Source organism: Thalassobaculum fulvum, assembly GCF_014652915.1.
Taxonomy (GTDB): domain Bacteria; phylum Pseudomonadota; class Alphaproteobacteria; order Thalassobaculales; family Thalassobaculaceae; genus Thalassobaculum_A; species Thalassobaculum_A fulvum.
The window spans coordinates 55,576-113,246 of the sequence record NZ_BMZS01000005.1 but is presented as its reverse complement, the minus strand read 5'-3'; the positions used below and the strand labels follow the sequence as shown (position 1 = coordinate 113,246).

Below are 57,671 nucleotides of genomic sequence, written 5' to 3'. Positions count from 1 at the left end.
GCCAGGGCGGGCCGATGCCGGCCCGCCCGCCCGCTCGCCGCGAGGACCGAGACATGCTTGAGCGATCGGGGTCGACGACCTGCGTTTCCGGCCGGCCGGCCGGGACCTGCCGGCAGCACGCCGAGAACCTCTTGGACCGTTGCGCCGACATCCGTGCAGGGCTGGCCTTCCTGACCTCCGACGAGGCGTGGCCGGAGGCGTCTCGACACATCCGGCAGGCGGTGCACGACCTCACCGGCATCGCGGGCGTCGTGGGCTACGTTCCGCTGTCGGAGGCGGCGATCCGGCTCCGCGACGTCTCGGTGCCGCTGCAGGCGGAACGGACGCCGACCGCGGCGGAACTCAGGGCGATCGCGGATTCGATCGACCGGATCGAGCAGGCGACACGGACGCTGACCGACAACCACGGCCCGCGCCTGGAGCCGGTCGACCGTCCGGCGAAACCACCACGCGCCGACGCGCCCCGGGTGTACGTCGTCGAGGACGATGGCGAGCAGGCCCGGCACCTGGACGAGGCGCTGAGGGCCGCCGGCTATGGCGTTCGTGTCTTTGCCGACCTCGACGCCTTCCATGCGGCAGTCAACGAGGAACGCCCGGACGCGGTCATCATGGACATGATGCTCGCCGAGGGAAGAGACGCCGGTGCGGCCGCGATCGCCCGGCTCCGGCTGTCCGGCCTCTCGGGCGTCCCGGCGATCGTGGTTTCGGCTCGCGACGATCTGCCGGCACGGCTGGCGGCGTTGCGGGCGGGCGCCTCCCGGTACCTCACGAAACCGGTCGACACCGATCATCTCGTCGACCAACTCGACATCGTGACCGCCCGCCAGCCGGCGGACCCCTACCGGATCCTGATGGTGGACGACGAGCCGCTGTCCCTCGAACTGCATGCCGAGCTGCTCCGCGCCGCCGGCATGGACGTCCAGACCCTGAGCGAGCCGCTCGCGATATTCGAGGCGCTGGAGGCTCAGCGGCCGGACGTCCTGCTGCTGGACCAGTCGATGCCGGACGCCAGCGGCCCCGAACTCGCAGCCGTGCTGCGCGAGCGCGACACCTACCGGCACTTGCCGATCCTGTTCCTGTCGGCAGACACCGACCCGACGCGGCAGCTCACCGCCTTGAACCTCGGAGGCGACGACTTCCTGGTGAAGCCCGTCGACCCGCGATACTTCGTGGCCGCGGTGACCGCCCGGGCGCGCCGGGCTCGCGAGAACAGCGACGCCACGGCCCGACTTCACGAAATCCTGTACGAGCGCGAGCGCGTGCGGCTGGCGCTCGACCGTCACGCGATCGTCAGCGTGGCCGACCGTCGCGGCGCCATCACCCATGTGAACGACAAGTTCTGCGAGGTGAGCGGCTACGCCCGGGAGGAGCTGGTCGGCCGGAACCACCGCATCGTGCGGTCGGATTTCCACCCGCCGGAGTTCTATCGCGACCTCTGGCAGACGATCGCCGGCGGCGGGATCTGGAAGGGCGAGATCTGCAACCGGCGGAAGGACGGCTCGCTGTACTGGGTCGAGAGCACCATCGTCCCGTACCTCGACGGGCACGGCAGACCCTATCAGTACGTCTCGATCCGTACCGAGATAACCCGGGTCAAAGCGGCCGAGGAGCGGCTTCGGATCAGCCAGAACTACGCGAACATCGGCACCTGGGACTGGAACATCCGAACCGGCGAGTTGTTCTGGTCGCAACGCATCGCCCCGCTGTTCGGCTATCCGGACGGCAAGCTCGAGACCACCTACGAGAACTTCCTGAATGCGGTTCATCCGGACGACCGACAGGCGGTAGTCGACGCGGTGCGGGCGTGCGTCGAGGACGGCGTCAAATACGGCATCGAGCATCGCTGCGTGTGGCCCGACGGCACGGTTCGCTGGCTGCAGGAAACCGGCGACGTCGTCCGCGACCGCGACGGAAAGCCCTGGCATATGCTGGGGGTGGTGCAGGACATCACCGACCGCAAGAAGGCGGAGGCGGCGCTCGAGAAGGAACGCGCCCTGCTCGAGGAAGCGCAGCGCATCGCGCAGCTCGGAAACTGGGAGATCGTCGCGAACAACTCGACGCTGCACTGGTCGCCCGCGGTGTTCGGCATCTTCGGCCTGGACCCGGAGACCTATACGCCCACGCTGGAAGGCTTTCACCGGGCGGTTCATCCCGACGACCGCGCCCTGGTCCGGTCCGCCATCGATCAGGCGAACGAGACCGGGCACTACGATGTCGTCCACCGCATCGTCCGACCCGACGGCGAGGTGCGCCACGTTCACGAACGGGCCCGCATCGAGTTCGACGCCGACGGACGGCCGCTGATCCGCCGCGGCGTCGTCCAGGACGTGACCGCGATGAAACGGGCCGAGGCTGCGTTGCAGGCGCTCAACTTGCGGCAGAACCAGCAGCTCGAGGCCGCCCACTGCCTCCGGGACGTCACCAAGCACACCCTGAACGACACCCTCTCCGAGCAGGAGATGCTCGAAGCCTGCATCGACCGCGTGCAGTCTGGCGGGGTCCTGATGACCGGCAGCTCGCTGCGGATCACTCACGGCGGCAGGTCGGTGGTCACTTCCGAGTTCCGGGAGACGCCCTGCCGGCTCGCGATCAGCATCCCGTTCTTCGAGGTCGCCGGCGCAAGGATCGAGGCGTTCCTGCCGGACGAGCGCAGGGACGGAGCGGAACCGAAGTTCACGGCGGGCCAGGAAGAGCTGCTCCGTGACATCGCCCGGCAGATCGGCCAGGCCCTGATCCGCCGCGATGACCGGCGCGCGCTGCTGCTCGCCAAGGACGAGGCGGAAGCCGCCAATCGCGCGAAGTCCGACTTCCTGTCGAGCATGAGCCACGAGCTCCGGACCCCGCTGAACGCGATCCTGGGTTTTGCCCAGGTCCTGGAGATCGACGAGTTGACCGAGGACCAGCTCGACAGCGTCCAGACCATCCGGCGGTCCGGCCAGCATCTCCTGCAGCTGATCAACGAGGTGCTCGACCTGGCACGCATCGAAGCGGGCAAGCTCGATCTCTCGATCGAGAGCGTGGACCTCGCCGACATCCTCAACGGCTGCGTGAGCCTGATCGGGCCTCTGGCCGAGGGACGCGACGTCACCCTGACGGTCGAGCGCGGCCCGGGTGCCGGCGCCGTACGGGCCGACAGCACCCGGTTGAAGCAGGTCCTGGTCAATCTCATGAGCAACGCCGTGAAGTACAACCGGCAAGGCGGCAGCGTAGCCGTCAGGAGCGCGCTCACCCCTTCCGGCCGGGTGCGGATAACCGTTGCGGACACTGGCGAAGGCATCCCCACGGAACGCCTCGGCCAGCTGTTCACGCCGTTCAGCCGCCTCGGCGCCGAGGCGACCGAGATCGAGGGAACCGGCATCGGCCTGGTCATCAGCAAGCGGCTGATCGAGGCGATGGACGGGCAGATCGGGGTCGAGACCCGAACCGGCGCCGGCAGCACCTTCTGGATCGAGTTGCCCACCGCCGTGGCGACAACCGGCAAGGCACCGGAGCCGACGCCGCGGCACGCCCCGTCGACCCTGCCGGCCGGCACGGTGCTCTATGTCGAAGACAACCCGGCGAACCTCAAGCTGGTTCGCCAGACGCTCGCCCGGCACCCGCAGATCACCCTGCTCGAGGCCCACAACGGGTCGCTCGGAATCGACATCGCCACCGCCCACCGCCCGGACCTGATCCTGCTCGACATCAACATGCCGGGTATGGACGGGCTGGAGACCCTCGCGCGGCTCCGGGCCGAACCGGCGACGCGATCGATTCCGGCGGTCGCCATCTCGGCCGCAGCGATGGAGAAGGACATCCGGCGGGCCTTGGACGCCGGCTTCCGCCGCTACCTGACCAAACCGATCGACATCGCCGCGTTCCTGGAGACCGTCGCAGAGCTTCTCCGGACGCCCGACCGGCGCGTGTCCGGCGACCGTCGCGCCGGCTTCGGCGAGGCCGACGTCCGTCCCCTCGACGATACCGCTCCCCTGCAGGAAGCCAATCGATGATGCCGATGTCGACGCAGATCAAGAGCACGCCGATCCTGGCGATCGACGACGAGCAGACCAACCTCAAGCTGCTCGACAAGATGCTGCGTGCCGAGGGCTACACGCGGCTCACGCTGCTGGACGACCCCCGTCGGACGATCGACGCCTACCGCGAGACGTCACCGGGGCTGATCCTCCTCGACCTCAACATGCCGCACCTCGACGGCTATGCCGTGATGGCGCAGCTGCGGGCGCTGGACGACCCGATGCTGCCCCCGGTCATCGTGCTGACCGCCCAGTCGGCCGGCGAGTTCCTGCTGCGCGCCTTCAAATCGGGCGCCCGCGACTACGTGACCAAACCGTTCGACCGGGCGGAGCTGATGGCCCGCGTCCGCAACCTGCTGGAAGCGCACCTGGCGCACCGGATCACCTGGGCCCAGAACAGCGTGCTCGAGGAACTTGTCAGGGAACGCACGGCGAAGCTGCGCAAGACCCGCCTGCAGGTGGTGCGGCGGCTGGGGCGTGCCGCCGAATACCGGGACAACGAGACCGGGAACCACATCCTGCGGATGAGCAAGATCTCGGCCCTCCTCGCCGCCCGGCTCGGCTGGTCGCCGGAGGACTGCGAGTTGATGCTGCACGCCAGCCCGATGCACGACATTGGCAAGATCGGGGTACCGGACCACGTCCTCCTCAAGCCCGGCAAGCTCGACCCCGCGGAGTGGGAACTGATGCAGAGCCACGTCTCGATCGGCGCCGACATCCTGTCCGACGACGACACCGACCTGATGGTCCTGGCCCGCAGCATCGCCCTGACCCACCACGAGAAATGGGACGGCACCGGCTATCCGAACGGCCTGGCCGGCGAGGCGATCCCGCAGGAAGGCCGCATCGTCGCCCTGGCCGACGTGTTCGACGCCCTGACCTCCGAGCGCCCGTACAAGCGGGCCTGGCCGGTCGAGGAAGCCGTCTCGCACATCCGCGAGCAGTCGGGCCGGCACTTCGACCCGGCCGTCGTCGAAGCGTTCCTCGACGCCCTGCCGGAGATCGTCGAGATCCGGGCCCGACACTCGGAGCCGTAACAGCAGCTCCCGCGCCGTCCGTCAGTTCACCGCCCGGCGCTTCTCCGGGTGCATGGACTTGCCCAGGATGTGCTGGTCGCGTCCGATGACGTGGGCGGTCGAGCCGACGATCAGCGGATCGGGGCCGTGCACGACCGCGGTGTCCTTGTTCGGGTAGTCGAGGCTGGCCAGGAAGTGCTGCATGGCGTTCAGCCGGGCCCGCTTCTTGTCGTCCGACTTGACGATGGTCCACGGCGCGTCGGCGGTGTCGGTGTAGAAGAACATCGCCTCCTTGGCCTCGGTGTAGTCGTCCCACTTGTCGAGCGAGGCGAGGTCGATCGGCGACAGCTTCCACTGCTTGAGCGGGTCGGTCTTGCGGGCCTGGAAGCGCTTGCGCTGCTCCTCCCGGGTCACCGAGAACCAGTACTTGAACAGCAGGATGCCGGACCGCACCAGCATCTGCTCCAGCTGCGGGCACTGCCGCATGAACTCGAGGTAGTCGTTCGGCGTGCAGAAGCCCATGACCCGCTCGACCCCGGCCCGGTTGTACCAGGAGCGATCGAAGAACACGATCTCGCCGGCCGACGGCAGGTGCTCGATATAGCGCTGGAAGTACCACTGGGTGCGCTCGCGCTCGGACGGCTTCTCGAGCGCGACCACGCTGGCGCCGCGCGGATTCAGGTGCTCCATGAACCGCTTGATGGTGCCGCCCTTGCCGGCGGCATCGCGGCCCTCGAACAGCACGACGATGCGCTCGCCGGTGTCCTTGATCCACTTCTGGGCCTTCAGCAGCTCGACCTGCAGCGCCTCCATGTGGCGCTCGTAGTCCCTGGTCCGCAGGCGCCCGTGATAGGGATACTCGCCGGTTTCGAAGGCCCGGCGGATGGCGTCCGGGTCGCGGCGGCGCTGGGCCAGCGTCTGATGGGCGTCTTCGGCGACCGCCGGAACCGCCGCGGCGTCCGGCGCCGTCGCAAGCTCCGTCGGTGCCGGCGCGGTACCCGCGCCGCCGTCGCCCGCGGCCGTCGACTCGCCCGCCCTCGAACGGCCGGCACGCCGAACTCCGCCCGCCACGCCTTGTCCGTTCTTCGCCTTGACCGCATCCGCCATCGCACTCTCCCCCGCCGTCCGCCCGGCGCCGCCACAAATCCGTCACATTCAATCGGATGCAGGCGCCCGGCACCTTGATATGCATCAAGCGGGGCCGGTCGGAGACGGCGCCACGGCCGTCGCGAGCCGGCCGCCTCAGTCCGGCAGCACCTTGACGTTGAGCAGGGCCTGACGGCGCTCGTCGCGGACCACCGCCAGCGCCGCGTCGATGGCGCCGCGCAGCTCGGCCGGGTCGGTCACCGTCCGGCTCCAGCCCCGGCTCGCCGCGGCCGTGACCGCGAAGTCGGGCGACGGCTTCAGCGCCGTCAGCGGCATGTCGTTGGCCCGCGCGGCATAGCCCTGTGGGTACAGCCCGCCGACCGAGGCGCGCACCGCCCCCCACTCCTCGTTGTTCAGGATCACCACCAGCACCGGCAGCTGCAGCGCCTCGGCGATCTGGTGGCACACCGTCGGGTTGGCGAACATGTAGGAGCCGTCGCCCAGGGTGGCGACGCAGATCCGGTCCGGCTCGGCCAGCTGCGCGCCCATGGCGCACGGGAAGCTCCAGCCGAGGCCGCCGGAATGCGGCTCCTGGAACCACGACCGGGGCTCGGTCCGCTTGATCACCCCGAGCTGGGTGCCGAGTTCGGAGAACACGCTGGACTTCAGCCCGTCGAGCGCCTCGCCCAGGCACAGGCTGACGAACGCCTTGGTGATGCCGCGCGAGGTCTCGGCCGCCCGCGCCCTGAGCGCCGACCGGGTCGCCTCCGACGCCCCCGCCAGCCGGGCCCGGCGCTCGGCGACCGCCGCCTCGTCGCGCGGCAGACCCTGCATCGCCGCGATCAGCGCCGGCACCGTCAGCCGGCTCTCGCCGGCGATCGACAGGTCGGAGCGGAAGTTGCGCACCGGGAACCGGCTGAACACCGGGTCCGGGCCGATGTTGATGACCTTGGCGCCGTCGGCCAGCGGATGCCTGTCCGGCCACCAGGGGGCCAGGCTGTCCAGTACCACCACGACGTCGGCGGCCGCCAGCCACGGCCCCGGGTCTGCCCCGACGTGACAGGGATGCTCGGTCGAGATCGCCAGATGCGTGGCCCACCAGGAGCACACCGCGATGCCCCACTCCAACGCCCAGTCGGCGAACGCCTGGAAGCTGTCGGCATCGCCGGCGCCGCGCTGGGCGATCACCAGCGGCGCCCTGGCGCCGGCCAGCCACTGCGCCGCCGTGGCGATCGCCGCCGGGTCCGGCGCGCCCGTCACCGGCGCGATCGTCGTGGGCCCGTCGAGCCCGGCCCGCGGGGTCGGCTCGCACAAGGTCTCGCGCGGCAGCGACAGGTACACCGGGCCCTTCGGCGTCGAGTTGGCGATCGCGTGCGCCCGGTCCAGCAGGCCGGCGATCTGCTCGGGGAACCGCAGCTCGTAGTCCCACTTGCAGGACTCCCGCACCAGCGCGGTCTGGTCGCGCATCTCCTGGCCCCAGGCGATCGGCACGGTGCGGGCGCCGAACCGCCCGGCCTCGGTCACCGGGGTGCGGCCCGACATCAGCAGGATCGGAACGTGCTCGCAGGCCGCGTTGATCGCGCCGATCACGCCGTTCGACAGCCCGACATTGGTGTGCAGCATCACCGCCTGGGCCCGGCCGGACAGCAGATAGTAGCCGTGCGCCATCCCCATCGCCGCGTGCTCGTGCGGGATCACCAGGGCGCGCGGCAGGGCGATGTCGCGGGCCCTGGCCTCGGCCAGTCCCTCGATGATCGGCGGGAAGTCGGTGCCGGAGTTGGCGAACACGTAGTCGACGCCGAGCGCCTTCAGCCGCGTGAAGATCGCCCCGCCGGCAGTGATGGTGTCGTGGTCGGTCATGTCGTCACCTTGTCTCGGGCTAGGGAGCGGCGGGTGGGTCCCGGCTCTCCGCGGCCGCGCCGCTGCGGCCGGGATGAGGAATGTGGAAGGACCCCTCCTTCGCCTCATCCCGGTCGTACCCCGGCCTTGAACCGGGGGAAGAGCCGGGACCCACGGAGCGACGGCTGCCACTCACCGCCCTACCCCCGCAAGACCGCCGGCAGCCACAGGGTGATCGCCGGGAACGCCAGCAGGACCGCAACCCGCAGGATCTCGACCGCGAAGAACGGCATGACGCCCTTGAAGGTCTCGCGCATCGGCGTGTCGGTCGCCAGCGCCGAGATCACGAACACGTTCATGCCGACCGGTGGCGTTATCAGCCCGAGTTCGACCACCACCAGCGCCAGGATGCCGAACCAGACCTTCAGGTCCTCGGTGCTCATCCCGAAGCCGGCGCCCTCGGCGCCCTGGTACAGGCCGCCGTTCATCTCCATCATCACCGGCCAGAAGAACGGGATGACCAGCAGGATCATCGACAGGCTGTCCATCAGGCAGCCGAGCAGGATCAGGCCGACCAGCAGCAGGATCAGCACGGTCATCGGCGCCAGGCCGGAGTTGACGGCCCATTCCGCCATCGCCTGCGGCACCTGGGCCCGCGACATGAAGATCTTCAGCAGCTCGGCGCCCAGCAGGATCAGGTAGATCATGCCGGTGGTCTTGGCGGTATCCAGCAGCGCCTCGCGCAGGGCCGAGAGGCCGAGGCCGCGGCGCAGGGCGCCGAACAGCCAGACCAGGAACACGCCGACCGCCGCCGCCGGCGTCGGGTTGTAGAACCCGGCATACATGCCGCCGATCACCAGGATGAAGATGACCAGCACCGGGATCACCCCGACGGTCGCGGCCACGAACTCCGAGCGGCTGCCCGAGCCGCCGCGCGGCCCGGCCTCGGGCCGCAGCGCCACGTAGGCCGCGATCGTCAGCAGGAACAGCAGCACCGCCAGCAGACCGGGGATCAGCGCGGCCATGAACATCGTGACGATGTTCGCCTCGACGATGATGGCGTAGATGATCAGCACCACCGAAGGCGGGATCAGGATGCCGAGTACGCCGCCGGCGGCCAGCGTGCCGGTGGCCAGCGAGCCGGCGTAATTGTACCGGCGCAGCTCCGGCAGCGCGACCTTGCCCATGGTCGAGGCGGTCGCCAGCGACGAGCCGCAGACCGCGCCGAAGATCGCGCAGGCGGCGATGGCGGCCATCGCCGTGCCGCCGCGCAGCCAGCCGAGCCAGGCGTTGGCGGCCCGGAACATGTCCTGGCTGAGGCCGGCCCGGGTGGCGAGCGCGCCCATCAGCACGAACATCGGGACGACCGACAGGTCGTAGATCGAGAACTGTCCGTAGGCCAGCGTCTTGAGCTGGCTCATGACCATCGCGGGGCCGTTGAGCATCGTGATGCCGATGCCGCCGACCAGGATCATCGAGTAGGCTATCGGTACGCGGATCGCGATCAGCAGAACCAGCACGACCAGGCCGGCGATGCCGCTCGTCAGGGCGTCGAGCATCGGATCAGGCCTTCGCCATGGTCTGGGCGTTCTCGACCAGCGTGATCGCCGCGGCCACCGCCAGCAGGGCGAGCGAGACCAGGATCGGCACGAACGCGATCCAGTGCGGGAACTGCAGGATCGCCGTCGTGTACTCGAACGCCTTCTGGTCGACCATCCCGAGATACATCTGCCGAAGCAGTATCAGGCTGAAGCCGAGCGCGATGACCGACCCGAGCAGCGTGAAGCCAGCGATCCAGCGCGGCGAGGCCCCGGCCGTGAAGATGTCGGCCGTGACGTTGGCCCCGGTAAGCTGGCAGTACGGCAGGAACGCGAAGGCGGCGACCGCGACGCCGACCTCGGTCATCTCGAAATCCCCCGGGAACGGCTTCCAGACGACCGCTCCGACCACCGAGATCACGTTGATCGCCACGACGGCGACGAGCGACACGCCGCCCATCAGCGCCCAGACCTTGATGACGTTGCGGGCGAGGCCGATCGGCCCCGCCCGCACGCCCCGGCCGGAACCGAGCGTCATTTGCCGCCGTGCGCCGCGATGCGCTCACGCGCCTTGGCGACCAGGGCCTTGCCGTCGATGCCCTTGGCGGAGACCTCGTCGACCCAGCGCTGCACCACCGGCTCCAATACCTTCTGGAAGGCGTCGGTCTCTTCCTTGGTCAGCGTGATGTGCTGGTTGCCGGCCTTGACGGCCAGGCCGATGCCGAACTCGTCGGAGGCCCGCCAGATGTCGCCGACCTGCCCCCACCACTCCGGTCCGGAGGCCTTCTTGAAGGCGGCCTTGATGTCGTCCGGGAGACCGTCCCAGCGGGCCTTGTTCATCGAGACCTGGAAAGTCGTGGTCCCGAAGCGGGCCTTGTCGACGCCCTCGATCTGGTACTCGGTCTGCTCCTGGATCTTGAGCGGCGGGATGATCTCCCAGGGGATCAGCGCACCGTCGACCACGCCCTTCTGCAGCGCCTGCGGCAGCTCCGGAACCGGCATGGCGACCGGCGAGGCGCCCAGCGCCTCGATGATCCAGGCGCCGGTGCGGGTCGGGATGCGCAGCTTCGTGCCGCTCAGGTCGTCGGGCTTGCGCACCAGCTTGTCGCGCATGTGAATGGCCTGGCCGGCATGGACGTGGAGGAACATGACCTCGACGCCCTTGTACTCCTCGCGCAGGTCGCTCTCGAACATGTCGTACATGGCGAGGTTGGCCGCCTTCGGGTCGTTCAGGTAGACGAACGGCAGCTCGAAGACCTCCGTGCGCGGGAACAGGCCCGGCGTGTAGCCGTTGACGGTCCAGACCAGGTCGACCACGCCGTCGCGGGCCTGCTGAATCAGCTCGGGCGGCCGGCCGCCCAGGGTCATCGCCGGATAGATCTGGATCTTGACCCGCCCGCCGGAGTTGTCCTCGACCGCCTTCGCCCAGGGTTCCAGCATCTTGGTCTGCGCGGGCGCCTTGGCCGGCAGCAGATGATGGAGCGTGAACTTGAACTCCTGGGCCGAGGCGGCGGCGCCGACGCCGACGGCCAATGCCAGCCCCAGCGTCGCGGCCTTAAGGCACTGCAATGGTCTCATGTCTTCCTCCCTGTCCGATCTTCTGGGCGTCCGGCCGCCGGCTTTTCGGTGCGACGGTTCTGCTCGGACCGCAACAGGCCGGCCCGACCCGGCGATTTCGTGTGCTGCACCCCCTCCCGCCGAACACCCGGATCGATCCGATCCCGCCGCAGAGCGGCATTTGCACCCCCGCCGCAGGGCGGAATGTGCACCCCTTGTATACACCACGATAGCGTCTTCTCGCCGCTACGCCGATACCCTCTCTCGTCGCACCCGCGTCGCCTTGCCCCGGTTTCGGCCAGCGGCTAGCGTGCCGGCCGGGAGGATCCGCGCCATGCCCCGCCACATCGTCTGCCTGACCTACGACTTCGACGCCCTGTCGCTGCCGATCGCCAAGGGCATGGTCAGCCCGACCGCCCTGTCGCGCGGCGAGTTCGGGCTGGTCGGGGTCGAGCGCATCCACCTGATGCTGGCCGACCGGCACATCCCGGCGACCTTCTTCGTGCCGGGCCACACCATCGAGAGCTTCCCCGGCTCGGTCGCCCCGCTGGTCGAGGCCGGCAACGAGATCGCCCATCACGGCTGGACCCACCGCCGCCCGAACGACCTGTCGCGCGAGGACGAGACCGAGGAGCTGGTACGCGGCATCGCGGCGATCCGCTCGATCACCGGCAAGCCGCCGGTCGGTTACCGCTCGCCGTCCTGGGACCTGTCCCCGAACACCCTGGAGCTGCTCATCGAACACGGCTTCGAGTACGATTCCAGCATGATGGGCCACGACTACCGGCCCTATCGGCCGCGCACGGGCGACCGCACCCCGCTGCTGGAACCGGCCACCTTCGGGCCCGAGACGCCGCTGATCGAGATGCCGGTGAGCTGGAGCCTCGACGACTATCCTCACTTCGAATGGTCGGTGATGTCGGGCGGCGCCCTGAATCCCGGCCTCGGGCACTGGCGCGGGGTCGTCGACAACTGGATCGCCGACTTCGACTACATGCGCGAGACGACGGACTGGGGCGTGATCACCTACACCTTCCACCCGTTCGTGTCCGGCCGCGGCCATCGGATGAAGGCGATGGCGGCGCTGATCGACCACCTGACCGGGGCCGGGGCCACCTTCCTCACCATGGCCGAGGCTGCCCGCGAGGCTGCCGAACGGGTCGGTCCGCCCAGGACATGACCGCGGCCACAGACCGCCGCGCCGCGCTGGCCGCCGGTCTCGCGCGGCTCGGCGACGAGCACCCGGCCCTGGCCGCGGTCATCGCCGAGGTCGGGACGCCGGAGCCGCGCATCCTCGAGCCCGGCTTCGGCTCCCTGCTGCGGATCGTCGTCGGCCAGCAGGTCTCGACCGCGGCGGCGGCGGCGATCTGGGATCGCCTGGCGGACGCCGGCGGGGACGACGTCGCGCGGTTCCTCGGCTTCGACGACGCCACGCTCGGCCGGATCGGCCTGTCGCGCGCCAAGATGCGCTATGGACGCGCGCTCGCCGCGGCCGTGGCGAACGGCACGCTCGACCCGTGCGGACTGGCGAATCTGCCAGGGGAGGAGGCCACGGCCCGGTTGACCGCCCTGCCGGGCATCGGCCGCTGGACGGCCGAGATCTACCGGATGTTCGCGCTGGGCGATCCCGACGTGTTCCCGGTCGGCGACCTGGCGCTGCGCGAGGGGGTCCGGATGGCGCTCGGTCTCGAGGATCGGCCACCCCCGGCCCGGGCCGAATCCCTGACCGCGGCATGGCGGCCCGAACGCAGCGCCGCCGCGTTGCTACTGTGGCGGCTGTACCGGCACCGCCGCGGCATCGCCGTGCTCGGCGCCGACGGTAGCGGGCCGTAAACGGCTCTGATAATCTACAATTCGAGACGTGTTGTACAATCGATCGGTCTACCGGGACGTGTCGAGTTCGAAGTCCGCCAGCAGTCGGGGCAAGCGCCTGCCGTTCGGCAGGCGCGCGGCGCGTCGGAGAGGCTCGTGAGCACCGTCGCTCCCCTGGCCGGAATGCCGACAGTCGACGTGGCGGTTCAGTCGGCCATCGACGCGATCGACGACAGTTTCCTGGTGCTCGACGCCGACGACCGGCTGGTCGCGTTCAACGCCGGCGCCCTGCGCGCCTTCCCGCACCTCGAACCGGAGCTGGTGGCCGGGGCCCGCTTCCAGGAGCTGATCCGGCGGGATGCGGAGGTCCTGCACGAGCGCGGCATGATCGACGACGTCGAGCGTGCCGTCGCCGACCGGATGCGACGCCACGCCCTGCCGAACAGCAGCTACGAGTCGCGACAGCCGGACGGCCGCTGGTTCCGCTCGGAGGATCGGCCGATGGCCGGTGGCGGCCGCGTGGTGATCACCCGCGACATCACCGACGAGCGGCGACACGCCGAGGAAGCGGCGCGCTACACCAAGCTGCTGCGCGGCACCCTCGAGAACATCAGCCAGGGCCTCTGCGCCTTCGACGCCGCCTACCGCCTGATGACCTGGAACGCGCAGCTGTTCGAGCTGCTCGACCTGCCCCACACCTTCGCCCAGGTCGGCACTCCGATGATCGACATGATTCGGTTCCTGGCCAGGCGCGGCGACCTCGGTCCGGGCGACGTCGGCGAGCTGACCGAAGAGGTCTACCGGATGTCGACCCAGACCCGGGGGACCATCTACGAGCGCCGGGACACCCGCGGGCGGACGCTGGAAATCCGCCTCCGGCCGCTGAGCGACGGCGGGCTTGTCGCGACCTACTCCGACGTCACCGACCGCCACAAGGTGCTGACCGCGCTGCGCGAGAGCGAGGAACGCTACGCCCTGGCCGCCGCCGGCGCCAACGACGGGCTGTGGGACTGGAACCTCGGCAGCAACCGGATCTTCTTCTCCGACCGCTGGAAGGAGATGCTCGGTTTCGCGGCCGACGAGATCAGCGACGGTGCCGAGGAGTGGTTCAGCCGCATCCACCCGGAGGACGTGCAGCGGGTCACCGCCCAGATCGACGCGCATCTGAGCGGCGCCGCCGCCAACTTCGAGAGCGAGCACCGCGTCCGGCACTTCGACGACAGCTACCGCTGGATGCTGGTGCGCGGCCTCGCGGTGCGCGACTCCGACGGCAACGCCTACCGGATCGCCGGCTCGATGACCGACATCACCGAGCGCAAGCGGTCCGAGGAGCAGGCGATCCACGACGCCCTGCACGACAGCCTGACCAGCCTCGCCAACCGGACGCTGTTCCTGGAGCGGGTCCGCCAGGCCCTGGCCCGGCAGCGCCGCACCCCGTCCGCCCAGTTCGCCGTCATCTACCTCGACCTCGACCGCTTCAAGGTGGTCAACGAGAGCCTGGGCCACGTGCATGGCGACGACCTGATCATCGCCGCCGCCCGCCGCCTGGAGCAGAACCTGAAGTTCGGCGATACCGTCGCCCGGCTCGGCGGCGACGAGTTCGCGATCATGCTGGAGGACGTCCGCGACAAGGAGGACGCGACCGGCCTGTCCGACATGCTCCAGAAGGCGCTGTCCACGCCGTTCATGCTGGGCGGCAAGGAGGTGTTCACCACCGCCTCCATGGGCATCGCCCACTCCGCCGAGAACTACGTCCGCCCCGAGGACATCCTGCGGGACGCCGAGCTGGCCATGTACCGGGCCAAGGAACTGGGCAAGGCGCGGTCCGTCGCCTTCGATCCGGCGATGCGCGGCACCACGGTCACCCCGCTCGACGTCGAGACCGATCTGCGGCGGGCGCTCGAGCGGCACGAGATGGTGCTGAACTACCAGCCGATCGTATCGCTGTCGGACGGCAGGATCCGCGGCTTCGAGGCCCTGGCCCGCTGGCACCATGCCGAGCGCGGCGACATCCCGCCGTCGGAGTTCATCCCGCTCGCCGAGGAGACCGGGATGATCGTCGAGCTCGGCCAGTGGGTGCTGCGCAACGCCTGCGCCCAGATGGTCGAGTGGAACCGGGACTTCACCGACCAGGGACCGTTCGAGATCAGCGTGAACCTGTCCGGCCGGCAGTTCACCCAGCTCGACCTGGTGCGCATGGTGACCAACAGCCTCGAGGGCACCGGCCTGCAGGCCAACTGCCTGAAGCTAGAGATCACCGAGAGCGCGCTGATGGAGAACGCCCAGCGCTCGGCACAGATGCTGCGACACCTCAAGGAGCTCGACATCAAGGTCTGCGTCGACGACTTCGGGACCGGCTACAGCTCGCTCAGCTACCTGCATACCTTCCCGATCGACACCCTGAAGATCGACAAGTCGTTCGTGCAGGACATGGGCCGCAACCGGCACAACCTCGAGATCGTGCGGACCATCGCGCTGCTGGCCCAGAACCTGCGACTCGACGTGATCGCCGAAGGCGTGGAGACGCCGGAGCAGCTCGCCCAGCTCCGGGCCATAGGGTGCGGCTACGCCCAGGGCTTCCTGTTCTCGCGACCCTTGACGACGGAGAACGTACGGCGCCTTCTGGCCGAGAACCGGGTCTGGTAGGATTCCCGCGGCATGAAGCGTTTCGAAGTCTACTTCCTCCAGAAGAAGCACGACGGTGTCTGGGACACCCTCGAACGGGCGCAGTCGGCCTCGGTCCTGGTGGCTTCGCTGGTCCGGGAGTTCGACTCCGGCGAGGACGCCGAGGTGCGGATCCTGGCCGGAGCCTACGACGAGGCGGCCGAGGACTGGGAGTTCACCCAGATCTTCTTCGTCGACCGCAGCGCGGTCGAGCTGTCGCTCTCGGAACGCGACGACGGCGGGCCCGCCTGGCGGAACGAGCCGATCGCGGACGACGACCGCGAGGCGGTCCCGGGCGGGCAGGCGTTCGCCGACGCCATCCGGCGCGCCAGCGACGAAGGCGAAGACCTGGACCTCGAGGGCTGGCCGCCGGCCGGCCGACGCGGCGCGGACGAGGCGCTGCCCGACGACGAGCCGCCGATCGGCCCGCCGCCGCGCTTCGATGCGCCGAAACGGCGGAGCGGCCAGGCGTTCTTCGTCATCGGCACGATCGTCATCGCGCTGATCCTGACCGCGGCGGCGGTCCTGGGGCTCGGTATCGCCCTCGACGCCCCGCAGGTGAAGCCGGTGATCTCGATGTTCCGGAACCTGACGGCCGGACTGGGGTCGGGCGATCGTGACGCCATGATCGCGCCCACCGGCAGCGACGCGGTGATGCCGGAGACCACCGGGCAGGTGATCACCTACCACGGCGTCGCGCCGGGGCTGCGCGGCCGCTGGTCGCCCGGCCGGTGCGACGAGACCTATATCGAGTTCGACGCCGAGGGCCTGGTGGTCGGCGCGCCCGGCCGGCCGGAATCCCTGAAGGTGCCGGTGGTCGAGACGCTGGAGGACGACTACACGTGGTACGTCCGGCGCTCACCCGACCTGGTCGAGCACTTCCAGAAGCTCGGCAAGAACGACCTGCAGCTGGTCGGCGACACCACCCGGGCCGGCTTCTCGACCCGGACCTCCGACATCCTCACCCGCTGCCCGTAAGCCGCTCCGGGTGGGGCCGTTCCGGCCGGGTCGCCAGGGCGATCGCCAGCAGCGCCAGCCCGAGCGCCGCCAGGTGGCCGGCGGTGAAGCGCTCGCCGAGGCCGACGATGGCGATCAGCGCGCCGCTGACCGGGATCAGCGCGGTGAACGCCCCGGCGATGCCGGCGTCGGCCTTGCGCAGCCCCTCGAACCACAGCAGGAAGGCGACCACGCTGCCGGCCGTGCTGTAGAACACGATCAGCGTCCAGGTGCCGGCGTCGATCGCCGGCCAGCCGTCCTGCGCAACCTGCAGCGCCGCCAGCGGCAGGAACATGACGGTCGCCGCCACCCCGGTGATGGCCGCCAGCGGCACCGGCGCCAGCCGCGCCCCGACACGCTTGGCGAGGACGGTGAACATCGCCTCCGAGAACACCGCACCGACCACCAGCAGGTTGCCGAGCAGAGACCGGGCGCCGGGGCCGGCCACGTCGTGCAGGGCGATCACAGCGATTCCGGCGCTCGCCAGCACGACCGCGCCGCAACGCCGAACCGTCAGGCGCTCGCCCAGGACCATCGCCGACAGCAGCAGGGTCGCCGCCGGAATCGTGCTGGTGATCAGCGCGGCATCGACCGCGCTGGTCCGTGCCACGCCCTCCAGGATCAGCATGGTGAACAGGAAGGCCCCGAAGAACGACAGCAGCCCCGCGACCGCCAGGTCCCGCCACGCCACCGTCCGCAGCCGGCCGTTGCGCAGCGCCAGCGGTACCAGGATCGCCGCCACGATCGCGAACCGCAGGAAGCCGAAGACGTAGACCGGCACCGCCGCCACCACCGGTTTGGCGACGGCGACGGTGGCGCCGGCCAGAACCATCGCCCCGGCGAGTTGCAGGTAGGCGAGCAGCATCCGTCCCTCCGCGGTTTCGACGGAAGGTGGCGCGATGGGGAAAGCGGGTCTTGAAGAAAAGTGCGGCGGCCGCCCGGCGTCAGAGCAGGCTGCCCTGCACCGGCATCGCCGGCCGCGGCGCCGCCGCCACGGGCTCGACCAGCGACGGGTCGTCGTTGCGGACGTTGCCGACCTTCGGGTCGACCCGGTAGGCCTCGATCGCCGCCGGGTCGCACGGCGCCATCAACCCGGCGGCGACCTTCGGTTCGGCGGTCAGCCAAGCCTCGAACTGCGCGTCGCCGAACAGCATGACCGGCATCCGGTGATGGATGTCGCGCACCGCCTCGTTGGCGTCTGTGGTGACGATCGTGAAGGTCTCGAGCGCGCTGCCTTCGCCGGTCCCCTCCCACAGCTCCCACAGGCCGGCGAACGCGAACGGCGCCCGGTCGCGGCGCACGACGCGCCAGGGCTGCTTGCGGCCGGCCTCGGTCTTCCACTCGTAGAAGCCGTCGGCCGGAACCAGACAGCGGCGGTACTTGAAGGCCCCGCGGAACGCCGGCTTCTCGGTCACGGTCTCGGCCCGGGCGTTGATCATCTTCGCCCCGATGCCGATATCCTTGGCCCAGAACGGCACGAGGCCCCAGCGCATGATGTGCAGTTCCCGCCCACCGCGCCCGCCTTCGCGCTTCGGGTCGCCGTTGCGGACCACCGGAACCTCCTGGGTCGGTGCGACGTTCCACCGCGGCTGCAGGTTCAGCAGCGTGTCGACCCGGAAGATCCGGCGCATGGCCTCGGGATCGGTGGTGATGCTGTACCGGCCGCACATGCGGGCCTCCCGGAAGTCGAACGATCACGGCACCGGTTCGCGGCTTGGCGGTGTCCCGGCCCGCCGCTACCATCGCGCCGACCCCCACGCTAGCAGGCGAGGCTGACATGGCGAAGTTCGGCATCGGACAGGGCATGAAGCGCAAGGAGGACCAGCGCTTCCTCACCGGTCACGGCCGGTACACCGACGACCTCGCCCCGGCCGGCGTCGTGCGGGCGGTGCTGGTGCGATCACCGGTCGCGCACGCCCGAATCACCGAGGTCGAGACGCTCGACGCCAGGGAAGCCCCCGGCGTGCTGGCAGTGCTGACCGGCGAGGACGTGGTCGCCGACGGCCTCGGCGACCTGCCCTGCGCCGCCCTGCTGCCGGGTCGCGACGGCAAGCCGGCGGTCGGACCGGCCTACCCGCTGCTGGCGCGCGACCGGGTCCGGCATGTCGGCGACGCGGTCGCCCTGGTGGTCGCCGAGACCTACGAGCAGGCGCGCGACGCGGCCGAGCTGGTGGAGTTCTCCTACGACCCGCTGCCGGCGGTGCCGGACATCGAGACGGCATCGGCCCCGGGCGCTGCGTTGGTCTGGGACGAGGCGCCGGGCAACCTCTGCCTCGACTGGGAGACCGGCGACGCCGCCGCGGTCGAGGCGGCGTTCGCCACGGCCGCCAGGGTCGCCGAGCTGACCCTGGTCAACAACCGCATCGTGGTGAACTCGCTGGAGCCGCGCGGGGTGGTCGCCGAATACGACGGCGGCGCCTACACCCTGCACGTCTCGACCCAGGGGCCGCACGGCGTACGCGACGTGCTGTGCGACATCCTCAAGATCGAGCCGTCCGCCATGCGCGTGGTCTCGCCGGACGTCGGCGGCGGCTTCGGCATGAAGATCTTCCCGTACCGGGAGCACGCGCTGGCGGCCTGGGCCGCGAAGCGAACCGGCCGGCCGGTCAAGTGGATCGGCGAGCGCACCGAGTCCTTCGTATCCGACACCCAGGGCCGGGACCACCGCTCGACCGCCCGCATGGCGCTGGACGCCGACGGCCGGTTCCTGGGGCTGTCGGTCGACACCAGGGCCGATCTCGGGGCCTACCTGTCGCTGTACGGGCCGGCGATCCCGACGGTCGCCGGCTCCGGCATGCTGGCCGGGCTGTATACCACCCCGGCGATCCACGTGCGGGTGCGCGCCTACTTCACCAACACCCTGCCGGTCGACGCCTATCGCGGCGCCGGCCGGCCGGAGGCCGCTTACCTGGTCGAGCGGCTGGTCGACGTCTGCGCCAAGGTGACCGGGATCGACCGGGCCGAGATCCGGCGCCGCAACTTCGCACCGGCCAGCGCCATGCCGTTCACCACGGCCCTCGGCGAGACCTACGATTCCGGCGACTTCACCGCCCATCTCGACAAGGCGATGGCGGAGTCCGACTGGACCGGCGTCGAGGCCCGCAAGGCGGCCAGCCGCAAGGCCGGCAAGCTGCGCGGCATCGGCCTGTCGACCTATGTCGAGGCCTGTGGCGGCGGCGGGCCTGAATGGGCCGACATGCGGGTCAACCCGGACGGCACCGTGACCGTCCCGATCGGCACCCGCTCGACCGGCCAGGGCCACGAGACCGCGTACTCGCAGCTGGTCACCGAGGTGTTCGGGATCGACAACGAGTTGGTCACCGTCATCCAGGGCGACACCGCGGCGATCGAGAACGGCGCCGGCACCGACGGCTCGCGCTCGCTGCCGGCCGGCGGCTCGGCCCTGAAGGCGGCGATCGACGTGGTGGTCCGCAAGGGCAAGCGGATCGCCGCCCATGCGCTCGAGGCGGCCGAGGCCGACATCGAGCTGGCCGACGGCCGGTTCGCGGTGGCCGGCACCGACCGCTCGATCTCGCTGGCCGAGGTCGCGACCCGAGCCCTGGACCCGAGCCAGCTTCCCGAGGGTATGGAACCGGGGCTGTCGGCCAGCGAGTCCTACAAGCCGAAGGCCTCGACCTATCCGAACGGCACCCATGTCTGCGAGGTCGAGGTCGACCCCGACACCGGCGTCGTGCAGGTCGACCGCTACACCGTGGTCGACGATTTCGGCGAGGTGGTGAACCCGCTGCTGCTGCAGGGCCAGGTCCACGGCGGCGTCGCCCAGGGCGTCGGCCAGGCGCTGTACGAGCGCGTCGTGTACGACGCCGACGCCCAGCTGGTGACCGGCTCGCTGATGGACTACTGCCTGCCGCGCGCCGACAACCTGCCGATGGTCGGCTTCGCCATGAGCCCGACCCGCTGCACCACCAATCCGCTCGGCGTGAAGGGCTGCGGCGAAGCGGGTGCCATCGGCGCGCCGCCGGCGGTCATCAACGCGGTGCTGGACGCCCTGGCGCCGCTGGGGGTGACCGACATCGACATGCCGGCCACGCCCGAGCGGGTCTGGTCGGCGATCCAGGCGGCCAAGCCGGCCGCCGCAGCCTGACGACGGAGTGGACAGCGTGAGCGAACTCGACAAGGCAGCGCTTCTCGACCGCATCGCCGTCCTCGCCCGCGAGGCCGGCCGGGTGATCCTGCCCTACTACGAAAGCGATCCGATCGTCGGCAGCAAGTACGACGGCAGCCCGGTAACCGCCGCCGACCGCGCCGCCGAGGCGGTCATCGTGCCGGTGCTGCAGTCCTTGACCCCGGACATTCCAGTGGTCGCCGAGGAGGCGGTTGCCGCCGGCCAGATCCCCGACGTCTCGGGCGGCCGGTTCTGGCTGGTCGACCCGCTCGACGGTACCAAGGAGTTCATCCAGAAGCGCGGCGACTTCACGGTCAACATCGGCCTCGTCTCCGATGGCGGGCCAGTGCTCGGCGTGGTCCATACCCCGGTCGACGGCATGCTGTGGGCCGGTGCGGTCGGCAATGGCGCCTGGGAGGAAGACGGCTCCGGCAACCGCAAGCCGATCGCGGTGCGCAAGGCCGATCCGGCGGCGCTGACCGTGGTCGCCAGCAAGAGCCATCGCAACCCGGCGCTCGAGGCCTATATCGACAGCCTGCCGGTGAAGGAGTCGGTGTCGCGCGGCTCGGCCCTGAAGTTCTGCCTGGTGGCGCGCGGCGAGGCCGACGTCTATCCGCGCACCGGGCCGACGATGGAGTGGGACACCGCCGCCGGCCACGCCGTGCTGCTGGCCGCCGGCGGCTCGCTGACCACCTTCGAAGGCAAGCCGTTCCTTTACAGCAAGCCGGATTTCCGCAACGGGTTCTTCATCGCCCGGGGCGGCTGACGCCGTGGTCGCGGCGCCGGGCCGGACCGCCGCCGGCCGCATTCCGGGGGCCTTGGCGGCACTGTGCCTGACGGCGGCGCTGGCGGCCGTTGCCGGCTGTCAGCAGCGGGCGCCGCTGGAACCCACAATCCGCCCCCCGGCCCGGCATCCGATACAGCCGCCGGCCGAGCCCCGGTCCCCGGCCCCGACCGCCGTCGACAGCGGCGAGCCGCGGCCGCTCACCCCGGGCCCGAACCCGCGGATCAGCCCGACGCCCGACATGGCGCCCCGGGTCGGACCGTCCGTGCCGGCGGGCACGTCGTCCCCCCGCCGTGATCTGGAGGAGCTGAACCGCGACCTCCGCCGGCAGCGGGACCTGCTCGAACGTGAGGATCCGGGACCGCCGGCCGGTACCATCGACCGGCGCCCCGGGACGATCCGCCGGACACCGGGGACCATCGAGATTCCCCGCTGACCACTTCACAGACCGCCTTCGATCCCTTATTACAAGATACATCTTGCGATAAAGGAGGTCCCCATGCGCGTGCTCGTGCTCGGCGGAACCGGCTCGATCGGTCGCGCCATCGTGCGAAGGCTCGGTTCGGCCGGCCATCAGGTCCGTGCCCTGGCGCGCAGTCCGGAAGCGGCGGAACGCCTGCTGGTTCTGGGCGCCGAGCCGGTGGCCGGCGACCTCGCGGCGCCCGCGCTCTGGACCGGCGCCGTGGTTCCCGAGGTCGACGCCGTGGTCCACGCCGCCTGCACCTTCGACGCCGACATGGGGCGGGTCGACGCCGCCCTGCTCGACGCCCTGCTCCCGGCCCTGGCCGCCACTGGACGGCGGCCGGCCCTGGTCTACACCGGTGGCTGCTGGCTGTGGGGGCCGTCGCCGGACCGGGCGATCGACGAAACCGTGCCGTTCGACCCGCTGCCGGCCTTCGCCTGGATGGTCCCGAACCTGCAGCGCGTGCTGGCGACCCCCGGCATCCGCGGCGCCGTCGTCCACCCGGCGATGGTGCACGCCGACGACGGCGGGCCGCTGGCGGCGATGGCCGAACAGGCACGGGCCGGCCGGCCGGTCCAGGTGGTCGGCTCGCCGGACGTGCTGTGGCCGCTGGTGCACGCCGACGATCTCGCCGAGCTGTACCGCCTGGTGCTGGAGGACGACGGTTTCGCCGGCCCGGTGATCGGCGTTACCGACGAGGCCGTGCGGGTCGGCGACCTCGCCCGCCGCTTCGGCGGTACCCCGGACGTGCAGGTCGTGCCGGAGGACCGGGCCGCCGCCGAACGCGGCGAATGGGCGAGAGGCTTCGCCCGCAGCCAGCGCCTGAGCGGCGCCCTGGCGCGCGACCGCCTCGGCTGGTCCCCGGGACACCGCCTGTCGAGCGCTGACCGGCAATCCGCCGCCTGAGTCGACAGGCGGCCGGCCCTGGAAATCGCCCGCCCGCCGCACTACTTTCGAGAGACGACACGGGGTGCCCGGGCAACCGGGCTGAGATCACACCCGCAGAACCTGATCCGGGTCATGCCGGCGGAGGGAGTCGTCGTCGATCGGCATCGGTCATCCATGCGCGTGCGTCGACTCTCCTCCGGAAACCGAGGGGAGACCGATGAACGAAGCCGCCACCGAAGCAACCACCATGCGGACCGACGCCCCCGATCACAGGCGCGAAGCCTGGGCCACTCTGCAGGCGGTTCGCGACAGCGGACCGCTGGTCCACAGCGTCACGAACCTGGTGGTGACCAACCTGACCGCCAACGTGCTGCTGGCGCTCGGCGCCTCGCCGGCGATGGTCGAGAACATCGAGGAGGCCGGCGAGCTCGCCGCTGCGGCCGGCGCCCTGGTGATCAACCTCGGCTCGATGTCGGCGGCCCGGACCGAGGCCATGCACGCGGCCGCGCTGGCCGCCGACCGCGCCGGAACGCCCTGGGTACTGGACCCGGTCGCGGTCGGTGCCTTGTCCTACCGCACCGGAGTCGCTCGCGAGCTGCTGGCGCACCGGCCGACGGCGATCCGCGGTAATGCCTCCGAGATCGCCAGCCTCGCCGGCGGCGACGGCGGCGGCAAGGGCGTCGACAGCACGCTCGACAGCGGCGCCGTCCTCGACGCGGCCCGGCGGCTGGCCCGCGACACCGGAGCCGTGGTCGCGGTCACCGGCAGGATCGACCGGGTGACCGACGGAGATCGGACGCTGGCGGTCGAGAACGGCCATGTCCTGCAGACCCGGGTAACCGGCATGGGCTGCTCGGCGACCGCGGTGATCGCAGCCTGCCTGGCCGTGTCAGGACCGGCCCGGCTGGCCGCGACGGCTTACGCGCTCGCTCTGTTCGGGTTCTCCGCCGAGCGTGCCGCCCGCGGGGCGGAGGGGCCGGCCTCGTTCCAGGCCGGGCTGATCGACTCGCTTTACGGGCTGACCGAGGCCCAGGTGCTGGCCGGGGTGCGGATCCGATGACCCGGCGGCCCTTCGACTTGTCGCTGTATCTGGTCACCGACCCGGCCCTGGTCCGCGGCCGGCCGCTGGAAGCGGTGGTGGCGGCCGCGGTCGACGGCGGCGCGACCCTGGTCCAGCTGCGCGACAAGACCGCCGATACCGGCGCCCTGATCGCGACCGCCGCGCGCCTGCTGGACGTTCTGCGGCCGCGCGGCGTGCCGCTGGTGATCAACGACCGGGTCGACGTCGCCCTGGCAGTCGGCGCCGACGGGGTGCATGTCGGCCAGTCCGACATGCCGGCCGCAACCGTGCGGCGCCTGCTCGGCGAGCACGCGATCGTCGGCCTGTCGGTCACCCGGGAGGCCGAACTCGCCGCGGTCGATCCGGCCGTCGTCGATTACCTGGGCGTCGGCCCGGTGTTCGCCACCGCGACCAAGGCCGATGCGGCCGCCCCGCTGGACGACGCGACGATCCGCCGGATCGTCGCCGCCAGTCGGCTGCCGACGGTCGGCATCGGCGGCATCCATGCCGGCAATGCCGGCCGGCCGCGCGCCCTCGGTCTCGACGGCATCGCCGTCGTCTCGGCGGTCTGCGCAGCGGCGGATCCCGGGGCGGCGGCGCGGTCGCTGCGCGCGGCGTTCGCCTAACCCGCGGCCTTCAGTACCTCGGCCGCCAGCGCCTTGACCTCGGCGGCGGCCGAGCCGGTGCGCTGGTACTCGGTCACCCCGAGCCCTTCCAGCAGGGCGGCGGCCAGGGCCACCCGGTTGCCGATCCGGCCCTTCGCCACCTTGGCCCCGAGCTCCTTCAGCTTGGCGGTCATCGCCTCGGTGAGCTTGGCGCGCGGCGGCACCCGGTTCAGCACCAGCAGGGCCGCGGTGTTCTCGCCGGCCGCCAGGTCGAGGGTCGCCTTGGTCGCCCAGAAGTCCATCGGGCTCGGCTGCAGCGGCACCACGACCAGATCGGCCGAGCGCACCGCGATCTTGGCCTCGGTCTCGGCATGCGGGGGCGAGTCGATCAGCACCACGTCGTGGGTCTTCGCCAGCTTCTCGACCTCGTTGGCGGTCCGCCAGCCGGTGATCCGGTGTACAGACAACCCGCCCTTTCCGCGCCCGCCGGACGGTGCCGGCACCCCCATCTCCTCGCGCATCGCCCACCACGAGCTGAGCGAGGCCTGCGGGTCGATGTCGACCACCGCCACCGATTTGCCGGACTGCGCCCAGGCGACCGCGAGGTGCGCGGCGATCGTGGTCTTGCCGGCCCCGCCCTTCTGCTGGGCGACGGTGACGATGCGGGCGGTCATGGGAGCCTCCTCGGGTCCGCGGGCGACGGCGGCAGTGTAACGGCTTGCGTCGAATGCTGCACCTGCGAACAAGCAGGGAATGCGCGCGCGCTCTTGACGGGCCGCCGGCTTTGCGCGACCCAGCGCGGCCATGTCCGATCCGACCGCCCGAAACAGCGCCCCGAACGGCGCCCCGATCCGGCCCGTCGACGACCCGCAGGCGCGGGCCGAGGCCGCCCGGCTGCTGCGGGCGGGCGCGCTGGTGGCGTTCCCGACCGAGACGGTCTACGGGCTCGGCGCCGACGCCACCGACGAGGAAGCGGTCGCCCGGATCTTCGCCGCCAAGGACCGTCCGCGCTTCAACCCGCTGATCAGCCATGTGCCGACCGCCGAGGCGGCGTTCGCCCTGGGCGAGCCGACGCCGGCGGCCGAGACGCTGGCCGCCGCGCACTGGCCGGGCCCGCTGACCATGGTGCTGCGCCGCCGTCCCGGCTGCCCGATCGCCTGGCTGACCAGTGCCGGGCTGGAGACCGTGGCGCTGCGGGTGCCGGAAAGCGCCGCCGCCCGCGCCCTGCTGGCCGAAGCCGGCCGGCCGATCGCCGCACCCAGCGCCAACCGCTCCGGCCGGGTCAGCCCGACGACCGCCGCCCATGTCGCCGAGGAGCTCGGCGACCGGGTGGCGCTGATCCTCGACGGCGGCCCCTGCCCGGTCGGGCTGGAGAGCACGGTGGTCGACCTGTCGGGCACTCGACCGCGCCTGCTGCGGCCGGGCGCCGTCACCCGCGAACAGCTCGAGGCGCTGCTCGGCCCGGTCGAGCTGGCGGCCGCCGGCGACGCGATCGCCGCTCCCGGCATGCTGGCCAGCCACTACGCGCCGCGCGCCGCCGTCCGGCTCGACGCCACCGACCGGCGACCGGGCGAGGCGTTCCTGGATTTCGGGACGACCCGGGCCGACGCCGATTTCGACCTCAGCCCGTCCGGCGATCTCGTGGCGGCGGCCGCCCACCTGTTCGCCGCATTGCGCCGCCTCGACCGGCCGGGCGTGACGGCGATCGCCGTGGCCCCGATCCCGGCCGGCGGCCTGGGGGCGGCGATCAACGACCGCCTGCGCCGGGCCGCCGCGCCGCGGGGGTGAGAGGACCATAAGGCCAAGCGCGGCGGCGCATATCGCGCATGCGGCCGGCCGGGTTGTGCCGCCGGGGGCTTTGCCTAATATCCCCCGCGAGTTTCTGGACCGATCAGGAGAGTCCGATGGCCGCCCCCGCCGCCGTCGCTGCCGACAGCACCGCTCCCACCGCCGACGCCGCGCTCGACCGCATCAGGACCATCGTCGGCCCGAAGGGCTGGACCGACGACGCCGAGGCCATGCGGCCGCATCTCGAGGACTGGCGCGGGCTGTTCAAGGGCAAGGCGCGGATGCTGGTGAAGCCGGCGACGACCGAGGAGGTCGCCGGGGTGGTCGCGGCCTGCCACGACGCCGGCATCCCGATCGTCCCGCAGGGCGGCAACACCTCGCTGTGCGGCGCCTCGACGCCGGACGATGCCGGCGACGGCATCGTGCTGTCGCTGGTCCGCATGAACCGGGTGCGCGACCTGGACGCCGACAACTACACCCTCACCGTCGAAGCCGGCTGCGTGCTGGCCGACGTCCAGGCGAAGGCGGCGGACGCCGACCGCTACTTCCCGCTGTCGCTGGCGGCCGAGGGCAGCTGCATGATCGGCGGCAACCTGTCGACCAACGCCGGCGGCACCAACGTGCTGAAGTACGGCAACGCCCGTGAGCTGGTGCTGGGCCTCGAGGTGGTGCTGCCGGACGGCCGGATCTGGAACGGCCTGCGCGGCCTGCGCAAGGACAATACCGGCTACGACCTCAAGCAGCTGTTCCTCGGGGCGGAGGGCACGCTCGGCATCATCACGGCGGCGGTGCTGAAGCTGTTCCCGAAGCCGACCGACGTTCGCAGCGCGTTCTGCGCGGTGCCGAACGTCGCCGCCGCGGTCACCCTGCTCGGCCGGGCCCGGGCCGAGAGTGGCGACGCGGTCGAGACCTTCGAGTTCATGCCACGGCTGGTGCTCGACCTGGTGCTCAAGCACTTCCCGGACACCCAGGACCCGCTGCAGGAGCGCTACGAGCAGTACGTGCTGCTGGAGCTGGTCTCGACTGCCTCCGGCGAGAGCGACCTGGCCGCCAAGCTGGAAGCGATCCTGGAGTCGGCGTTCGAGGACGGGCTGGTGCTGGACGCCGCAATCTCGCAGTCCGAGGGTCAGCGCCAGGAGTTCTGGAAGCTGCGCGAGAACGCCTCGGAGGCGCAGAAGCTGGAAGGCGCGTCGATCAAGCACGACGTCTCGGTGCCGGTGTCGCGCATCGCCGAGTTCTACGACGCCGCGTGGGAACGGGTGCAGCAGGTCGACGGCGCCTGCCGGCTGGTCGGCTTCGGCCATGTCGGCGACGGCAACCTGCACTACAACCTGCAGGCCCCCGAAGGCAGCGACGGCAAGGCGTTCCTGGCGAAGTGGGAGGACTTCAACCGGGCGGTCCACGACGTCGTGGTGGAGATGGGCGGCTCGATCAGCGCCGAGCACGGCATCGGCCGCCTGAAGCGCGAGGAACTGGCGCACTACAAGGACCCGGTCTCGCTCGACCTGATGCGGACCCTGAAGGCGGCGCTCGATCCCAAGGGTATCTTCAACCCCGGGAAGGTGATCTGACCCGGGGCGGGAGGCCACGGCGATTTTACCGGCCACAAGCCGACGCCGGCGGCGTATACGGGACCTCGAACCCGGAGCGCCGTGACCGCCATGCCGAACGATCATCAGACCCGCCAGCACGCGATGAGCCTGCCCGAGATCGTCGCCGGGATCGAGCGGCGCATCGCGGCCGCGCGGGTTCGAACCCGACCGTTCCCGCACGTCGTCGTCGACGACGTGCTGCCGCAGCCGGTGCGCCAGGCGATCGACCGGTTCTGGCCCGGCGAGGACCGGCTGTACCTGTCGAACCACTTCCTGCGCGGCGAGGTCCGGGTCGCGCAGCTGGCGGGCGCCACCGAGGGCCGCGAACGCGACTTCTGGAACGCCGTCCGCTTCATCACCGCCCGCACCGGCCGAGCGATCCGCGCCAAGCTGGACCGCCACCTGCACGACAAGTTCCGTCCGCTGCTGGGGCCGGACTGGCGGCGCGTCCTGGGCGACGTCACCTACCACGACCGCGACGCCATGCTGGCGAACTACACCGGCAAGCTGGACATGGAGCCGCACATCGACCACGCCATGGTCGCGATCAACGGCTTCGTCTATCTGGACGATCCCGACCAGCCGACCCCGGAACCGCGTCGCGGCACCATGCTGTACCGGTCGCTGGGCTTCGCCTGGCCGTCCAACATCCCGATCCCCGGCAAGCTGCAGCAGCGCTTCCTGCGCGAGGCCGGGGAGGTCACCTGGCGGGACAACCGGCTGCTGGCCTATGTCAACGGCCCGTGGTCGTTCCACGGCGTGCCGAAGCAGGACCTGGGCGAGGGCCGGCGGCGGCTGCTGATGTTCGGCAGCCTGCTGGACAAGGCGACCACCGAGCGGATCTACGACGAGGCGCTGCGGTAACGCGGATGATCGTTCGTCCCTTGGGATAGGATCGGGCTGGCCAGGCGTCTACACGTCAGGTCCTACCGACAGAGTCCCTCACATGAGCAGCGCCCCGGCAATCGCCACCCCCCGTGCCGATGTCGGCCTCCACGAAGCCGCAGCCTGTATCCGACAGCGCATTCTCCAGACACCGGTCCGGACCGAGCCGTTCCCCCATCTGGTGGTCGACGAACTGCTGCCCGACGCCGTACGGCGCGGATTGGATGAGTACTGGCCCGAGCGTGCGCGCATGGGGCAGACCAACTGCATGTTCCGCGGCGAAGCGCGGGTGTCCCGTCTCGCCGCAGTGTCGTCCGGCAGCGAACGCGCGTTCTGGGAGGTCCTGCGGTCGCTCACGACGGCGGTGAACCGCGCGATCCGAATCAGGCTCGCGAAGTACAGCGTGATCAAGTTCTACATGATGGCGGGTCCGGGCTGGCAGCGCCGGCTGGAGACCCCGGTCTACGAGGACGACGACGCGCTGCTGGCGCACTACACCGGGATCGTCGACCTGCCGGTCCATATCGACCATGCGCGCCTCGTGATGAACGCCTTCGTCTATCTCGAGGACAGGGACTCCCGGACACCGGAACCGCTCAGGGGCACGATGCTGTACCGGTCGCTCGGTTTCGCGTGGCCCACCAACGCCGAGATACCGCGACCGCTGCGGGAGCGCTTCCTGCGCGAGGAGGTCGAAATCGGCTGGCGCGACAACCGGTTGCTGGCCTACGTCAACGGGCCGACATCCTTTCATGGCGTTCCCCGGCACGATCTCGGCGTCGGTCGTCGCCGGCTGCTGATGTGCGGCAGCCTGCTGGACCAGGCGACCACCGCCCGGATCTACGACGAGACCCTGCGCTAAGCCGCAATGCACCAGATTGCCCGACCGCGCGGTGCGCGATAGAACCTGCCGAACGGCCGCCCGACGGCACGCGAGGGAGGACATCATGAGCGCCTACGCCGCTCCGGTGCGCGACATGCGCTTCGTCATCGAGGACGTGGTCGGGCTCGGCCGGGTCGCCGCCCTGCCCGGGCTGGAAGGCACCGACGGCGACCTGCTGGAGCAGATCCTGGCCGAGGCCGGCAAGCTGGCCGGCGGCGTGCTCGCCCCGCTGAACGAGATCGGCGACCGCCAGGGTTCGCGCCTGGAGAACGGCGTGGTCCGCACCCCCGACGGCTTCGCCGACGGCTACCGGCAGTTCATCGAGGGTGGCTGGAACGGCGTCGCGTTCGAGGAGGAGTGGGGCGGCATGGGCCTGCCCTGGCTGGTCGCGACCGCCCTTCAGGAAATGTGGCAGGCCTCCAACCTCGCCTTCGGGCTGTGCCCGCTGCTGACCCAGGCGGCGATCGACGCCCTGCGCGAGGTCGGCTCGGAGGAGCAGAAGCGGCTGTACCTGCCGAAGCTGGTCAGCGGCGAGTGGACCGGCACCATGAACCTGACCGAGCCGCAGGCCGGCACCGACCTCGCCGCCATCCGCACCCGCGCCGAGAAGATGGACGACGGCAGCTACCGGCTGCGCGGCCAGAAGATCTTCATCACCTACGGCGATCACGACTTCACCGACAACATCGTCCACCTGGTGCTGGCGCGCTCGCCCGACGGCATCGAGGGCACCAAGGGGCTGTCGCTCTACATCGTGCCGAAATTCCTGGTGAACCCGGACGGCTCGCTCGGCGCCCGCAACGACGCCAAGCCGATCTCGGTCGAACACAAGCTCGGCATCCACGCCAGCCCGACCTGCGTGATGGCCTATGGCGAGAACGAGGGTGCCGTCGGCTACCTGGTCGGCGAAGAGAACCGCGGCATCGAATACATGTTCATCATGATGAACAACGCCCGGCTGGCGGTCGGCCTGCAGGGCCTCGCGATCGCCGAACGGGCCTACCAGCAGGCCGTCGACTACGCCCGCAACCGGGTGCAGAGCCGTGCCCTGCAGGGTTCCGCCGGACCGGTGTCGATCATCCATCATCCCGACGTGCGCCGCATGCTGATGACCATGAAGGCGCAGATCGAGGCAATGCGCGGGCTGATCTACGACGTCGCCGCGGCCATCGACGTGGCCGACCGGCACCCCGACGCCACCGAGCGCAGGAAGGCCCAGGCCCGCGTCGACCTGCTGATCCCGGTCGCCAAGGCGTGGTGCACCGACGCCGCGGTCGAGATCTGCTCGACCGGCGTGCAGGTGCACGGCGGCATGGGCTTCATCGAGGAGACCGGCGCCGCCCAGCACTACCGCGACGCCCGCATAACCCCGATCTACGAGGGCGCCAACGGCATCCAGGCCCTCGACCTGGTCGGCCGCAAGGTGGCGCGCGACGGCGGTGCCGCGATGGACGCGTTCCTGGTCGACGTCGACGCCACCCTGGCGGCGCTGGCCGGCGACGATCCGGCCCTGGCCCACCTGCGCGACCGCCTGTCCGCCGGCCGCGACGCGCTCGCCCGCGCCACCGACTGGGTGGTGGCCACCATGCCGAAGGACCCGGCGGCGGCGGCCTCGCCGTCGGCGCTGTTCCTGAAGCTGTTCGGGCTGGTCGCCGGAGGCTGGCTGATGGCGCGCTCGGCACTGGCGGCCCGCGATGCGCTGACGGCCGGCGCCAACGGCGACGCGAGCTGGCTGGAGACCAAGCTGGTGACGGCGCGCCACTACGCCGACCACCTGCTGTCCCAGGCGCCGTCCCTGCTGGCCGCGATCGAGGCCGGCGGCACCACGGTCATGGCGCTGGCCGAGGACCAGTTCTAGGGCAGGAACACTACTTTCGAGAGAACTTTAAGTAAGATCGCATTCTCATAGCAGGCATCGGGCGTTATCCTCCCCTGCAGAGGGTCACAGGGGAGGAAACCATGTCCGACAACCAAGACGGCAAGCCCGTCATCAAGCGCCGGGATTTCCTGGCTGGGGCCACCGCCCTGACGGCGGCACTCCCGTGGCTGCCGAAGGCCGCGATCGCCGCCACGAGCGGCGAGCGCGCGCCCGAGGGGGCGAAGATCGCCCGGCTCGGAATCTATCCGGCCATCGGGATCTGCCGGGTCGGCGGCAGCGCCAAGTGGTTCCTGGCCCCCGAGGTTCCGGGCCTGCCACCGATGCCGGACGGCGGTTTCAAGGACGGCGAGCAGGCGATCAAGAAGCAGGTGCAGCGCTTCCGGGTCTACGCCTTCGACGCCCGGGGCCGCGTGATCCGAGAGATCACCGCCGCCGACGCCAGGATCGAATGGCGGGTGCACGTCGCCAACACCAAGGCGGCCTGGTACGGCTTCAACAACCCGCTCGACAACGGACCGCTGGCGCCGGGGCTGCCCGGGCAGCGCCGCAACCAGTACTTCGTGAGCGACGAGGAACGCCTGAACATGCTGGTGATCGACGGCGGCGAGACCACGATCGCCGGCGCCGACACCAATCCGAACGGCGACGACCCGCAGTACGCCATGGGCGGCCGCTTCTGGGACCAGGTCGACGTCGGCCTCGGTCACCTGCGCACCGACGCCGACGGCCGCCTGCTGGTGTTCCCGCCGGACGGCAAGTCGGCGAGCCCGACCAACGCGCCGATCACCAGCTTCGCCGACAACAACGGCTGGCACGACGACTGGTGCGACGGGCCGGTGCAGGCCAGCGTCACCCTCGGCGACGGCACCGTCATGGCGGCCGATCACGCCTGGGTGGCCTCGGTCGGACCGAACTTCGCGCCGGAGATCCCGCCGGTCTCGACGCTCTACGACGTGATCTCGAACCTGAACGTGCAGCAGGGATGGTCCGAGCCCCCCGCCGAGCCGATCTCGTTCCGCAAGCACGTCTATCCGACCTTCCTGCGGCTCGGCCTGATGGAGTGGGTCGCCGCGGAGGCCAACCTCCGGCAAGGCTGGCTCAAGGTCGGCAACTTCCTGGACCCGGACTACGTCAGGCAGCTCGCCGATCCGAGTCCGGCCAACCGGGCGTTCCGGCAGTCGGTGTTCGAAAAGTTCCGCGACCCGCACAACGACAAGCCGGACGCCTACAAGACCGAGCGCCTGAAGATGCCCTACATGCTCGGCGACGGCGTCAACTACGACGGCAGCCCGCTGCAGTGGTTCCGGTTCCCCGAGCTTCAATACCGGCACCTGCGGATGTGGGCCGAAGGCCTGTTCGTCGACGACCTGAACGACGCCGCGGCCGACGCCGTCACCTCCATCGACCAGGTCGACCTGGCGCAGCAGCCCGAGGCCCTGACCCACGCGGCGCTGGAGCCCTGCTCGGGCGGGGCGTTCCATCCGGGCGTGGAGCTGACCTACTACCTGCGGCTGGCGCCGATGTACGCCCGCAACACCGATCCGAAGGCCGAGCCGTTCCGGATCGCGCTCGGCGACCGGCCGACGCTGCTGCAGGACATCGGCTTCCTGCTGACGCCGCAGGCCGCGTTCGAGGGCAACCCGGACCTGGGCACGCCGCCGCCGATCGGTCCGCAGGGCCCCGGCGACCTGACCCGCTGGATGGGGCTGCCCTGGCAGTGCGACGCCTTCAGCTGCCAGCAGGTACTGATGCAGGCCGACTTCCCGACCGCGGTCTGGTGGCCCGCCCTGCTGCCGATCGACGTGCTGCCCGAGGCCTACTACGACAACATGATGCGCGACGACCTCTCGGACGACGAGCGGCTCAAGTTCTTCGAGAACCGCGTGGCCTGGTCGCGCGGGGTGGCCGGCATCGGCTACCACGCCAACGCCAGCTACTGGGACGGCATCACCAACATGATCGCGCTGTGGGAACGCATGGGCTTCGTGGTCAAGCGGCCGGGGCCGGACGGCACCGGCAAGCTGGCGGCGATCCCGAAGGAGGTGTTCGTCGAGGTCGGGCGCAGCAACGTCGAGGGCCGCTTCAAGTGGACGCCGTCGATGGGTGACCTGCCGAATTGACCGACCTCGGCCTGGCGGACGTCGCCGTCGTCGGCGGCGGTATCGCCGGGGCCGCGGCCTGCGTGGCCCTGCATCGTGCCGGACTGCGCAGCCTGTGGATCGCGCCCGCCTCCGCGAGCGGTGGGGACCGGGTCGGCGAATCCCTGGCGCCGGCGGCACGGCCGATCCTCGCCGAACTCGGCCTGGACGGCCTGACGGAGCGCCCTGGGCACCGGCCCGCCAACGCCGCCTTCTCGGCCTGGGGCACCGACCGGCTGGTCGAGCGCAACGCCATCGTGCACCTGGAGGGCCCCGGCCGGGTGCTCGACCGGGCCGGCTTCGAAGCCGACCTGCGGGCGGCGGCCGACGGCAGCACCGGGCGGTGCCGGGAGCAACTGGCCGCGGTCTCCTGCGCCGACGGCCGCTGGCGGCTGGAGCTGGCCGGCGGCCGCTCGACGACCGTCCGCTTCCTGGTCGACGCCAGCGGCCGAGCCTCGGTCGTCGGGCGAACCCTCGCGACTTCCAGGCGCGACGACCGCCTGGTGGCCGCCTGCGCGTTCCTGCCGCATCGCGACCCGAAAGTCGAGCCGACGCCGGCGACCCTGATCGAGGCGGTCGAGGACGGCTGGTGGTATGCCGCCCTGCTGCCGGACCGCCGGCTCTCGCTCGCGTACTTCAGCGATCCCGACCTGCTGCCGCGCGGGCTGTCCCGCGACCTGCCTGCGTGGCAGACGTCGATCGCCGGTTCGACCTACGTCTCGCACTGGCTGGCCGATGCCGGCTTCGACGCCGACCGGCCGCCCCGCCTGCACAGCGCCGGCACCACCTGGCTGGAGCCGGCCGCCGGCACCCGTGACGGCGCCGGCTGGGCCGCGATCGGCGACGCGGCGGCGGCGTTCGACCCGCTGTCGTCGCACGGCATGACCACCGCGCTGTGGGCGGCGGCGCGCATCGGCAAGGTGGCGGCCGCCTGGCTGGGCGGGGACCCGGAGCCGCTGTCGGCCTATGCGCATGCCGTCGCCGCCGGCATCTCCCGCTTCCGGGCCCAGCGCGCGGAGGTCTACGGCCGGGAGCAGCGGTTTCCCGACGCGCCGTTCTGGCGGCGGCGCAAGCCGGACGGCGTCACTGCCTTGCCACGACGGTGAGGCCCACCCATGCTTCCCCGCCGGGCTCGACCGACCCGGATCTGCCATGGAAGGGAAGCGGCATTGGCCAATCTGGACGCGATGCCCCGCGCCAGCGGCGCGGTGGCGACGAGTGCGGCTCCGGCGAGCCGACTGGGGGCCCGGGTTCTGGAGGCCGGCGGCAACGCGGTCGACGCGGCGGTCGGCGCCGCCCTGGCGCTGACGGTGGCGGACCCGGCCAATGTCAGCCTACTGGGAAGGTGCCATGCGCTGGTGGTCGGCCCCGGCGGGGGCGCGCTGGCCGTCGATGGTGCGACCGAAGCGCCGCGCCGGGTCGGGGCGCCGGGACCGACGCCGCTGTCGGGCCATGCGGCCGCCCCGCTGCCCGGGATAATCCCGGCGCTGCACACCCTGTGGCGGCTGCGCGGCCGGCTGGCGTGGCGCGACATCGTGCGGCCGGTGGCGGAACTGGCCGCCGACGGCTTCGAGGTCGCCGCCAACCAGGCCCGCACCTGGAACGACAGCGTCGCCAAGCTTACCCGCGACCCGGTCGCCGCCCGGCTCTACCTCAAGCCCGACGGCTCGCCGTACCGGGCCGGCGATCGGTTCCGCAACCCGGTGCAGGCGGACTTCCTGCAGGCGCTCGCCGAGCAGGGGCCGGACCTGCTGTTCGGTTCGGTCGCCGAGAGCCTGGAGGCCGAGAGCCGGGCCGGCGGCGGGTTCCTGACCGCCGGCGAGATCCGGCAGTACCGGGCGCTGCCCGGCGAGACGGTGCGCCTGCCCTACGCCGGCTACGAGCTGGTCACCGTGGGTCGGCAGGCCTGGGGCTACACGCTCGCGCTGATGCTGGGCATTCTCGACGCCTGGAAGCGGACGGCCGGCTGGGGCGGGCCGATCCCCGACGCGGTCATGGCGCTGGCCCTGCACCGCGCGCTCGCCGAGCAGCCGCAGGAGATCGGCACCCTGAAGCCCCGGCCCGGCGGGCGCAGCCACGAGTCCATGCTGGAGCCGGCGTTGCACGAGGCGGCGGCGGCGCGGATCGTCGCCCTGCTGTCCGGTCCCCGGGAGACGCTGGCCGCCCATGTCGGGGCGCCGGAGCCGGAGCCGGAGGTCGGAGAGAAGCGCGGCGACACCACGCACCTCTCCGCCATGGACGGCGACGGCCTGGCGGTGGCGCTGACCGCGTCGATCGGCCCGAGCTTCGGCGCCGCCGTCGCCTCGGCCTCGACCGGGTCGCTGTTCGCGCACTCCTACCGCATGGCCAGCGACCCGACGCCGGGCGCGCGCGACCGCACCGAGATGTCGCCGGCCATCCTGCTGCACGACGGCCGCCCGGTGCTGGCGGCGGGCGGCGCGGACAACGAGCGGATCCCCGGGGCGACCGCCCAGGTCATCTGCAACGTGGTCGACAGCGGCATGGAGCTGCAACAAGCGGTCGCGGCACCGCGCGTGAACTGGGGCGCCGGCCTGCTGCGGACCAGCGCGTGGATGCCGGCCGAGCGCCGGACCCGCCTCGCGGAGGCCGGCTTCGCGCTGGCTCCGGCAGAGGGCGTGACGGCACGCACCGGCGTGGTCCAGGCCGTCGGCGTCGCCCCCGCCGACGGTCGTCTCGTCGGTGCCGCGGACCCCAGCTATGACGGCACCGCCGTCGTTCAGGCAAGAACGACGCCGCGCCTGGCGTGATCGCGGCACCGGCCCGGTTCGCGCCGGCGATCCGCCCTACTTGATGATCCCGTCCAGCGGGTTCAGCCGGAAATGCGGGATCGGCGTGATCTCGAGCGAGCCCATCGACCCGGCCTGGTTGCCGGTGCCGTCCGGGAACATCGCCTTCATGCCCTGGCGCACCATCTCGCGCAGCGTCGGGTCGCTCGGCCCCGACAGCTTCGGACCGGAGATCTTGGCTGCGGCGATCGGCTCGCCCTTGTCGCAGAACGCCATGAACAGGTTGGTGCGATCGGCATAGCGGGCCGCCACCACCGACTGGTACGCCGACCGGCAGGCGTCGGTGGCGGTCGCCGCCTGCTCGGCGTCGAACCGGGCGACGATCCGGTAGTTGTTGCGCCTGGCCGCCCCCGGGTTGGCCGTGTAGGTCACGTCGGAGCCCAGAACCGAGCCGTCGGCGTACCCGGCGAGCCGTTCCGCGACGTCCTGCGGAGTCAGATGGAACGGCGCGTTCACCGAAACCATCAGCACCGGCGAGTTGTAGCCGGCGAAGGTCAGGAAACGGTGCCGCGGTCCGGCCTGCACGCCGGTCATGGTGTCCTGGGCGGTCACGCAGCCCGACAGCAGCAGCAGGGCGAGGAAGGCAAATCGGCGCATCGATCGTCTCCGTGTCGGCGTCAGCAACAGATGAGGCCTGACGCCGCCACGGGCAAGGCGGCCTGATGCCGCGTCGGCGTTTGCCCGGCACCGACGATCGGCTATCGTCGCGACCGGCACAACCAGCGCACGGATACCAGGCATGACAACCCCGGACGACGTCCTCGATTTCTGGTTCCGGGAGACCCCGCCGGCGAAGTGGTTCGAGAAGGACGACGCCTTCGACGCCACCCTGCGGGACCGCTTCGGCGCCCTGCATGCCGAGGCGGCGGCCGGGGGGCTGACCGACTGGGAGAACAGCGCCGACGGCCGGATGGCCCTGATCCTGGTGCTCGACCAGATGTCCCGGAACCTGTATCGCGGCGACCCGCGCGCCTTCGGCCAGGACGAGCGGGCCCGTGCCGTCGCCCGCCGGGCGATCGCCGCCGGCGACCACGCGTTCGCCGGCAAGGAACGCTGCCAGTTCCTGTTCCTGCCGTTCGAGCACAGCGAGGACCTGGCCGACCAGTGGTGGTGCGATGCGCTGTTCCGCGCGCTCGGCGACGACAACCTGATCCACTACGCCGTGCTGCACCGGGTGATCATCGAGCGCTTCGGCCGGTTCCCGCACCGCAACGCCACCCTCGGCCGCACCAGCACCGTCGAGGAGCTGGCGTTCCTCGAGCAACCCAACTCGTCATTCTGACCCGGAGGCCCTTCGTGACCGACAAGCCCGTGATCGTCGTCCTGTCGCCCTGGTACACCGTGGCCATGGATGAGCTCGACCAGCACTTCACCGTCCACAAGCTGTACGAGTCGAAGGACCCGGCCGCGCTGCTGGCCTCGGTCCGCGACACCTGCGTCGGCATCGCCGGCAGCAAGGTGTGCGACGCCGCCACCATGGACGCCCTGCCGAACGCCAAGGTGATCGCCCATCACGGCGTCGGCTACGACGGCGTCGACGTGGCCGCCGCCACCGCCCGAGGGATCAAGGTATCGAACACCCCCGACGTGCTGAGCGACGAGGTCGCCGACTTCGCGATCGCCCTGACCCTGGCGACCCTGCGGCGCATCCCGCAGGCCGACCGCTACGTGCGCGAGGGCCGCTGGGAGCGCGAAGGCGACATGAAGTTCACCGACCGGATGTGGGGCCGCAAGGTCGGCATCCTGGGCCTGGGGCGGATCGGCATCGAGATCGCCCACCGGTTCGCGGCGTTCAAGATGGACATCGCCTACCACACCCGCAGCAAGCGTGACGTGCCGTTCACCTACTACAGCTCGCTGCTCGACATGGCGCGCGCCGTCGACATCCTGGTGGCGATCGTGCCGGGCGGCGCCGGCACCAAGCACCTAGTGAACCGCGAGGTGCTCGACGCCCTGGGCCCGAACGGCGTGTTCGTCAACGTCGCGCGCGGCAGCGTGGCCGACGAGGACGCGCTGATCGCGGCGCTGAAGGACGGCCGGCTGGGGGCCGCCGGCCTCGACGTGTTCGCCGACGAGCCGCGGGTGCCGCAGGCGCTGAAGGACATGACCGAGAACGTGGTGCTGCAGCCGCACCAGGCCAGCGCCACCCACGACACCCGGCTCGCCATGGGCCGGCTGGTGATGGAGAACCTGCTGCTCGGGATCGCCGGCAAGCCGCTGATCACCCCGGTGAACTGAGGCACTGCAAGTGCCTCATCCCGGCCGGCTGCCCAGCCGAGCCGGTGCCCGGACGCACTGCGGCACCGTAGGTCCCGGATCGCCGCTGCGCGTCGTCCGGGATGAGGGTGAAAAGGACAGACAGCCGGCGTTACCCCTCATCCCGGAGCGGGCCGCCGCCGGCGGAACGCATCCGAGATCCACGGCGCGACGGGCCTTGCCTCAGGGCGCGGCCGGCTTGTCCTTCGCCGGGCCGGTGTAGTCCTCGACGCCGGACGCCAGGGCGCTGCAGGCCAGCCTGATGTACTTCGGGATCTTGACGGTCTCGCCGTCGCGCTCGCCCTTCTCGTAGTACTGGACGACGCGGCGCTTCAGGCCGAGGGCCTCGGCCGCTTCCTTCTGCGAGAGCTTGAGCGACTTGCGCCAGCGCTTGAAGTCGCCGGGCTTCATCTCGTTCTCGGCGTCGGCGCTCTTCTTCACCATCCGACCCTCCCGGTCCCCAGCGGTATAGGGCGACGCTCCGCCCCGCGCCAAGCGAAAAGCGCACTTCGTGCGTCTACGGACTTGCCGCAGGCGCACCTCGTGCGCATATGATGACCATGTGCTGCAGAACGCGGCCGTGCGAGGAGGTCGGATTGGCGAGGCATCTCTACGTCTACGAGGGCCGGGGCTACGAAGGCGAACTGGAACTGTTCCGCCGCGCCCATGTCGGCGCGGCCGCCGCCGAGACCGTCGACCTGCCGGGGCTGCGCCCGCGCTTCCTGTACCGCGTCGAGGCGCGCGAGAGGGCCGGCGGCGACCGGCTGCTGATCACCGACGACGAGATCGCCGTCCGGCGCTACCTGGCCTCGCACCCCGGTGCGGAGGTCGCGATCGTGCCGATGGCTCGATAGCACAAGGGGTCAGGGCTGGTGGGAGGCCAGCAGCCCGCGGATCTCGAGCGGGATCGGGACCGACTTGCGGCCGACCGGGTCGAAGCACACGCCGATGGTCGTCGAGGTCACCCGGCACTCGCCGTCGACGAAGACGCCCTGGCGGATCGTGCACGAGGTGGTGCCGAGCTTGGCCACCCGGGTGCCGGTTCGCACGATCCCCGGGAACAGGATCTCGCGCGCGAAGTCGATCTCCAGCCGGCGGACCACCCACCAGACGTTGCCATCGGCGCCGCCGTCGCCGCCCGAGGCGCGGAACAGGCCGACACGGCCGTTCTCCAGGAACTCGCCGATGGCGTTGTTGTTGACGTGCGACAACGGGTCGAGATCGGCATAGCGCAGCCGTTCCTCGGTCCAGAAGGCGAAGTTCGCCGGATCGGCGGGATCGAAGTCGGCAACGGTCTTGGCGGCGGTCATGCGGGCTTCCTGTCGATGCGGGCGTGTAGCTGCGGGCCGGTGAAAATCGCTGCAACCGGGGCCGACAATCAATAGTCCAGCTTCCAGTTCACGCCGACCCGGCTCTCGGAGTCGGCGCCGATGTCGGTCTCGACGGTGACGTTGTCGGTCAGTTCGACCTCCACGACCGCCTTGCTGCTGGCGCCCGACAACCCCTGCTGCAGCCGCAGGAACACCCCGGGCGCCACGTATTTCCCGACCGACAGCGAGGCCCCGCGCGAGCCTTCGCTGTCGACCCCGGTGTCGACGTCCAGGGTGTCGACTCCGAGGGTCTCGCGCACGGTGTCGGTGATTCCGCCGCCGCCGGCGCCGAACCGGCCCGACAGCACGGCCGCCGACTGGGCGAGCTTCAGGGCCTGCAGCGGGCTCAGCTGCGCCCGCGGCGAGCCGAACAGCACCCGCGACAGCACCTCCTCCTCGGGCAGCGCCGGCTCGCTGCTGAGATCGATCGTCGGGTCCTGGGCACGGCCGCCGACCCGGACCTTGGCCAGGATCTCCGCGACCTCGGCGGTCAGCAGCATGTCGAGGGCCGGGTCGCTCGGGGGACCGCCGTCGAACACCACCCGGCCGCGCCGGAACTCGAAGGTCCGCCCGGCCAGCCCGAACTGCCCGCGCCGGACTTCGAGCGCCCCGTCGACCGCGGGCGCGTCGGCCTTGCCGGTCACCGCCAGCTCGCCGCCCCACTCGCTGTCCAGGCCGCGCCCCCGGATGAACACCTGGCCGGGGATCGCGACCCGCACGTCGAGCCGGACCGGCGCCCGCCCGGTTTTCTCTTCTGGAACTTCCGCCTGCGGGGTCCGGATCACCACGCCGTCGCGGATCTCGGTCACCGGCAGGTCGACCACCGACGGCGGCAGCTGGTCCGGGATCCGGATCTCCGACGGCAGGACCGTGACCGTGCCGGCCAGCCGGTACTCGGGCAACGCCCCCTGCAGGGTCAGGTCGGCGTCGATGGTGATCTCGGCCTGGTCGGTATCGACCACCCGCAGTTGCCTGGCCTCGACCCGCAGGTCGGCCGGGGCCTTCTCAGTGATGTCGAACGAAAGCCCGCCCGATCCGGCGAGGGTGCCGCCGCCGGCCGCTGTGGCCGTCAGGGTCTCGATCACCAGGCGCTCGCCCCGCCCCTTCGCGTCCAGCTCGATGTCGCGCAGGTACAACCCGACCCCCGGCTGGTCGAGGGCGCCGTCCTTGACCGTCGCGTCGCCGGTCACCTGCGGGTCGGCCGGCGTCCCCGCCACGGCGACATGCACCGCCGCCTGACCGACGATCCTGCCGCCGCGGAGCGGCAGGAACGCCGCCAGGCGCTCGAGCACCGCCTCGGCGTCGATCCGCGCCTGCAGCGGCGAAGTCTCGTCGAGGGTCGGCGGCCCGCCATCGGCGCCGGGCGTCAGCCCGGCGGTCGCCCGCAGCGACGCCTGCGCACCGTCGCCGACGGTCGCATCCAGCGCCGCACGCAAGGTACGGCTCTCGACCGTGACCTCCGCCGACGCCTGCAGCGGCGGCAGGTCGGCCAGATCGGGATCGTCCGAACGCACCCCCGGGGCGTCGATCGTCAGCCGAACCGCCGGGTTGCCGACCGGCCCGCGCACCGTCAGGTCGGCGTCGATGCCGCCGCTGAGCTTGAGGGTCGGATCGGCGAGCCGGGCCAGACCGGCCGGCAGGCCCCGTGCCGCCACGGCGAGGTCGAGGTCGCTCGGGTCGAACCGGCCGCTGCCGGTGATCCGGCCGCCGTCGACCGCCAGCGCCAGGTCGTCGAACCGCGGTTGCCGGCCGAGGACGATGCGGGTGGGGCGCTCCAGGGAGACCCGGACGTCGCGGTAGCCCGCCTCGAAGCTCTCGACGCTGGCCTGCATCGGTGCCGCACTCAGCGCGGCGCTCGCCGTGGCGGAGAGGTCGAACGGCTTGCCGGCCCCACCCTTCGCGGTCAGCGCCGCCCGGGCGGCGGCACCGTCGGAGTCCACGGCAAGTTCGGCGGTCTCCAGCAGCGCCGCGCCGTTACGACGGACCCCGCGGGCCGTCAGCGTCAACGAGCCGACCGGCCGCTTCAGCAGGTCGCGCCCCGCGCCGGACAGATCCACCCGGGCGACCTCGACGGTCCCGCCTTCGAGCGCCAGGCCGGTCACCGTGCCCGCCAGCCGCGCCGACTGGCCGTTCCGGCCGTCCAGGGTCACACGCGCGTCGAGCGCCCCGCCGGCCAGCGGCACGCCGGCGGCGGCGAGCCGGCCGAGGTCGGCGGCGGCGACGGTCAGCGCACCGTCGATCGCGGGCCCGCCCAAGGCGACGGCGAGGTCCCCGCGCGCCTGCAGGCCGGCCCCGTCGACGGCGAGCCCGTCGACCGTCAGCCGGTCGCCCGCCAGCGCGTAGCGCGCCCCGGCGGTCACGGTCTCGCCGCCGAGCGCTGCGCGCAGGTCGACGCGGCCGGACGGAGCATCCGGCAGGCCGACGGCCGTGGCGGTTCCGGCGAGCCGGTCGACGGTGGTTCCCTGCACCCGCAGGGCCGAGACCTGCCACGACGCCGAGGCGGCCGGTGCCTCGAGCGTTCCGCCGAGGGCGACCGCCGCGACGCCGGAGCCCGACAGGTCGAGGTCGAGAGCCCGGCCGACCGCCGCCAGATCGGGCGCCGTCAGGTCGATGCGGCCATGGAGCGCGCCGGCCGACAGGTCGAGTTCCAGGTCGCCGTCGGCGCGCACGGCCGCCGCCTGCAGCGCGATGCCGTGGAGCGACAACCGGTCGGCGGCGTCGAGGGTGACTCCGGCGGTCGCGGTCGGGCCGGAGCCGATCAGCGCAGCCAGCATCGGGTCGCCGGGGTCGAGCCCGTCGGCCGCGAGGTCGAGCACGGCCGACAGGTCCAGGGGGTCGAGCAGGACGCTCCCGTCGAAGCCGAGGGTCGCCGAGCCGGCGAGCGGACGGCCGGCCAGCCCGGAGAGCCGTCCGAGATCGGCAATGTCGACGGTGCCGTCGGCCGCCAGCCTGCGGCCGTCCGACAGGATCGCCCGGGTCTCCAGGCGGCCGGCGTCGGTGGTGACGGTCAACCGGTCGACCCGGGCGGCCTCGCCCCGGGTGTCGGCGGTTCCCGCCGCCTCCAGGGTCAGGCGCGGACCGACCAGGGCGACCAGATCGGCGTCCGGCAGCGCCGGTGTGTCGACCCCGGCGGCCAGCGTCCAGGAGATCGCGGCCGGCAGGTCGGGCAACGCGGCGTCGGCCGAGGCGGCCAGCTCGGCCCGCAGGCCGGTCAACCGGAGCGGGCCGGCGGCCGGATCGCCGGTCACGGTGACCAGCACCCGGCGCCCGCCCTCCTGCAGGGTCAGCGTCGCCGTCGCCGAGCCGGCGAGATCGACCCCGGCGAGCCCGGAGAACCGACCCAGATCCGGCGTCGTCACGGCGGCACCGGCCGCGACGACCCGGCCGGCCGGATCGATGCGTGCCGTGCCGTCGAGGCTCCCGGCCGCCGCCCTGGCTGCGAGGCGTTGCACCTCCATCGCACCGTCGGATGCGACCAGCGCCGTCAGCCCAAGCTCGACGGACGGGCCGAGCAGCGGGCCGACCACGTCGGGCACCAGCCGCTGGACGGCCGCCGTCCCGTCGACGGCGACCCGCGTGCCGGCGGCCGCTGCCGAGACGCTCAGGCCCAGGTCGGTCTCGGCCCCCGCGCCCAGACCGCCGGCGAGACGCCCCTTCCAGGCCGCCAGGGTGCCGTCGCCGGTCAGCGTCAGGGACAGCGGCGGCCGGTCCGGCAGGCCGAGCAGCCCGGCGACCAGGCCGCCTTCCGGCTCCGAGGCGCGCAGCTCGGCGCGCAGCGTGCCGCTGGCCGGAACCACCGCGAGATCCAGGTCGAGCCGGCCGGTCCCGCCGTTGCCCGACGCCGTCATCCAGCCCCTGGCGATTGCCGAAACCCCGGTCAGGGAGGCCTGGAGCTCGGCGTCGAGGGTGGCCGCCTGCCCGGCCAGCCCCCGGTCGAGCGCGAGGCCGGCGACCCGCAGCATAGACAGACGAATCGCGACCGGCGGGGCCGGGAACTTCAGGCTCGGCGCCGCCGCCGGTTCCGGGGTGGCGGGCTCCCCGGTCTCCGGCACCCGCAGCACCCGGCCGCCGTCGACCTCGACGGCGTCGACCGCGACGGTTCCGCCCAGCAGCGCCAGCGGCGACCATGCCAGGCGGACCCGGTCGAGCGCCGCGAACTCCCCGGATCGGTCGGCGAGACGCACGCCCTGCAGGTCGATCCGGACCGGCAGGGCGCCGGCGATCCGGTCGATCCGGACCCGGACCGGTCCGTCGGCCGTCGCGGCCGCCACCGTCGAGGCGACCCAGGCCCGGCCCCAACCGGTGTTGGCGATCCCCACCGCGGCCGCGGCGACCGCGAACGGCAGGCCGACGACCAGGGCGACGGCGATGAGCACCCGCCGCCGCATCGCTCAGAACGCCTGGCCGAGGCTGAAGTAGACTTGGTACCGGTCGTCGGATTTCCGCGGGTTGAGCGGGACGGCGAAGTCGGCTCGCACCGGGCCGATCGGCGTGTAGTAGCGCAGGCCGAGGCCGGCCGCCCACTGCAGTTCCTGACCGAGGTCGGGCCGCTCGGTATCGTAGACCTGCCCGCCGTCGATGAACGGCACGATCCCGAAGTCGCCGAACACCCGCCAGCGCAGCTCGGCGCCGACCTCGAGCAGCGCGCTTCCGCCGATCGGGTCTCCCCCCGCGTCGAGCGGACCGATCTTCTGCAGCCCGTAGCCGCGGACCGAGCCGCCGCCGCCGGAGTACAGGCGCTTGTCGGCCGGCAGGTTGCCGGTCGAGGCGCCGACGATCGACCCGACGGCAGCGCGACCGGCCAGCACCACGTCCCGGTTCGAGTCGAGGGCGACGTACTGGGAATGCCGCGCGGTCATCGAATAGAAGCTGATCGAGGAGCCGAGCGTTTCAAGGTACGGCGTGAAGCGGACCCGGGTACGCCCGCCCTCGGTCGGGTTCAGCAGGTCGTCGGAGGTGTCGACCGTGAAGCCGACCGGCAGGCCGACCAGGGTGTACTGGGTCTCGATCGAGTCCTCCTCGATCCGGCTGCGTTCCAGCGTGGCGCCGAAGTCGACCGACAGCACGTCGCTGATGCGCCGCTCGAACCGCCCGCCGACCGTGACCTTCCGGGAGTCGTAGCCGTCGGTCCGTTCCTCGATCAGGCCGCCGCCCAGGATGAAGTCCTGGTTGTTCGAGATCATGTCGGGCAGCCGCAGCTCGCTGGTCAGGCTGGTCTCGACCTCGCTGACCCGGCCGTTCACGTCCAGCCGCTCGGCCCCGCCGAACAGGTTGCGGTGGGTCCAGAAGGCGCTGACGCCCGCCCCCTCGGAGGTCGACGCGCTGACGCCGGCGCCGATGCTGCGCGGCTTGCGCTGGGTCAGGGTCACCTCGACCGGGATCAGCCCGTCGGGACCGACCGCGTCGGCGAACCGCACGCCGACCGTCTCGTAGACGCCGGTCGCGGTCAGCAGCCGGCGGCCGCGCTCGACCTTGCGGATGTCGGCGGTCTCGCCGTAGCGCCACGGCAGCCGGCGCAGGGCATAGTCGGCGTCGACCTCGTCCGCTCCCGAAACGGCGACCGGGCCGAACCGGGCGGCCGGGCCGGCGTCGATCCGGAAGGTGACCCGCATGGTCTTGGCGTCGCGGTCGATCAGCACGCTCCGCTCGCCGGCCTCGGCGAGCGGATATGCCTGCTCCTGCAGGATCCGGACGATCGCCGCCTCCGCCGACAGCACGTCGGCGGCGCGGGCCGGGGCGCCGGGCTGCAGGCCGATCCGCCGGCGCGGCAGCTCGACGCCGATGGCGGCCGACCGGTCGTCGACCGAACGGATCTCGATCTCGGATACGGCGTAGACGGGTCCCGGCGCGGCGGTGACGACCAGCACCGGCGGATCGCCCGGTTCCACGTCGGAGCGGAACTCGGCGTCATAGTAGCCGAGCGAGCGGGCGGCGGTCTCGAACCTCGCCAGGTCGTCGGCGGCGCGCCGGCGCAACCCGGCCCGCGACGGCGGCGGATCGTCGAGCTTGGAGACCAGCGCCGAGCTGTCGCGCACCAGCGCCGAAAGCTCGCGGGTATCGTCGAGTCCGTCGAAGCGGACGGTATAGGGGAAGCCCGTCGCGGCCTGCTCCTGCGCGCCGGCGGTCCGCCCGAGGGCGAGCAGCGCGATCAGGAGGAGAACGGCAAGGCGCATCGGTCGGGGACTCTCGGACAGCGGGGGGAACGGACTATAGGGCCGGCCGCCCACGGGAGTCACGGAACCCCGCCCGCATCCATCGCATGCAGACAGGTCATACGACAAACCAACAATGCGGTCTGGACCGTCCGTGCATGGCTGTGAATAATCCGCGGTCCAACCAACCGGGCAGGCGCATGAACGTCGGGCCCTCCCATGGAGGAATCAAGATGTCAAAGACAGTGGCGCGTGTCGTCGCCGCAGGGCTGATGTCCATCGGCCTCGGTGTCTCCGCCCAGGCGGCCGACCTCAAGCTCATGACCGGCCCGCAGGGCGGCTCCTGGTACCCGCTCGGGGGTGCGATCAAGAACATCGTCGAGAAGAACGTCGCCGGCACCAGCGTGCAGATCCTGCCGGGCGCCGGTATCGCCAACGTCAAGGCGGTGGAGGCCGGCAAGGCCGACTTCGGGTTCGCGAACTCGGTGTCGACGGTCGACGCCATCAACGGCAAGCCGCCGTTCGACAGCAAGGCCGGCAACGTGTGCAACGTCGGCACCCTGTATCCGCAGTACTTCCAGGTGGTCGCCAACGCCTCCGCCGGCATCGCGTCGCCGGCCGACACCAAGGGCAAGGCGCTGACCACCCAGAAGAAGGGCAACACCGGCGAGGCGATCACCGCCCACCTGCTGACCGCCTACGGCATGTCCTACGACGACATGTCGCGGGTCAGCTACGGCTCCTACACCGACAGCGTGAACCAGCTGAAGGACGGCAACGCCGACTGGTTCACCCTCGGCACCACCGTGCCGGCCGGCGCCATCATGGACCTGGCCTCGGCCCGGCCGATCACCATCGTGCCGATCCCGGACGACGGGCTCGCCAAGATGAAGGAGATCAACCCGGGCTATCAGCGCATCGTGATCCCGGCCGGCAGCTATCCGGGCCAGGACGCGGCGGTGCCGACCATCGGCTACTCGACCCACATCATCGCGCGCTGCGACCTGGACGAGCAGGTGGTCTACGACGTGCTGAAGAACATCGTCGCCAACGTCCCGGACCTGGCGTCGATCGCCAAGGCGGTCGGCAAGGCCGACGCCAAGTCGATGGCGGTCGAGACCGGCGTGCCGCTGCACAAGGGCGCGATGAAGTTCTACAAGGAACAGGGCGCGCTCTGATCCGACCGGTTGCGTGCGACGGGGGCGGTTCCTGCCGCCCCCGTCGGCGCATTCCGACACCTTTTCCCGGAGAGCTGGCATGCGCCCCTGGACGCGTTTCGCACCGGGTCTGATCATGGCCGTCGGCCTGGCGATGACCCTGTACCACCTCTACACCGCCTGGTTCGGCGCACCGGACGCGCTCAGCTTCCGGGCCATCCACGTCGCGTTCGCGCTGGTGCTGGCCTATCTGATCTTCCCGGGCAAGGGCGGGGAGACCGACAACCCCGGGGTGTTTCAGTTCGCCCTCGCCATCCTGTCGGTAGTCGCCGCCGGCTACCTGCTGTGGGCGCAGGACTACATCGACAACCGCATGATCTACGTCGACGACCTGGTGCCCGAGGACTGGGTGCTGGGCTCGCTGATGATCCTGCTGCTGCTGGAAGCGACGCGCCGCTCGGTCGGCCTCGCCCTGCCGCTGACCGCCGCCCTGTTCCTGGCCTACGCCGTGTTCGGCGCCAACGCCGACCTGGCCCAGCTCATGGAGCAGATGTACCTGGGCACCGAGGGCATCTTCGGCATCCCGGTCAGCGTGTCGGCGACCTACGTCATGCTGTTCATCCTGTTCGGCGCCATGGTCGAGCGCACCGGCACCGGCAAGCTGTTCATGGATTTCGCACTGGCCCTGACCGGCCACACCACCGGCGGGCCGGCCAAGGTGGCGTGCATCACCAGCGGCCTGTTCGGCACCGTGTCGGGTAGCGCCGTCGCCAACGTGATGACCACCGGCGCCTTCACCATCCCGCTGATGAAGCGGCTCGGCTACCGGCCGGCCTTCGCCGGCGCAGTCGAGGCGGTGGCGTCGACCGGCGGCCAGATCATGCCGCCGATCATGGGGGCCGCCGCCTTCGTGATGGCCGAGTTCCTGGGCGTCAGCTACCTGACGGTCGCGGCCTACGCGCTGATCCCGGCGGTGATGTACTTCCTGGCGGTGTTCCTGGCCGTCCACTTCGAAGCCAAGCGCACCGGCATGAAGGGCCTGCCGAAGGCCGACCTGCCGCGGCTCGGCACCGTGCTGAAGGAGCAGGGCCACCTGTTCCTGCCGCTGGTGGTCATCGTCGGCGCCCTGGTCGCCGGCTACAGCGCGCCGTTCTCGGCGCTGTGCGGCATCGCCTCGGTGCTGGTGGCCGCCGGCCTGCGCAAGTCGACCCGGCACTACCTGACCCCGCGCAACATCGTCGAGGGCCTGGTCTCGGGCGCCCGCAACACCGTCTCGGTGGCGCTGGCCTGCGGCTGCGCCGGCATCGTCATCGGCGTGATCTCGCTGACCGGCCTCGGCATCGAGTTCACCAGCCTGGTGCTCGCCGCCTCGCAGAACCACCTGGTGCTGGCCCTGGTCCTGACCATGGTCGCCGGCATCATCCTCGGCATGGGCATGCCGACCACGCCCGCCTACATCGTGCAGGTCGCCCTGCTGGTGCCGGCGCTGGTCAAGCTCGGCATCGTGCTCGAGGCCGCGCACATGTTCACCTTCTACTTCGCGATCCTGTCGGCCATCACGCCGCCGGTGGCCCTGGCGGTGTACGCCGCCAACGGCCTGTCGAACGCCGGGCTGTGGGAGACCGGCCTGACCGCGCTGAAGCTCGGCGCCACCGGCTACATCGTGCCGTTCATGTTCGTGTTCGGCCCGTCGCTGCTGATGATCGGCGAACCGCTGTGGATCGCCACGACCGCCACCACGGCGATCCTCGGCGTGGTCTGCCTGTCGGCTGGCCTCGCCGGCTACCTGCTGGCGCCGCTGCCGCTCTGGCAGCGCCTGCCGCTGCTGGCGGCGGCGATCGTGCTGATCAAGCCGGGCCTGTACACCGACGCCCTCGGCATCGCCATCCTGGTGACGGTGGCCGGCCTCAACCTGGTCCTGAAGAACCGGGCGGCGACCGACACGGCGTGAGGAACCCTCCGGCGGCGCCCGCTCAGGCGCCGCCGATCCGCTCCCAGGTGAGAATCCGCTGGCGGGGCACGCCGCCGACGCTGTCCTCCGGCGGGCGGAGCACCATCAGCTCGCCGTCGAACGCGACCTTGCGGACCTGGTCGGTGCCGAGGCGCGGCGCGTCCGAGGTGCCGTCGACCCTCGTCGTCAGGGTCTCGCCGTCGTAGGCGTAGCTGCCGATGTACGACACGTACTCGCGCGCCGTGCCGTCGGGTAGTTCCGGGCGGCCGTCGCACAGCGCCGCGATCATCCGGCCCCCGGCGGTGAAGGTGGCGGTGCCGATCGGGGCCGGCCCGTAGGGTTTCGGCAGCGGATTCCCGTCACGATCGTGCGCGGCAGTCGTGACCAACCGCCAAGTGCCGACGATGTCCCGCATCTGCTAGCGTCCTCTCGAAAATTGGTGAACGGCGCGAACGGCCGCTTCAGGCCCGCCCCCAGGGAGGACTCGCATGATCTACGAATTCCGGACCTACACCACCCCGATCGGCATGGCGCCCGAACTCGCCCGGCTGTCGGCCGAGATCGGCCGGGACGTGCGCAAGGACGACTACGGCAAGCTGGAGGGCTACTGGCTGACCGAGATCGGGCCGCTGAACCAGGTCATGCACCTGTGGTCCTACGCCGACCTGAACGCCCGCCAGGAACTGCGTGCCGCCCTCGGGCAGAACCCGGACTGGCGCAACAAGTACCTGTCGGTGGCGCTGCCGCTGATCAAGCGCCAGGACATCCGGCTGATGCACGCGGTCAAGCCGCTGACGCCGCCCGAGGGATCGGGCCACGTCTACGAGTACCGCGTCTACCGCTGCAAGGTCGGGATGGCCAGGGCATGGTCGGAGAAGCTGCGCGACGTGCTGCCGGCGCGCGAGAAGTACTCCAAGAACGTGGCGATCTGGCTGACCGAGGCCGGCCAGCCCAACGAGGTCTCGCACCTGTGGGCGTACGACAGCCTGAACCACCGGGCCGAGGCCCGGGCCGCCACCATGAAGGACCCGGACTGGCGCGCCTTCCTGAAGAACGGCCCGGAGATGCTCGAGGAGATGCAGTCGACCGTGCTGGTGCCCTGGACCCACTCGCCGATGCAGTGAGCTGCGGCTGCGTGGGTCCCGGATCGGTGTCGCCTGCGACGATCCCGTCCGGGATGAGGGCGACCACCATCACGGTCCTCATCCCGGACGAGCGCAGCGCGATCCGGGACCCATGGGCGAGCGGCTCAGTGATACCCCTCCATGTCCTCCGGCCGGACCTTCCCGCGGAAGACGTGGTAGTTGTACAGGGTGTAGCCGAGGATGATCGGGATCATCACCACGACCCCGACCAGCGCGAACGACAGCGACGCCGGCCCGGCCGCCGCCTGCCAGATGTCGTAGCGGCCCGGCACCAGGTTCGGGAACAGGCTGACCGCGAGGCCGGCATAGCCGGTCAGGAACAGCGCGAAGCTGCCGTAGAACGGCAGGTCCTCGCCGCCGCGCCGCAGGCCCACGAAGATCGCAAGGCACAGCACCGCCGCGGCCAGCGGGATCGGCGCCAGCACCACGATGTTCGGCCAGGCGAACCAGCGCTCCGCCACCTCGGGCGCCGCCAGCGGCATCCACAGGCTGACGATCGCCATGGCCAGCGCCACCACCGCCACCAGCCGCTCGGCCACGCCGCGCGCCCAGGCCTGCAGGCCGCCGGTCGTCTTCTTGACGATCCAGGTGGCCCCCAGCAGGCCGTAGCCGGCCAGCATCGCCAGGCCGACGAACAGCGGGAACGGCGACAGCCAGCCCCAGGAACCGGCGCCGTCGACGGTCGCATGGCCTTCGACGAAGGCGCCCAGCACGATGCCCTGGCACAGGGTCGCGACCACCGACCCCAGGTGGAATGCGCCCGACCAGAACGGCTTGTGCGCCTCGCTCTTGAAGCGGAACTCGAACGCCACGCCGCGCAGGATCAGCGCCAGCAGCATCAGGGTGAGCGGCAGGTAGAACGCCGGCAGCAGGGTCGCGTAGGCCAGCGGGAACAGGGCCAGCAAGCCGCCGCCGCCCATCACCAGCCAGGTCTCGTTGCCGTCCCACACCGGCGCCACCGACACCATCATGGCGTCGCGCCACTCGGTCCGGGCGGCGCCGGGGAACAGGATGCCGACGCCGAGGTCGAACCCGTCCATCAGCACGTACATGGCGACCGCGAAGCCGATGACCGCGGCCGCCGCCAGCGGCAGCCACAGATCCCAGCCGGTCGCGTCGGTGAAGGCCTCGAACATCGCACTCACCCTCCTGCCGGCGGGTCGATGGAATCAAAGGCGGACAACGGGCGCTGCGGACGCTGCAGCCCGCTCGGCGCAGCCGGCTCCGCCTGCCCGTCGCGGTCGATCCCGCGCCGCAGCAGCCGCGCCACGTAGTACAGCCCGGCACCGAAGATCACGGTGTAGACGACCGCGAACCCGGTGAGCGAGCCGATCACCTGGTGCCCGGCCAGCGCCGACGCTCCCTCGGAGGTCCGCATCAGGCCGTAGACCGCCCAGGGCTGGCGCCCGACCTCGGTGGTGAACCAGCCGGCCAGCACCGCCAGGAAGCCGGACGGGATCATGAACGGCAGCAGCCGCAGGAACGGCCCGTCACGGTACAGCCGGCCGCGCCAGCACCGCCACACCGCCCAGGCCCCGACCGCGACCATCAGCAGCCCGAGCCCGACCATCACCCGGAACGCCCAGAACACGATCGCCACCGGCGGCCGGTCCTCGGGCGGGAAGTCGGTCAGCGCCGGGAACGTCCCGTTCCAGCTGTGGGTGATGATCAGGCTGGCGCCGTGCGGCAGCGCGATCTCGGCATGGTTCCGCTCGGCCTGCTGGTCCGGCCAGGCGAACAGCAGCAGCGGCACGCCGTCGTCGCCCTCGTTGCGCCAGTGCCCCTCCATGGCCGCCAGCTTGGCCGGCTGGTGCTCGGCGGTGTTGAGGCCGTGCAGGTCGCCGATGAGGACCTGCAGCGGAGCCAGCACCGCCGCCAGCCCGAGCGCCATCCCGAGGCTGCGCCGCGCCCCGACGTCGTCCGGTTCCCGGCGCAGCGCGATGGCGGCCATGCCGGCGACCGCGAAGCCGGTCGCGAGGAAGGTGGCGACCACCATGTGGGCGAAGCGGTACGGGAAGGACGGGTTGAACACCACCGCCCACCAGTCGGTCGGGACCGCCTTGCCGTCGACCAGCGCGTAGCCGGCCGGGGTCTGCATCCAGGAGTTCGCCGACAGGATCCAGAACGCCGAGATCAGGGTGCCGACCGCCACCAGCACGGTCGACACGAAGTGCATGCGGTCGCCGACCCGGTTCCAGCCGAACAGCATGACCCCGAGGAACGACGCCTCCAGGAAGAAGGCGGTCAGGACCTCGTAGCCCATCAGCGGGCCGATGACCTCGCCGGCGAACACCGAGAACGGTCCCCAGTTGGTGCCGAACTGGTAGCTCATCACCACGCCGGAGACGACGCCGAGCCCGAACGACACCGCGAAGATCTTCACCCAGAAACGGTACAGCCGCTTCCAGGCGGCGTCGCGGGTCGCCAGCCAGCGCGCCTCGATCACCACCAGCCAGCCGGCCAGTCCGATGGTGAAGGACGGGAAGATGATGTGGAACGAGATGACCGCGGCGAACTGGATCCGCGACAGCAGCAGCGCGTCGACGTCCATCGGCACCCCCGGGGGTTGCGTGCGTCGCCCCCAGGGTTACGCCCGGCCGGCCGCCGCGCCAACCCCTGCAGGCGCGGCGGTCGGTCGCGGTCTCAGTGCGGCCGGTCGCCCTGCAGGGTGACGCGGCGGACGTGGCGGCGGTGGCCGTCGTAGTCGTTGACCGCCCGGTGCATGGTGCAGCGGTTGTCCCACACCGCGACCGAGCCCGGCCCCCAGCGGAACCGGCACACGAACTCGTCGCGGATGCAGTGGGCGTACAGGAAGTCGAGCAGCGGCTTGCTCTCGGCCTCGGTCATGTCCTTGAAGCGCAGCGTGTAGTTCGGGTTGACGAACAGGCACTTGCGGCCGGTCTCGGGGTGCGTGCGCACGACCGGGTGCTCGACCAGCCGATCACCCTCGTCGTTGGCGTCGATGCTCATCGACACCGAGGCGTTCTTGCCGCCCTGGAACTTCGACTGGCTGCCGTAGGAGCGGGTGCCGGTGTGGACCGCGGTCAGCCCGTCGAGCAGCGACCGCAGGCCGGGCGACAGGGTCTCGTAGGCGGCGTACATGTCGGCGAACAGCGTGTCGCCGCCGCGCGGCGGCACCTCCAGCGCATACAGCAGCGAGCCCATCGACGGGGTTTCGAGGAAGGTCGTGTCGGCATGCCAGTTGCCGCCGAAATTGTACTTCCCGGCGTCCTCCGGTTCCTTGACGATGTCGATGATCTCCGGATAGCCGTCCAGGCTCTTCACGAACGGGATCGCCACCGGCTCGCCGAACAGCCGGGCGGCGCGCATCTGCTGCTCGGGGTCGAGCTTCTGGTCGCGGAAGAACACGACCGAGTTCGCCAGGAAGGCGTCGTGCACCTCCTGCGCCTGCCGGTTGGACAGCGGCTCGGCCAGGTTAACGCCGGCGATCTCGACGCCGATCGACCCGCCGACCGGGATCACCTCGATGGTTTCGTAGGACACGCCGTTTCCTCCACGTGGTTGCGGTTCGCCCACCGGTCTTCGCCGGGTCTTTGAAACGGAGTTTCGCGCGTCCGACGGGCGGCGTCCACGGTCACCTGGGAACCCGTCTCAGGCCGATCGCGAACGGAACCAGCGACAGCGTCATCACGATCGCCGCCGCCAGGAACGGCGCGCCGGGGAACTGCACGGTCGCCGCCGGATCGGTGAAATGCCCGAACAGCTGGCTCGCGAACAGCGGCGTGACGATCATCGCGACCGCGGTGGCGCTGGCCAGCAGGCCCTGCAGCTCGCCCTGGGCGTCGTCCGGCGTGGCGTTGGCCATCAACCCGGTCAACGCCGGCGTGACCACCGCCCCCAGCGCGACCGCCGGGATCACCGCCAGGCCCATCCATCCCGTGGTCGCGAAGGCGATCCACAGCAGGGCGCCGATGCTGAGCGCGAAGCCTGCCCAGGCGGTCCGCGGCTCGCCCAGCCGGGGCAGCACCACGCGGATCAGCCCGCCCTGCACGATCACGAAGCCGACGCCGACCAGCGCCAGCGACAGGCCGATCTCGGCGCTGGTCCAGGCGAACGCCGCCTTGGCGAAGAACGCCCAGATCGCCGGGTAGACGTAGTGCGCCACGTCGAACAGAAAGAACGCCAGCACCAGCCACGCAACGGCCGGCAGCCGCGCGAACTGGAGGGTCGCGCCCAGCGGGTTCGCGCGGGCCCAGGAGAACGGCCGGCGCCGGTCGGCGGTCAGGCTCTCCGGCAGCACCGCCAGGCCGTAACAGAGATTCGCGAACGCCAACCCCGCCGCCACGAAGAACGGTGCCCGCGTCCCGAAGCCTCCGGCCAGTCCGCCGATCGCCGGGCCGAGGATGAATCCGACGCCGAAGGCGGCACCGACCAGCCCGAAGGCCGCGGCCCGCTGCGCCGGCGGGGTCACGTCGGCGACGAACGCATTGGCCGTGGAATGGGTGGCGCCGGCAACGCCGGACAGCAGTCGCGCCACGAACAGCAGCCACAGGGTCGGGGCCAGCCCCATGATCAGGTAGTCGACGGCCAGCGCCGCCAGCGACGCGATCAGCACCGGTCGCCGCCCGAACCGGTCCGACAGGCCGCCGATCAGCGGGCCGCAGGCGAACTGCATCAGGGCATAGACGAAGAACAGGTAGCCGCCCCAGACCGCCGCCGCGCCGACCGGCAGGTCGGTCAGCTCCTGGATCAGGTCGGGCATGACCGGCATGACGATGCCGATGCCCATGGCGTCGATCAGCACGGTCACGCACACGAATCCGGTCGCGTGCCGGCCGAACCGTCCGGGCCTTTCATCGGCGACCTGCATGAGCGGCTTCCTCGTTCGACAGCGGGCGCGCGCACCCCGCGGGGTTCATACCGAGCGGGTGATGCCGCCGTCGACCCGGATGTTCTGGCCGGTGACGTAGCTCGACCGGTCCGAGGCCAGGAACGCCGCCACCTCGGCGATCTCCTCGGCGCGGCCGTAGCGGCCCATCGGGATCCGGGCACGGAACTCCGCCTTCTCCGGCCGGCTGTCGACGAAGCCGGGCAGGACGTTGTTGATCCGGATGCCGTCGGCCGCGTAGCGGTCCGCCACCAGCTTGGTGAACGCGGCGAGGCCGGCCCGGAACACCCCCGAGGTCGGGAACGCCGCCTCCGGCTCGAAGGTCGCGTAGGTCGAGATGTTGACGATGCTGCCGCTACCCTGGCCGACCATCGCCGGCACCACCAGCCGGGTCATCCGGACCACGTTCATCAGGTAGACGTCGAGGCCGAGGTGCCAGTCCTCGTCGCTCAGCTCCAGCACCGGCCCCTTCGGCCCGTGCCCGGCCGAGTTGACAACCGCGTCGATCCGCCCCCAGCGGGCCAGGGTCCGGTCGACCAGGTCCTTCAGGACCGCCGGGTCGAGGTTGGAGCCGGTGACACCGAGGCCGCCGAGCTCCTCGGCCAGCGCCTCGCCCTTGCCGGAGGACGACAGGATCGCGACCGACCAGCCGTCGGCGGCCAGCCTGCGGGCTATCGCCGCCCCCATGCCGGAGCCGGCGGCGGTCACGACGGCGGTCTTGCTCATGCGGTGTTCCTCGGAGTGCTTGTCGTCTGCGGGCCGACTTAGTGGATCTCCGGCTCCGGCGTCGGCGCCGTGCCCATCAGAACGTCGAAGTCGCAGCCCTTGTCGGCCTGGGTGATGTGGTCGGCATAGATGGCACCGAAGCCGCGCTCGAACCTGCGCTTCGGCGGCACCCAGGCGGCGCGCCGGGCATCGAGCTCGGCGTCGGAAACGTCCAGGTGCAGACGCCTCCCGGCGACGTCGAGCTCGATGATGTCGCCATCCTCGACCAGGGCCAACGGCCCGCCGACCCAGCTCTCGGGTGCGACGTGCAGCACGCAGGTGCCGTAGCTGGTGCCGCTCATCCGGGCGTCGGAGATCCGCACCATGTCGCGCACGCCCTGCTGCAGGATCTTCTTCGGGATCGGCAGCATGCCCCATTCCGGCATGCCGGGGCCGCCCTGCGGGCCGGCGTGCTTGAGCACGATCACCGAGTCCGGGGTGACCGGCAGGTCCGGGTCGTCGATGCGGGCCGCCATGTCGTTGTAGTCGGCGAACACCACGGCCGGGCCGCGGTGCTTCAGCAGCTTCGGGTCGCAGGCGGTCTGCTTGATGACCGCCCCGTCGGGCGCCAGGTTGCCCTTCAGCACCACCAGCCCGCCTTCCTGGTTGAGCGGGTTGGCGCGGCGGCGGATGACCTCCTCGTTGTAGACGTCGGCCCGCTCGATGTCCTCGCCGAGCGTCTTGCCGCTGACCGTGACCGCATCCAGGTGCAGCAGGTCCTTGAGCTCGCCCATCAGCGCCGGCAGGCCGCCGGCGTAGTAGAAGTCCTCCATCAGGAACCTGCCGGACGGCCGGACGTCGGCCAGCCACGGGGTCCGGCGCGACAGCGTGTCGAAGCGCTGCAGGTCGATCGGCACGCCCAGGCGCCCGGCCATCGCCAGCAGGTGGATCGCGGCGTTGGTCGAGCCGCCGATCGCCATCACCGTGGTGATCGCGTTCTCGAACGCCTTCTCGGTCATCACGTCGGACGGCTTCTGGTCCTCCCACACCATCTCGACGATCCGCCGGCCGGACTGGCTGGCCATCCGCGCGTGGTTGGAGTCGGCCGCGGGAATCGCACTGGAGGCCGGCAGCGACATGCCGAGCGCCTCGACCGCGCTCATCATGGTGGCGGCGGTCCCCATGGTCATGCAGGTGCCGGGGGTACGGGCGATGCCGTCCTCGATCTCCTCCCAGTCCTTGCGGGTGATGTTGCCGACCTTCAGCTCGGCCCAGTACTTCCAGGTGTCGGAGCCGCTGCCCAGGCTCTTGCCGCGCCAGTTGCCGCGCAGCATCGGCCCGGCCGGCACGAAGATCGCCGGCAGGTTCATGCTGGCCGCCCCCATCAGCAGCGCCGGCGTGGTCTTGTCGCAGCCGCCCATCAGCACCGCGCCGTCGGCCGGGTACGAGCGCAGCAGCTCCTCGACCTCGAGCGCCAGCAGGTTGCGGTACATCATGGTGGTCGGCTTCTGGAACGGCTCGCTGAGCGAGATCGCCGGCAGCTCGACCGGGAACCCGCCGGCCTGCCAGATGCCGCGCTTCACCTCCTCGGCCCGTTCCTTGAAGTGGGTGTGGCACGGGTTGATCTCGGACCAGGTGTTGACCACCGCGATCACCGGCTTGCCGGT

The 57,671-nt window shown here is 71.3% G+C and carries 45 protein-coding genes and 1 riboswitch (1 of these 46 running past the window's edge); of the genes, 25 read left to right on the top strand and 20 right to left on the bottom strand.

Features of this window, described 5'->3' with window-relative positions:
- The first annotated feature begins 53 nt into the window (after positions 1-53).
- Both IE246_RS12190 and IE246_RS12185 read left to right on the top strand, forming a co-directional pair.
- Positions 54-3,989 (top strand): response regulator, encoded by a 3,936-nt coding sequence (locus tag IE246_RS12190; RefSeq protein ID WP_189989857.1) that lies wholly within the window; start codon positions 54-56, stop codon positions 3,987-3,989.
- Between the two features lie 5 nt (positions 3,990-3,994).
- A complete protein-coding gene (locus IE246_RS12185) occupies positions 3,995-5,050 on the top strand; it encodes an HD-GYP domain-containing protein (RefSeq protein WP_189989855.1) in 1,056 nt (351 codons plus the stop codon).
- A 21-nt stretch (positions 5,051-5,071) separates the two neighbouring features.
- Here IE246_RS12185 and ppk2 read toward each other — a convergent pair whose 3' ends face one another.
- The 5 genes from ppk2 to IE246_RS12160 all read right to left on the bottom strand — a co-directional run bounded on the left by ppk2 (position 5,072) and on the right by IE246_RS12160 (position 11,070).
- Entirely contained in the window at positions 5,072-6,136 is a 1,065-nt protein-coding gene (gene ppk2, locus IE246_RS12180) for a polyphosphate kinase 2 (RefSeq protein ID WP_189989853.1), read from the bottom strand.
- 135 nt (positions 6,137-6,271) lie between these two features.
- The gene (locus tag IE246_RS12175) at positions 6,272-7,975 is read right to left on the bottom strand and encodes a thiamine pyrophosphate-requiring protein (protein ID WP_189989851.1); all 1,704 of its coding nucleotides are present in this window, start codon (positions 7,973-7,975) and stop codon (positions 6,272-6,274) included.
- Between the two features lie 179 nt (positions 7,976-8,154).
- The gene (locus IE246_RS12170; protein ID WP_189989849.1) at positions 8,155-9,513 is read right to left on the bottom strand and encodes a TRAP transporter large permease; all 1,359 of its coding nucleotides are present in this window, start codon (positions 9,511-9,513) and stop codon (positions 8,155-8,157) included.
- Between the two features lie 4 nt (positions 9,514-9,517).
- On the bottom strand, positions 9,518-10,030 hold the full coding sequence (locus IE246_RS12165) for a TRAP transporter small permease (protein WP_189989847.1): 513 nt from the start codon (positions 10,028-10,030) through the stop codon (positions 9,518-9,520).
- The gene (locus IE246_RS12160; protein WP_189989846.1) at positions 10,027-11,070 is read right to left on the bottom strand and encodes a TRAP transporter substrate-binding protein; all 1,044 of its coding nucleotides are present in this window, start codon (positions 11,068-11,070) and stop codon (positions 10,027-10,029) included. Before IE246_RS12160 ends, IE246_RS12165 begins: the two co-directional genes overlap by 4 nt.
- A 313-nt stretch (positions 11,071-11,383) precedes the next feature.
- Here IE246_RS12160 and IE246_RS12155 point away from each other — a divergent pair, with 313 nt between their 5' ends.
- The 4 genes from IE246_RS12155 to IE246_RS12140 all read left to right on the top strand — a co-directional run bounded on the left by IE246_RS12155 (position 11,384) and on the right by IE246_RS12140 (position 16,503).
- Positions 11,384-12,229: a polysaccharide deacetylase family protein gene (locus tag IE246_RS12155; protein ID WP_189989844.1), complete on the top strand. Its 846-nt coding sequence runs from the start codon at positions 11,384-11,386 to the stop codon at positions 12,227-12,229.
- Positions 12,226-12,882 (top strand): DNA-3-methyladenine glycosylase family protein, encoded by a 657-nt coding sequence (locus tag IE246_RS12150; RefSeq protein ID WP_189989842.1) that lies wholly within the window; start codon positions 12,226-12,228, stop codon positions 12,880-12,882. The genes IE246_RS12155 and IE246_RS12150 overlap by 4 nt, the downstream gene beginning before the upstream one ends.
- A gap of 135 nt (positions 12,883-13,017) precedes the next feature.
- Positions 13,018-15,507, top strand: a complete 2,490-nt coding sequence (locus IE246_RS12145; RefSeq protein WP_189989840.1) for an EAL domain-containing protein — start codon at positions 13,018-13,020, stop codon at positions 15,505-15,507.
- 12 nt (positions 15,508-15,519) lie between these two features.
- Positions 15,520-16,503 carry a hypothetical protein gene (locus IE246_RS12140; RefSeq protein WP_189989838.1) on the top strand — a complete coding sequence of 328 codons (984 nt, stop codon included), beginning with the start codon at positions 15,520-15,522 and terminating at the stop codon, positions 16,501-16,503.
- Here the strand turns inward: IE246_RS12140 and IE246_RS12135 are convergent.
- Together IE246_RS12135 and IE246_RS12130 are read right to left on the bottom strand one after the other, a co-directional pair.
- Positions 16,487-17,386, bottom strand: coding sequence for a DMT family transporter (locus IE246_RS12135; RefSeq protein WP_189989836.1), 900 nt, complete (start codon positions 17,384-17,386; stop codon positions 16,487-16,489). The two genes, IE246_RS12140 and IE246_RS12135, sit on opposite strands and share 17 nt — an antisense overlap.
- Before the next feature lie 79 nt (positions 17,387-17,465).
- Entirely contained in the window at positions 17,466-18,191 is a 726-nt protein-coding gene (locus IE246_RS12130) for an SOS response-associated peptidase (protein WP_189989834.1), read from the bottom strand.
- Between the two features lie 107 nt (positions 18,192-18,298).
- Between IE246_RS12130 and IE246_RS12125 the strand changes: the two genes are divergently transcribed.
- The 5 genes from IE246_RS12125 to thiE all read left to right on the top strand — a co-directional run bounded on the left by IE246_RS12125 (position 18,299) and on the right by thiE (position 24,468).
- Entirely contained in the window at positions 18,299-20,626 is a 2,328-nt protein-coding gene (locus IE246_RS12125; protein WP_189989832.1) for a xanthine dehydrogenase family protein molybdopterin-binding subunit, read from the top strand.
- 16 nt (positions 20,627-20,642) lie between these two features.
- A complete protein-coding gene (cysQ, locus tag IE246_RS12120; RefSeq protein WP_189989830.1) occupies positions 20,643-21,413 on the top strand; it encodes a 3'(2'),5'-bisphosphate nucleotidase CysQ in 771 nt (256 codons plus the stop codon).
- Positions 21,414-21,930: 517 nt separating this feature from the next.
- On the top strand, positions 21,931-22,800 hold the full coding sequence (locus IE246_RS12115) for an NAD-dependent epimerase/dehydratase family protein (protein WP_189989828.1): 870 nt from the start codon (positions 21,931-21,933) through the stop codon (positions 22,798-22,800).
- Between the two features lie 50 nt (positions 22,801-22,850).
- Positions 22,851-22,945, top strand: a riboswitch (TPP riboswitch).
- Between the two features lie 54 nt (positions 22,946-22,999).
- Entirely contained in the window at positions 23,000-23,842 is an 843-nt protein-coding gene (thiM, locus tag IE246_RS12110; RefSeq protein WP_229837005.1) for a hydroxyethylthiazole kinase, read from the top strand.
- The gene (gene thiE / locus IE246_RS12105) at positions 23,839-24,468 is read left to right on the top strand and encodes a thiamine phosphate synthase (protein ID WP_189989826.1); all 630 of its coding nucleotides are present in this window, start codon (positions 23,839-23,841) and stop codon (positions 24,466-24,468) included. Before thiM ends, thiE begins: the two co-directional genes overlap by 4 nt.
- Here the strand turns inward: thiE and parA are convergent.
- Complete coding sequence (gene parA, locus IE246_RS12100) at positions 24,465-25,121, bottom strand: ParA family partition ATPase (RefSeq protein ID WP_189989825.1); 657 nt, start codon at positions 25,119-25,121, stop codon at positions 24,465-24,467. The two genes, thiE and parA, sit on opposite strands and share 4 nt — an antisense overlap.
- A gap of 130 nt (positions 25,122-25,251) precedes the next feature.
- Between parA and IE246_RS12095 the strand changes: the two genes are divergently transcribed.
- The 8 genes from IE246_RS12095 (at position 25,252) to IE246_RS12060 (ending at position 36,380) form a co-directional block, all read left to right on the top strand.
- The gene (locus IE246_RS12095) at positions 25,252-26,235 is read left to right on the top strand and encodes an L-threonylcarbamoyladenylate synthase (RefSeq protein WP_189989823.1); all 984 of its coding nucleotides are present in this window, start codon (positions 25,252-25,254) and stop codon (positions 26,233-26,235) included.
- A gap of 116 nt (positions 26,236-26,351) precedes the next feature.
- A complete protein-coding gene (locus tag IE246_RS12090; RefSeq protein ID WP_189989820.1) occupies positions 26,352-27,806 on the top strand; it encodes an FAD-binding oxidoreductase in 1,455 nt (484 codons plus the stop codon).
- Positions 27,807-27,896: 90 nt separating this feature from the next.
- The gene (locus IE246_RS12085) at positions 27,897-28,691 is read left to right on the top strand and encodes a hypothetical protein (RefSeq protein ID WP_189989818.1); all 795 of its coding nucleotides are present in this window, start codon (positions 27,897-27,899) and stop codon (positions 28,689-28,691) included.
- Between the two features lie 82 nt (positions 28,692-28,773).
- Complete coding sequence (locus tag IE246_RS12080) at positions 28,774-29,574, top strand: hypothetical protein (protein WP_189989816.1); 801 nt, start codon at positions 28,774-28,776, stop codon at positions 29,572-29,574.
- An 85-nt stretch (positions 29,575-29,659) separates the two neighbouring features.
- Entirely contained in the window at positions 29,660-31,453 is a 1,794-nt protein-coding gene (locus IE246_RS12075) for an acyl-CoA dehydrogenase (RefSeq protein WP_189989814.1), read from the top strand.
- Positions 31,454-31,554: 101 nt separating this feature from the next.
- A complete protein-coding gene (gene goxA, locus IE246_RS12070; RefSeq protein WP_229836998.1) occupies positions 31,555-33,594 on the top strand; it encodes a CTQ-dependent glycine oxidase GoxA in 2,040 nt (679 codons plus the stop codon).
- The gene (goxB, locus tag IE246_RS12065; RefSeq protein ID WP_189989812.1) at positions 33,591-34,718 is read left to right on the top strand and encodes a glycine oxidase maturase GoxB; all 1,128 of its coding nucleotides are present in this window, start codon (positions 33,591-33,593) and stop codon (positions 34,716-34,718) included. The genes goxA and goxB overlap by 4 nt, the downstream gene beginning before the upstream one ends.
- Before the next feature lie 63 nt (positions 34,719-34,781).
- The gene (locus tag IE246_RS12060) at positions 34,782-36,380 is read left to right on the top strand and encodes a gamma-glutamyltransferase (protein ID WP_189989810.1); all 1,599 of its coding nucleotides are present in this window, start codon (positions 34,782-34,784) and stop codon (positions 36,378-36,380) included.
- 36 nt (positions 36,381-36,416) lie between these two features.
- On the opposite strand, the gene IE246_RS12055 is transcribed toward IE246_RS12060, so the two are convergent.
- A complete protein-coding gene (locus IE246_RS12055) occupies positions 36,417-37,016 on the bottom strand; it encodes a hypothetical protein (protein WP_189989808.1) in 600 nt (199 codons plus the stop codon).
- Between the two features lie 142 nt (positions 37,017-37,158).
- On the opposite strand from IE246_RS12055, the gene IE246_RS12050 reads away from it, so the two are divergent.
- Positions 37,159-37,701 (top strand): DUF924 family protein, encoded by a 543-nt coding sequence (locus IE246_RS12050; protein WP_189989806.1) that lies wholly within the window; start codon positions 37,159-37,161, stop codon positions 37,699-37,701.
- A 14-nt stretch (positions 37,702-37,715) separates the two neighbouring features.
- Positions 37,716-38,657 (top strand): 2-hydroxyacid dehydrogenase, encoded by a 942-nt coding sequence (locus tag IE246_RS12045; protein ID WP_189989804.1) that lies wholly within the window; start codon positions 37,716-37,718, stop codon positions 38,655-38,657.
- 201 nt (positions 38,658-38,858) lie between these two features.
- Here the strand turns inward: IE246_RS12045 and IE246_RS12040 are convergent, their stop codons facing one another.
- A complete protein-coding gene (locus IE246_RS12040) occupies positions 38,859-39,119 on the bottom strand; it encodes a helix-turn-helix domain-containing protein (protein ID WP_229836990.1) in 261 nt (86 codons plus the stop codon).
- A 152-nt stretch (positions 39,120-39,271) separates the two neighbouring features.
- On the opposite strand from IE246_RS12040, the gene IE246_RS12035 reads away from it, so the two are divergent.
- A complete protein-coding gene (locus IE246_RS12035; RefSeq protein WP_189989802.1) occupies positions 39,272-39,529 on the top strand; it encodes a hypothetical protein in 258 nt (85 codons plus the stop codon).
- Between the two features lie 9 nt (positions 39,530-39,538).
- Here the strand turns inward: IE246_RS12035 and IE246_RS12030 are convergent, their stop codons facing one another.
- From IE246_RS12030 to IE246_RS12020, 3 genes are all read right to left on the bottom strand, one after another.
- Complete coding sequence (locus IE246_RS12030; protein ID WP_189989800.1) at positions 39,539-39,985, bottom strand: acyl-CoA thioesterase; 447 nt, start codon at positions 39,983-39,985, stop codon at positions 39,539-39,541.
- Between the two features lie 68 nt (positions 39,986-40,053).
- Positions 40,054-44,421 (bottom strand): translocation/assembly module TamB domain-containing protein, encoded by a 4,368-nt coding sequence (locus IE246_RS12025; RefSeq protein ID WP_189989798.1) that lies wholly within the window; start codon positions 44,419-44,421, stop codon positions 40,054-40,056.
- 15 nt (positions 44,422-44,436) lie between these two features.
- On the bottom strand, positions 44,437-46,218 hold the full coding sequence (locus IE246_RS12020) for an autotransporter assembly complex protein TamA (protein ID WP_189989796.1): 1,782 nt from the start codon (positions 46,216-46,218) through the stop codon (positions 44,437-44,439).
- A gap of 212 nt (positions 46,219-46,430) precedes the next feature.
- Between IE246_RS12020 and IE246_RS12015 the strand changes: the two genes are divergently transcribed.
- Both IE246_RS12015 and IE246_RS12010 read left to right on the top strand, forming a co-directional pair.
- Entirely contained in the window at positions 46,431-47,375 is a 945-nt protein-coding gene (locus tag IE246_RS12015; protein WP_189989794.1) for a TAXI family TRAP transporter solute-binding subunit, read from the top strand.
- A 79-nt stretch (positions 47,376-47,454) separates the two neighbouring features.
- Positions 47,455-49,305: a TRAP transporter permease gene (locus IE246_RS12010; RefSeq protein ID WP_189989792.1), complete on the top strand. Its 1,851-nt coding sequence runs from the start codon at positions 47,455-47,457 to the stop codon at positions 49,303-49,305.
- 22 nt (positions 49,306-49,327) lie between these two features.
- On the opposite strand, the gene IE246_RS12005 is transcribed toward IE246_RS12010, so the two are convergent.
- Positions 49,328-49,720: a lipocalin-like domain-containing protein gene (locus IE246_RS12005; RefSeq protein WP_189989790.1), complete on the bottom strand. Its 393-nt coding sequence runs from the start codon at positions 49,718-49,720 to the stop codon at positions 49,328-49,330.
- 73 nt (positions 49,721-49,793) lie between these two features.
- Here IE246_RS12005 and IE246_RS12000 point away from each other — a divergent pair, with 73 nt between their 5' ends.
- Positions 49,794-50,429, top strand: a complete 636-nt coding sequence (locus tag IE246_RS12000) for an NIPSNAP family protein (RefSeq protein ID WP_189989788.1) — start codon at positions 49,794-49,796, stop codon at positions 50,427-50,429.
- 125 nt (positions 50,430-50,554) lie between these two features.
- On the opposite strand, the gene IE246_RS11995 is transcribed toward IE246_RS12000, so the two are convergent.
- The 6 genes from IE246_RS11995 to araD form a co-directional block, all read right to left on the bottom strand.
- Entirely contained in the window at positions 50,555-51,586 is a 1,032-nt protein-coding gene (locus IE246_RS11995) for a cytochrome d ubiquinol oxidase subunit II (protein WP_189989786.1), read from the bottom strand.
- A gap of 5 nt (positions 51,587-51,591) precedes the next feature.
- Entirely contained in the window at positions 51,592-53,001 is a 1,410-nt protein-coding gene (locus IE246_RS11990; protein WP_189989784.1) for a cytochrome ubiquinol oxidase subunit I, read from the bottom strand.
- A 92-nt stretch (positions 53,002-53,093) separates the two neighbouring features.
- Complete coding sequence (locus IE246_RS11985; RefSeq protein ID WP_189989783.1) at positions 53,094-53,954, bottom strand: TauD/TfdA dioxygenase family protein; 861 nt, start codon at positions 53,952-53,954, stop codon at positions 53,094-53,096.
- Positions 53,955-54,045: 91 nt separating this feature from the next.
- Entirely contained in the window at positions 54,046-55,281 is a 1,236-nt protein-coding gene (locus tag IE246_RS11980) for a TCR/Tet family MFS transporter (RefSeq protein ID WP_189989781.1), read from the bottom strand.
- A gap of 45 nt (positions 55,282-55,326) precedes the next feature.
- The gene (locus tag IE246_RS11975; protein WP_189989779.1) at positions 55,327-56,025 is read right to left on the bottom strand and encodes an SDR family oxidoreductase; all 699 of its coding nucleotides are present in this window, start codon (positions 56,023-56,025) and stop codon (positions 55,327-55,329) included.
- Between the two features lie 38 nt (positions 56,026-56,063).
- On the bottom strand, positions 56,064-57,671 hold the 3' portion of the coding sequence (araD, locus tag IE246_RS11970) for an L-arabinonate dehydratase (protein ID WP_189989777.1). 117 nt of this gene lie beyond the right edge of the window; the window shows 1,608 of its 1,725 coding nt (coding positions 118-1,725); the start codon falls outside the window, past its right edge — the gene reads right to left on this strand; it ends in the stop codon at positions 56,064-56,066.

What these genes read in the sequence shown, in the direction of transcription:
- IE246_RS12005 (WP_189989790.1), bottom strand. Translation starts at nt 49,720, where the DNA reads ATGCGGGACATCGTCGGCACTTGGCGGTTGGTCACGACTGCCGCGCAC.
- parA (WP_189989825.1), bottom strand. Translation starts at nt 25,121, where the DNA reads ATGACCGCCCGCATCGTCACCGTCGCCCAGCAGAAGGGCGGGGCCGGC.
- IE246_RS12080 (WP_189989816.1), top strand. Translation starts at nt 28,774, where the DNA reads ATGAGCAGCGCCCCGGCAATCGCCACCCCCCGTGCCGATGTCGGCCTC.
- IE246_RS11990 (WP_189989784.1), bottom strand. Translation starts at nt 53,001, where the DNA reads ATGGACGTCGACGCGCTGCTGCTGTCGCGGATCCAGTTCGCCGCGGTC.
- IE246_RS12075 (WP_189989814.1), top strand. Translation starts at nt 29,660, where the DNA reads ATGAGCGCCTACGCCGCTCCGGTGCGCGACATGCGCTTCGTCATCGAG.
- thiM (WP_229837005.1), top strand. Translation starts at nt 23,000, where the DNA reads ATGAACGAAGCCGCCACCGAAGCAACCACCATGCGGACCGACGCCCCC.
- IE246_RS11975 (WP_189989779.1), bottom strand. Translation starts at nt 56,025, where the DNA reads ATGAGCAAGACCGCCGTCGTGACCGCCGCCGGCTCCGGCATGGGGGCG.
- IE246_RS12015 (WP_189989794.1), top strand. Translation starts at nt 46,431, where the DNA reads ATGTCAAAGACAGTGGCGCGTGTCGTCGCCGCAGGGCTGATGTCCATC.
- IE246_RS12160 (WP_189989846.1), bottom strand. Translation starts at nt 11,070, where the DNA reads ATGAGACCATTGCAGTGCCTTAAGGCCGCGACGCTGGGGCTGGCATTG.
- IE246_RS12175 (WP_189989851.1), bottom strand. Translation starts at nt 7,975, where the DNA reads ATGACCGACCACGACACCATCACTGCCGGCGGGGCGATCTTCACGCGG.
- IE246_RS12190 (WP_189989857.1), top strand. Translation starts at nt 54, where the DNA reads ATGCTTGAGCGATCGGGGTCGACGACCTGCGTTTCCGGCCGGCCGGCC.
- IE246_RS12170 (WP_189989849.1), bottom strand. Translation starts at nt 9,513, where the DNA reads ATGCTCGACGCCCTGACGAGCGGCATCGCCGGCCTGGTCGTGCTGGTT.
- goxA (WP_229836998.1), top strand. Translation starts at nt 31,555, where the DNA reads ATGTCCGACAACCAAGACGGCAAGCCCGTCATCAAGCGCCGGGATTTC.
- IE246_RS12125 (WP_189989832.1), top strand. Translation starts at nt 18,299, where the DNA reads ATGGCGAAGTTCGGCATCGGACAGGGCATGAAGCGCAAGGAGGACCAG.
- IE246_RS12165 (WP_189989847.1), bottom strand. Translation starts at nt 10,030, where the DNA reads ATGACGCTCGGTTCCGGCCGGGGCGTGCGGGCGGGGCCGATCGGCCTC.
- IE246_RS12095 (WP_189989823.1), top strand. Translation starts at nt 25,252, where the DNA reads ATGTCCGATCCGACCGCCCGAAACAGCGCCCCGAACGGCGCCCCGATC.
- IE246_RS12055 (WP_189989808.1), bottom strand. Translation starts at nt 37,016, where the DNA reads ATGCGCCGATTTGCCTTCCTCGCCCTGCTGCTGCTGTCGGGCTGCGTG.
- IE246_RS12150 (WP_189989842.1), top strand. Translation starts at nt 12,226, where the DNA reads ATGACCGCGGCCACAGACCGCCGCGCCGCGCTGGCCGCCGGTCTCGCG.
- IE246_RS12085 (WP_189989818.1), top strand. Translation starts at nt 27,897, where the DNA reads ATGCCGAACGATCATCAGACCCGCCAGCACGCGATGAGCCTGCCCGAG.
- IE246_RS11980 (WP_189989781.1), bottom strand. Translation starts at nt 55,281, where the DNA reads ATGCAGGTCGCCGATGAAAGGCCCGGACGGTTCGGCCGGCACGCGACC.
- IE246_RS12135 (WP_189989836.1), bottom strand. Translation starts at nt 17,386, where the DNA reads ATGCTGCTCGCCTACCTGCAACTCGCCGGGGCGATGGTTCTGGCCGGC.
- thiE (WP_189989826.1), top strand. Translation starts at nt 23,839, where the DNA reads ATGACCCGGCGGCCCTTCGACTTGTCGCTGTATCTGGTCACCGACCCG.
- IE246_RS11995 (WP_189989786.1), bottom strand. Translation starts at nt 51,586, where the DNA reads ATGTTCGAGGCCTTCACCGACGCGACCGGCTGGGATCTGTGGCTGCCG.
- IE246_RS12030 (WP_189989800.1), bottom strand. Translation starts at nt 39,985, where the DNA reads ATGACCGCCGCCAAGACCGTTGCCGACTTCGATCCCGCCGATCCGGCG.
- IE246_RS12115 (WP_189989828.1), top strand. Translation starts at nt 21,931, where the DNA reads ATGCGCGTGCTCGTGCTCGGCGGAACCGGCTCGATCGGTCGCGCCATC.
- IE246_RS12155 (WP_189989844.1), top strand. Translation starts at nt 11,384, where the DNA reads ATGCCCCGCCACATCGTCTGCCTGACCTACGACTTCGACGCCCTGTCG.
- IE246_RS12130 (WP_189989834.1), bottom strand. Translation starts at nt 18,191, where the DNA reads ATGTGCGGCCGGTACAGCATCACCACCGATCCCGAGGCCATGCGCCGG.
- IE246_RS12185 (WP_189989855.1), top strand. Translation starts at nt 3,995, where the DNA reads ATGTCGACGCAGATCAAGAGCACGCCGATCCTGGCGATCGACGACGAG.
- IE246_RS12140 (WP_189989838.1), top strand. Translation starts at nt 15,520, where the DNA reads ATGAAGCGTTTCGAAGTCTACTTCCTCCAGAAGAAGCACGACGGTGTC.
- IE246_RS12040 (WP_229836990.1), bottom strand. Translation starts at nt 39,119, where the DNA reads ATGGTGAAGAAGAGCGCCGACGCCGAGAACGAGATGAAGCCCGGCGAC.
- IE246_RS12010 (WP_189989792.1), top strand. Translation starts at nt 47,455, where the DNA reads ATGCGCCCCTGGACGCGTTTCGCACCGGGTCTGATCATGGCCGTCGGC.
- IE246_RS12050 (WP_189989806.1), top strand. Translation starts at nt 37,159, where the DNA reads ATGACAACCCCGGACGACGTCCTCGATTTCTGGTTCCGGGAGACCCCG.
- IE246_RS12000 (WP_189989788.1), top strand. Translation starts at nt 49,794, where the DNA reads ATGATCTACGAATTCCGGACCTACACCACCCCGATCGGCATGGCGCCC.
- IE246_RS12090 (WP_189989820.1), top strand. Translation starts at nt 26,352, where the DNA reads ATGGCCGCCCCCGCCGCCGTCGCTGCCGACAGCACCGCTCCCACCGCC.
- IE246_RS12020 (WP_189989796.1), bottom strand. Translation starts at nt 46,218, where the DNA reads ATGCGCCTTGCCGTTCTCCTCCTGATCGCGCTGCTCGCCCTCGGGCGG.
- ppk2 (WP_189989853.1), bottom strand. Translation starts at nt 6,136, where the DNA reads ATGGCGGATGCGGTCAAGGCGAAGAACGGACAAGGCGTGGCGGGCGGA.